The organism is uncultured Mucilaginibacter sp. (genome assembly GCF_903913935.1).
Taxonomy (GTDB): domain Bacteria; phylum Bacteroidota; class Bacteroidia; order Sphingobacteriales; family Sphingobacteriaceae; genus Mucilaginibacter.
Map to the genome: position 1 here is coordinate 1 of NZ_CAIWNH010000244.1, position 46091 is coordinate 46091.

General features: G+C 43.8%; 41 protein-coding genes. 29 read left to right on the top strand and 12 right to left on the bottom strand.

Translation table 11 applies throughout. From position 1 onward, the window contains the following. The 3 genes from rsmI to lnt all read left to right on the top strand — a co-directional run. Positions 1-683: 16S rRNA (cytidine(1402)-2'-O)-methyltransferase (gene rsmI / locus QZY09_RS09290; RefSeq protein ID WP_295671495.1), on the top strand; the 683-nt coding region annotated here is incomplete at its 5' end. Between the two features lie 28 nt (positions 684-711). Further along, positions 712-1287, top strand: a complete 576-nt coding sequence (locus QZY09_RS09295) for a DUF1572 domain-containing protein (protein ID WP_295671498.1) — start codon at positions 712-714, stop codon at positions 1285-1287. Between the two features lie 68 nt (positions 1288-1355). Then, positions 1356-2966, top strand: a complete 1611-nt coding sequence (gene lnt, locus QZY09_RS09300) for an apolipoprotein N-acyltransferase (protein WP_295671501.1) — start codon at positions 1356-1358, stop codon at positions 2964-2966. A gap of 43 nt (positions 2967-3009) precedes the next feature. On the opposite strand, the gene QZY09_RS09305 is transcribed toward lnt, so the two are convergent. Further along, positions 3010-3864, bottom strand: a complete 855-nt coding sequence (locus QZY09_RS09305) for an N-acetylglucosamine kinase (RefSeq protein WP_295671504.1) — start codon at positions 3862-3864, stop codon at positions 3010-3012. Further along, the gene (locus QZY09_RS09310; protein ID WP_295671507.1) at positions 3861-4241 is read right to left on the bottom strand and encodes a response regulator; all 381 of its coding nucleotides are present in this window, start codon (positions 4239-4241) and stop codon (positions 3861-3863) included. The genes QZY09_RS09305 and QZY09_RS09310 overlap by 4 nt, the downstream gene beginning before the upstream one ends. 322 nt (positions 4242-4563) lie before the next feature. On the opposite strand from QZY09_RS09310, the gene QZY09_RS09315 reads away from it, so the two are divergent. Next, positions 4564-6372: a M61 family metallopeptidase gene (locus QZY09_RS09315; RefSeq protein ID WP_295671512.1), complete on the top strand. Its 1809-nt coding sequence runs from the start codon at positions 4564-4566 to the stop codon at positions 6370-6372. A 136-nt stretch (positions 6373-6508) separates the two neighbouring features. Next, complete coding sequence (locus QZY09_RS09320; protein WP_295671513.1) at positions 6509-6664, top strand: lmo0937 family membrane protein; 156 nt, start codon at positions 6509-6511, stop codon at positions 6662-6664. 74 nt (positions 6665-6738) lie between these two features. On the opposite strand, the gene ligD is transcribed toward QZY09_RS09320, so the two are convergent. From ligD to QZY09_RS09340, 4 genes are all read right to left on the bottom strand, one after another. Further along, entirely contained in the window at positions 6739-9246 is a 2508-nt protein-coding gene (gene ligD, locus QZY09_RS09325) for a DNA ligase D (RefSeq protein ID WP_295671516.1), read from the bottom strand. A 1-nt stretch (position 9247) separates the two neighbouring features. Then, positions 9248-10018, bottom strand: coding sequence for a Ku protein (locus QZY09_RS09330; protein ID WP_295671519.1), 771 nt, complete (start codon positions 10016-10018; stop codon positions 9248-9250). Between the two features lie 338 nt (positions 10019-10356). Next, positions 10357-11793: a glycosyl hydrolase 53 family protein gene (locus tag QZY09_RS09335; protein ID WP_295671521.1), complete on the bottom strand. Its 1437-nt coding sequence runs from the start codon at positions 11791-11793 to the stop codon at positions 10357-10359. 144 nt (positions 11794-11937) lie between these two features. After that, positions 11938-12894, bottom strand: a complete 957-nt coding sequence (locus QZY09_RS09340; RefSeq protein WP_295671524.1) for a nitrilase family protein — start codon at positions 12892-12894, stop codon at positions 11938-11940. Between the two features lie 324 nt (positions 12895-13218). Here QZY09_RS09340 and QZY09_RS09345 point away from each other — a divergent pair, with 324 nt between their 5' ends. Beyond that, positions 13219-14202 (top strand): family 43 glycosylhydrolase, encoded by a 984-nt coding sequence (locus tag QZY09_RS09345; protein ID WP_295671527.1) that lies wholly within the window; start codon positions 13219-13221, stop codon positions 14200-14202. A 14-nt stretch (positions 14203-14216) separates the two neighbouring features. On the opposite strand, the gene QZY09_RS09350 is transcribed toward QZY09_RS09345, so the two are convergent. Continuing rightward, a complete protein-coding gene (locus QZY09_RS09350) occupies positions 14217-14810 on the bottom strand; it encodes a cupin domain-containing protein (protein ID WP_295671530.1) in 594 nt (197 codons plus the stop codon). Between the two features lie 264 nt (positions 14811-15074). On the opposite strand from QZY09_RS09350, the gene QZY09_RS09355 reads away from it, so the two are divergent. The 7 genes from QZY09_RS09355 (at position 15075) to QZY09_RS09385 (ending at position 21000) form a co-directional block, all read left to right on the top strand. Next, entirely contained in the window at positions 15075-15452 is a 378-nt protein-coding gene (locus QZY09_RS09355; protein WP_295671533.1) for a VOC family protein, read from the top strand. Positions 15453-16096: 644 nt separating this feature from the next. Further along, positions 16097-17113, top strand: a complete 1017-nt coding sequence (locus QZY09_RS09360) for a hypothetical protein (protein WP_295671536.1) — start codon at positions 16097-16099, stop codon at positions 17111-17113. Positions 17114-17158: 45 nt separating this feature from the next. Then, entirely contained in the window at positions 17159-18166 is a 1008-nt protein-coding gene (locus tag QZY09_RS09365; protein ID WP_295671540.1) for a hypothetical protein, read from the top strand. A gap of 122 nt (positions 18167-18288) precedes the next feature. Beyond that, positions 18289-18501 (top strand): hypothetical protein, encoded by a 213-nt coding sequence (locus QZY09_RS09370; protein ID WP_295671543.1) that lies wholly within the window; start codon positions 18289-18291, stop codon positions 18499-18501. 107 nt (positions 18502-18608) lie between these two features. Further along, entirely contained in the window at positions 18609-19508 is a 900-nt protein-coding gene (locus QZY09_RS09375) for a LysR substrate-binding domain-containing protein (RefSeq protein ID WP_295671545.1), read from the top strand. 73 nt (positions 19509-19581) lie between these two features. Continuing rightward, positions 19582-20592, top strand: a complete 1011-nt coding sequence (locus QZY09_RS09380) for an NAD(P)/FAD-dependent oxidoreductase (protein WP_295671548.1) — start codon at positions 19582-19584, stop codon at positions 20590-20592. Positions 20593-20682: 90 nt separating this feature from the next. Further along, complete coding sequence (locus QZY09_RS09385; RefSeq protein ID WP_295671551.1) at positions 20683-21000, top strand: 2Fe-2S iron-sulfur cluster-binding protein; 318 nt, start codon at positions 20683-20685, stop codon at positions 20998-21000. Positions 21001-21280: 280 nt separating this feature from the next. Here the strand turns inward: QZY09_RS09385 and QZY09_RS09390 are convergent, their stop codons facing one another. Beyond that, positions 21281-23098, bottom strand: a complete 1818-nt coding sequence (locus QZY09_RS09390) for a patatin-like phospholipase family protein (RefSeq protein WP_295671554.1) — start codon at positions 23096-23098, stop codon at positions 21281-21283. A 114-nt stretch (positions 23099-23212) separates the two neighbouring features. Between QZY09_RS09390 and QZY09_RS09395 the strand changes: the two genes are divergently transcribed. From QZY09_RS09395 to QZY09_RS09435, 9 genes are all read left to right on the top strand, one after another. Then, positions 23213-23716 carry a hypothetical protein gene (locus QZY09_RS09395; protein WP_295671558.1) on the top strand — a complete coding sequence of 168 codons (504 nt, stop codon included), beginning with the start codon at positions 23213-23215 and terminating at the stop codon, positions 23714-23716. 73 nt (positions 23717-23789) lie between these two features. Beyond that, a complete protein-coding gene (locus tag QZY09_RS09400) occupies positions 23790-24125 on the top strand; it encodes a helix-turn-helix domain-containing protein (RefSeq protein ID WP_295671561.1) in 336 nt (111 codons plus the stop codon). A 174-nt stretch (positions 24126-24299) separates the two neighbouring features. Then, positions 24300-24809, top strand: a complete 510-nt coding sequence (locus tag QZY09_RS09405; RefSeq protein ID WP_295671564.1) for a MarR family transcriptional regulator — start codon at positions 24300-24302, stop codon at positions 24807-24809. Beyond that, complete coding sequence (hutH, locus tag QZY09_RS09410) at positions 24802-26361, top strand: histidine ammonia-lyase (RefSeq protein WP_295671567.1); 1560 nt, start codon at positions 24802-24804, stop codon at positions 26359-26361. Before QZY09_RS09405 ends, hutH begins: the two co-directional genes overlap by 8 nt. Further along, positions 26339-28012: a urocanate hydratase gene (gene hutU, locus QZY09_RS09415; RefSeq protein ID WP_295671571.1), complete on the top strand. Its 1674-nt coding sequence runs from the start codon at positions 26339-26341 to the stop codon at positions 28010-28012. The genes hutH and hutU overlap by 23 nt, the downstream gene beginning before the upstream one ends. A 162-nt stretch (positions 28013-28174) precedes the next feature. After that, on the top strand, positions 28175-29380 hold the full coding sequence (hutI, locus tag QZY09_RS09420) for an imidazolonepropionase (protein ID WP_295671574.1): 1206 nt from the start codon (positions 28175-28177) through the stop codon (positions 29378-29380). Between the two features lie 87 nt (positions 29381-29467). Then, positions 29468-31153, top strand: a complete 1686-nt coding sequence (ftcD, locus tag QZY09_RS09425; protein WP_295671577.1) for a glutamate formimidoyltransferase — start codon at positions 29468-29470, stop codon at positions 31151-31153. Positions 31154-31185: 32 nt separating this feature from the next. Further along, positions 31186-32853 (top strand): ABC transporter substrate-binding protein, encoded by a 1668-nt coding sequence (locus tag QZY09_RS09430; RefSeq protein WP_295671581.1) that lies wholly within the window; start codon positions 31186-31188, stop codon positions 32851-32853. A gap of 88 nt (positions 32854-32941) precedes the next feature. Beyond that, positions 32942-33562, top strand: a complete 621-nt coding sequence (locus tag QZY09_RS09435) for an outer membrane beta-barrel protein (RefSeq protein WP_295671584.1) — start codon at positions 32942-32944, stop codon at positions 33560-33562. A gap of 175 nt (positions 33563-33737) precedes the next feature. Here the strand turns inward: QZY09_RS09435 and QZY09_RS09440 are convergent, their stop codons facing one another. The 3 genes from QZY09_RS09440 to QZY09_RS09450 form a co-directional block, all read right to left on the bottom strand. Beyond that, positions 33738-36005, bottom strand: coding sequence for an aconitate hydratase (locus tag QZY09_RS09440; RefSeq protein ID WP_295671587.1), 2268 nt, complete (start codon positions 36003-36005; stop codon positions 33738-33740). 397 nt (positions 36006-36402) lie between these two features. Then, complete coding sequence (locus QZY09_RS09445; RefSeq protein WP_295671591.1) at positions 36403-37251, bottom strand: type II CAAX endopeptidase family protein; 849 nt, start codon at positions 37249-37251, stop codon at positions 36403-36405. A gap of 299 nt (positions 37252-37550) precedes the next feature. Continuing rightward, entirely contained in the window at positions 37551-38174 is a 624-nt protein-coding gene (locus QZY09_RS09450) for a polysaccharide deacetylase family protein (RefSeq protein WP_295671594.1), read from the bottom strand. Between the two features lie 99 nt (positions 38175-38273). Here QZY09_RS09450 and QZY09_RS09455 point away from each other — a divergent pair, with 99 nt between their 5' ends. The 5 genes from QZY09_RS09455 to QZY09_RS09475 all read left to right on the top strand — a co-directional run bounded on the left by QZY09_RS09455 (position 38274) and on the right by QZY09_RS09475 (position 43199). Continuing rightward, positions 38274-39710, top strand: coding sequence for a TolC family protein (locus QZY09_RS09455; RefSeq protein ID WP_295671597.1), 1437 nt, complete (start codon positions 38274-38276; stop codon positions 39708-39710). A 137-nt stretch (positions 39711-39847) separates the two neighbouring features. Beyond that, positions 39848-41206 (top strand): efflux RND transporter periplasmic adaptor subunit, encoded by a 1359-nt coding sequence (locus QZY09_RS09460; protein ID WP_295671600.1) that lies wholly within the window; start codon positions 39848-39850, stop codon positions 41204-41206. Positions 41207-41437: 231 nt separating this feature from the next. Next, positions 41438-42463, top strand: coding sequence for an NAD(P)H-dependent glycerol-3-phosphate dehydrogenase (locus QZY09_RS09465; RefSeq protein WP_295671603.1), 1026 nt, complete (start codon positions 41438-41440; stop codon positions 42461-42463). A 25-nt stretch (positions 42464-42488) separates the two neighbouring features. Next, a complete protein-coding gene (locus QZY09_RS09470; RefSeq protein ID WP_295671606.1) occupies positions 42489-42800 on the top strand; it encodes a hypothetical protein in 312 nt (103 codons plus the stop codon). A gap of 84 nt (positions 42801-42884) precedes the next feature. Next, positions 42885-43199, top strand: coding sequence for a hypothetical protein (locus QZY09_RS09475; protein ID WP_295671609.1), 315 nt, complete (start codon positions 42885-42887; stop codon positions 43197-43199). Between the two features lie 363 nt (positions 43200-43562). On the opposite strand, the gene QZY09_RS09480 is transcribed toward QZY09_RS09475, so the two are convergent. After that, positions 43563-45407 (bottom strand): DEAD/DEAH box helicase, encoded by a 1845-nt coding sequence (locus tag QZY09_RS09480; RefSeq protein WP_295671612.1) that lies wholly within the window; start codon positions 45405-45407, stop codon positions 43563-43565. 147 nt (positions 45408-45554) lie between these two features. On the opposite strand from QZY09_RS09480, the gene QZY09_RS09485 reads away from it, so the two are divergent. Both QZY09_RS09485 and QZY09_RS09490 read left to right on the top strand, forming a co-directional pair. Beyond that, positions 45555-45809 (top strand): hypothetical protein, encoded by a 255-nt coding sequence (locus QZY09_RS09485; RefSeq protein ID WP_295671615.1) that lies wholly within the window; start codon positions 45555-45557, stop codon positions 45807-45809. A gap of 58 nt (positions 45810-45867) precedes the next feature. Beyond that, the coding region (locus tag QZY09_RS09490; protein WP_295671618.1) for a type II toxin-antitoxin system RelE/ParE family toxin at positions 45868-46091 on the top strand (224 nt) is incomplete at its 3' end.

The window sequence follows — 46091 nt, forward strand, 5'->3', positions numbered from 1 at the left end:
ACTTAGTCCCCACCCCAATCGGTAACCTGGAGGATATGACATTCAGGGCAATCAGGGTTTTAAAAGAAGCCGACCTGATCCTGGCCGAGGATACGCGTACATCGGCGCCATTGCTGAAGCATTTTGATATCCATCAAAAAGTATTTGCACATCACCAGCATAACGAGCACCAATCGACCAACGAGATCGTCCGGTTTTTAAAGGAAGGTAAAAATATTGCGCTGATTTCAGATGCCGGAACCCCCGCAATATCCGACCCTGGTTTTTACCTGGTAAGGGAAGCATTGAAAAATGAAATAGCGGTGGAATGCCTGCCCGGTGCGACGGCGTTTGTCCCCGCTCTTGTCAACTCCGGATTTCCTACCGACCGCTTTTGTTTTGAAGGATTTTTACCTTTAAAAAAAGGGCGCCAAACCCGCTATAAAACTTTAGCAACTGAAGAACGCACCATCATATTATATGAGTCGCCGCACCGGTTATTAAAAACGCTGGATGAAATGGCTACTTATTTCGGCGCCGAAAGACAGATCTCCGTTTCGCGTGAACTGACAAAAATGTTTGAAGAGACCGTCAGAGGAACCGTTACTGAAGTAAAAACTTATTTTGAAACACATCCTTTGAAGGGGGAGTTTGTGATTTGTGTGGGCGGCCTCACCCAACCATCTCCAAAGGAGAGGGCTTAAAAACAGCGTAGATTGTTACGAGATATTTTTGAAACAAATCTTTAAAGTCCTCTCCTTTGGAGAGGATTTAGGTGAGGCTTTTATGAAAACTTATTTAACCAGCGTGATCAAACGCTTTGAATATTACAAAACACTTGCCGAACAAACCCTCGGGCAGGTGAATGACGAAGGCTTGTTTTGGCAATATAATGAGGAAAGCAACAGCATCGCCATGATCGTTCAGCACCTGGCCGGCAATATGCTTTCGCGCTGGACAGATTTTTTAACCAGCGATGGCGAAAAAGACTGGCGAAACCGGGATGCCGAGTTTGAAACAGTGATCACTAACCGCGCTGAATTGCTAATACAATGGAATAAAGGATGGGATTGCCTGTTCAACGCCTTAAATTCAATCGGCGAAGATGACTGGGATAAAGATATTTATATCCGCAATGAGCGCCATAGCGTGGTGGATGCCATAAACCGGCAATTAGCACACTATCCTTATCATGTTGGGCAGATCGTTTTTATCGGGAAAATGATCGACGGGGCTGATTGGAATTCGTTATCCATACCAAAAGGAAAATCAGGATCGTTCAATTCAGAAAAATTTAAAAAGCAGTAAGTACACCTTTGATAAACAATTAAAAAATAATTGCGTCATTTGCAGCGTTTCCACGGGATATTATTTCAATGAAAAAAAACATACTGTTAGCCACGCTTTCCGGTTTACTGCTTTGGATAGCCTGGCCGCCTACGCATTATACTACTTTTTTATTATTTGTTGGATTAGTGCCGATGCTGGTTGCCATTGAAAATATCATTCAATCCAATACAGGCAAAAAAGGAAAAAAAATATTCGGAACCGCTTTTATCGGCTTTTTTGTTTGGAACATTCTATCCATTTTTTGGGTTTACAATTCTTTAAAAGTAATTGGTGAGGTGGTAGCCGTACCTGTTTCTTTCATCCCCTACTCCTTAGGTCCACTTTTAATGGCGACCGCGTGCTGGCTGTATTATCGGTTGCGGTTAATAACAAACCGAAACTTCAGTTTATTTGGATTGATTTGTTTTTGGATAGCTTACGAATACCTGAATCAAAGCTGGGATCTTAAATTCCCCTGGATGACATTGGGTAATGGTTTGGCGGTATCTCACCAATGGGTGCAATGGTATGAATATACCGGGGTGTATGGCGGAACGCTTTGGATCTGGACGATAAACATACTATTGTTTTTAGTTTACACCGGACTAAAAGAGGGGCAAAACAAATTCGCAAGATTAAAACTGATCACCGTATTTGTTTTGGTTTTAATACTACCGATAAGCTACTCATTGTTCACGTATTATAATTACCAGGAGCAAAACAACCCCTCAAATATTGTAGTGGCACAACCCAATATAGATCCCTATGCAAAGGAATCAACAATGCCTGCATCATTGCAATTGAGTATATTAACCCATATTTCCGATTCGCTGGGACAGGCAAACACAGAGTTTTTCATCTGGCCGGAAACAGCCATCGCGGACGAGATCAACGAGGATAATATCCGCACCAATATCTTTTTTCAGCAAGCGCAGCATTTTTTAAATAAGTATAAAAACGGCAATTTATTAACCGGCGCCGAAACCTATAAGATCTATAATAACCAGGCCACACCAACAGCAACTTACGACGAAGAGCATAATATATATTCTGATAGTTTCAACACCGCTATAAACATTGAAAACTCGGCCGAGGTACAAATCTATCATAAATCCAAACTGGTTCCGGGTGTGGAGGCTTTACCTTTTCCATCCGCATTGGCATTTTTAAAACCTGTTTTTGCACATTTGGGCGGGGCAACGGGTAGCTATGCCGGCCAAAAAGATCCGGGGGTTTTTTATGCGCAAAGTGGCATTGGCGTTACGCCGGCAATTTGTTACGAAACGCTTTGGGGCGGATGGATAGCTGAATCGGTAAAAAAAGGTTCGCAATTTATTGCTATTATCACCAACGATGGCTGGTGGGAAGATACGCCGGGCAAAGATCAGCATTTGGATTATGCCAAACTCCGCGCCATTGAAACCCGCAGGTGGGTTTGCCGATCTGCCAATACCGGCATTTCAGCATTTATTAACCAGCGTGGCGATGTGGTACAACAAACCAAATGGTGGGTACGAACCGCCATTAAACAAAACATTAACCTGAACTCAGATATTACCTTTTATGTACACTATGGCGATTACCTGGCCAAAATTGGAACCCTGCTGGCGTTATTGGGGATAGTATTTATTGTTGCAAAGAAAATAATCACTAAATAATTCCGAAATCGACATTCCGAAATCGACATTCCGAAATCCGAAATTACAAGGCTTCCCTGCTCAAAATAAATTCCATCAGATCATGTATTGGCTGGCGGATGATCTTACCAACATGTACGCCGTTCACTTTACAGGCAGCTTTTAGCTCATCCGAAAAGACAAAAGCAATCGAACCCACAAAATGGCATTTAAATTTATAGTATTGAGGGTACCATTTTATGTTGGTCTCAATAAATTCAATCATACCCTTGTGCAAGAGGTTCTGGCCATAATCGGTACTGCGTATTTTTGTTAAAAACTTGCTGAATGCGGCGAGGTAAGAATTTGGATTGGGCGTTTGATAAACATTCCTGATCACAATTTCTTTTGTAATTTGGTAATCTTCATCAAATTTTTCACTGATATCCGGCGGCATATTGCCGTATAAAAAATCGGTGATCAAAGCCTTGCCAAACCACGAGCCGGACCCCTCGTCGCCCAAAACAAAACCCAAACCATGCTGACCGGAATGGATCTCGGCCCCATCAAAGTACGAAATGTTTGAACCAGTGCCTAAAACGCAGCAAAGGCCTTTTTCGGCCCCGCACGTTGCGTAGGCGCTGCCTAGAAGGTCGCTATCAACACTGACATAGGATTTATTAAACAACTGGCTGAGCGCGTTGGAAACGATTTCATGCCTGTCCGGGCTGGAGCAACCCGCTCCAAAAAAATATATTTCCCTGATCTGAGGCGCATAGACAATCATATCAGCTGCCTGCTCCTGCAATATTTTTACGATCTCTTTTTCGGTTAAAAAATAGGGATTAAGCCCGGATGTTCTAAATTGCTTTACTTCGCCCGTTGAAAGTTTAAGCAACCAGTCTGTTTTTGACGACCCGCTATCAGCTACCAGGATCATTGGCTAAGTTCTTCGAGTGCTTTTTGAGTAAGTGGTTTATGAATAAACTGGGTGATATATTTGTTATCGGTTGATTTCCGCATATCCAGCGGGTCAAGGGATGATGAAAGCATAAATATTTTGATGCCCGTTTTGTCGATATTTATTTTGTCGTAGTCTTCTAAAAATTCAAATCCGCCCATACCAGGCATCCTTACATCCAGAAAAATGACATCGGGTTTGACTGTCCCATCGTTTAAAGCGCTTATCGCCTCATGTGCCGAACGCACAACGGTAACATTGTCGGCGAAGTTGCTGGCTTCCAAAATTTTACTCGTAACAAAATTATCGATGTAATTGTCGTCGATCAACAAACAGTTTTTAAATCGGTTAGCCATTGAGTTCAAAAATAGCTTTTTCAGTCAATTTAAAAAATTCTGTACTGCTTTTTATTTTTTTACCCGGATTACACCGATTGTTTTGTGATTACACCGATTTTTAGCCGACCAAAATTGGTGATGTTTGACGGCCAAACGCAATCAACTACTCACTTAGTCAACCTAATCAACCAGCCCCCATTGTGTCAGGTATTTTACAAACCAATCAGGGCCCAGACACCAAATTTTTTATAAATTGCCCTCTATTGACAACGTAAACTAAATAATCAACTGTTTGATAAATTATTCCCGGCTTACCGGGTTTCAAAACCTGCTCATCTCAATGAAAACAATTAAGTTAGCACCCGTTTTATTAATAATGCTATTTTTTATGGATGTTAATACAAGTAAGGCAACCAAATCAACGGGGACTGCCCATATTTCCTATACCGTAACTTTCCCTGAGGCTCAGGCGCACTACGCAGATATTGAAATGAATATTTCGGGCTTGCACCAAAACAGCCTTGACCTTAAAATGCCGGTATGGACACCCGGGTCGTACCTGGTGCGGGAGTTTGCGAAAAACATCGAATCTTTCAGCGTATCCACAAATGGCAAAACGATTGCATCACCCAAAATCAGCAAAAGCTGCTGGCATATCAATACTGCCGGGTTATCGGCTATCAATGTTAAATACAGGGTTTATTGTTTTGAGATCTCGGTACGCACCAGCTTTGTTGATGCATCGCATGGATTCCTTTCAACAACGGGCATATTTATTTACCCTGATAAAATGCTCCACCTGCCATCAACTATCCATATTGTGCCGTACAAAGGCTGGGCAAAAGTGTCCACCAGTTTGGATATGGTAAATAATGATCCGTTTATACGTCATTCACCCAATTTTGATATTTTATTCGACTCACCGATTGAAATTGGCAACCAGGATATTTTCGGCTTCGATGTTGCTGGGGTAAAGTATGAAGTTTGTATGGTTGGCGGCGGAAATTATGACAAAGAACGCCTTAAAACAGATATGGCGAAAATCATTGAAACAGAAACCAATGTATTTGGCGAAAACCCTAACAAACATTATATTTTTATTGTGCATAATTACCTCCGCGGGGGCGGTGGTTTAGAACATTTAAGCTCTACCACGTTAGGTGCCTCAAGAGATAGTTACACCACTGAAACCGGGTACCGTAACTTTTTAGGGCTTGTTGCTCATGAACATTTTCATTTATGGAATGTAAAACGCCTGCGCCCAATTGTGCTTGGGCCTTTTGACTATGATAATGAAAATTACACCACTGACCTTTGGATAGCTGAAGGTTTTACGGCTTATTACCAAAACCGGGTTTTACGACATGCCAACCTGATCACACCTGATATTTTCCTGACCACCGTAGCCGCCGAGATGAGCGTTATGGAAAACCAGCCGGGCGCTAAAATTCAACCGCTGGCCGAGTCGAGCTATGATGCATGGATAAAAGCTTACCGCCCGAACGAAAATTCAAACAATACCACTATTTCATACTACGACAAAGGCGCGGAAGTAGCTACCCTGCTCGACCTGGAGATCATCAATGATTCAAAAGGAAAATATTGCCTCAATGATGTAATGAAATACATGTACAACACCTATTACAAAAGTAAAAAACGCGGGTATAAAGACGTTGAATTTAAAAAGGGACTTGAAAAATTTGCAGGCAAAAACCTGGATGATTTTTATGCAAAATATGTAACCGGCCTTGCCCCTATTGATTACAATCACTACCTGGGATATGCGGGTTACAAGGTTAGTGACGAACTGGCAAATACCAATGATCCAACGCTCGGTATCACCTTTGCCGCTAACAATCCTAAAAAAATAATTTCTTCAGTGCTTCGCGGAAGCGCGGCATGGATTGACGGCATTAATGTGAATGACGAACTTACCGCAGTCGACGGGACACCAGTGACCGATGTAGCCACCATATTAAACGACAAAAAACCGGGCGATAAAATTACCGTAACTGTGCTACGCGACGGCCTGCCACTAACACTTCCGGTTACCCTGCTAAAGAACAACAAGGTTAATTTTAAAGTAGAAGCACTTCCCAACCCAACGCCACAACAAGTTGTGGTACAGAAGAAATGGCTGGGGTTGTAGATTGGTTGGTTGATTGAGTTGATTAGGTTAGATTAGGTTGATTAAGTTGACTAAGTTTTTTTGGTCCTACAAAACATTTTAGGTGCTTTGGTTATTATAGCTAATATCTATAAATCATTAAAAAAACACATCTATCATGAACTCAATATTATACCTCGTGGCCTTTATCCTGGTGATATTGTGGGCCATCGGATTTTTGTTTATGGCCATTGGCGGCTTGATCCACATTTTACTGATCATCGCGCTTATTTCTATTGTGCTTGGGCTGATCAGAAGACCAACAGCGACCTGAGCGGGTACAGCCATTTCACAAAAAAAGACTATTTGATTTGAATAGCCTTTTTTTGTTTTTTATCAGCGTGCGGATCAAGCTTCCTTGAATAACTCCAACGCCTTTTTTAGGTCTGCCTTTGTTTGGGTAAGTTTCCTCCATGGATCATCAATTTTACTTACCCGCTCTTTTATATTAAAAATGGTATAATCCGAAAGTTTAAGGTTATTGTTTACCTCGTGCCAATGCAATGGGGTTGATACTGTCGCACCCGGTTTTGGCCTTACCGAGTAAGGGCAGGCGATGGTTTGACCGCGGCGGTTTTGCAAAAAATCGATATAAACTTTATTTTTTCGTTTTGCAGGGCTCCTCTCTACACTGGTAGTATCCGGCAGCTCGGCATGTATCAAATTTGCTGCGTATTCTGCAAACATTTTTACAAAATCATAGTCGTATTTAGCACCCAGGTAGCAATAAATGTGCAGGCCTTTTGACCCGGAAGTTTTTATAAAAGCATCAAGTTTCATGCGTTCAAAAATTTCTTTCGTTTTTAGTGCCGCATCAACAGCATAGCTAAATGGAACATCATGCGGATCAAGATCAATAACTATATAATCCGGATTTTCCGGAGTTTTATACGAACTCAGCCATGGGTTGATCTCGATGCAGCCTAAGTTCACCATATACAACAGCGTTGCTGCATCATCCCCAATAATGTAATGAATGTTTTTATCATTACTTTCCGAATAAAGCGCCTCGGTTTTGATGAAATCAGGCAGTTGAGCGGTATCGGTATCTTTTTGAAAAAAACCAGGGTCGGCGGTCCCGTTTGGTTGGCGGCGCATGGATATGGGCTTATCCTTTAAATAAGGGACTATCCACTCCGCCATATCCCTGTAATAATTGATTAGCTGCCCCTTGGTTATCCCCTCTTCTTTCCAGAAAACCTTATTCAGGTGGGTAACTTTCAAATTTTTGCGACCGATGACGATAACCTCTTCGTCGGCCAGCTGTGTATCGGGTGTTTCCATAATTACCTTTTCTGATTTTTTATCCATCCTTAAACCTTTAAATACCGGGTGCCGCAGATGCTTATCAGCCGTCCATTCAGTATACCATACCTCGCAAACCAATTTGGGCTCAATCCAGGTTATTTTATTCCGCCGGCTAATTTTTTCGTCAAATGGCTTTTGATCGGTCTCCAGCGGGTGCATTTTTTCATAAAGCTCCTTAATTCCTTCATCACTAAACCCGGTGCCGCAATTGCCGATATACTGTAATTTCTCTCCGGGCTTAATCCCCAGTACCAACGAGCCAAAATGCTTGCGTGAACCATCAGGGGCTGTGTACCCGCAAATAATTGCCTCCTGCGAATTTTGGAGTTTGAACTTCAGCCACTGGTCAGTACGTTTACCGCTGAGGTAATAACTATAGCTGTATTTACCTATAATCCCTTCCCAGCCCTCTTTCTTTGCCTTTTCTAAATAAGCAGTTCCCTTTTCTGCGATATGCTCATTATAAAAAATATTTTTCGAGTCAATCAACTTCAGTAAAGATTTTAACAATTCATTCCTCTTGACCAGCTCCATGCTGCGCAGGTCGTACCCATCAAGGTTCAGCAGGTCAAAAACACAATACTTTAGCTTCAGTTCACGGGTATCGCCCTCATATTGCTGAATATATTGGAAACTGCTTTTACCGCTTTTGTCTTCAATAACCAATTCCCCATCCAAAATGGCCTTTTGCTTAACCCCCTTCAATTCATCCACAATCTTGGTATAGTCCTTGCTGAAATCAATATTATTCCGCGAGATCAAACGAGCTTTTCTTCCCGTATACCCAATGGCCCGGTAACCATCAAGTTTGCGTTCATATATCCAGTCGGTATTATCAAATACTTTGGGCTCCAGCTTTGCCATCATTGGCAAATAAGGTTTGCCTGCCGCCGGCTCAGCGTCTTTCTCGGCGTCAGTATCGCTATCTTCGGGGCTGTTTTTTTTGGCTTTTAATTTTTTTGACGATAGCAAGGTCTTTGCCTTCCCGTCTTTGTTGTTTTTTAGCGCCTTTATCTTTTCGGGTACCAGGTCTTCGCTGTTAAAAGGCGTTTGGGCAAATTCATCTTTATGCTTCATCATCAGCCACGAATTATCTTCGGCGTTATGTAGTTTTACCAGGGCAAATTCCCCTTTTAAAATTTCGCCTTTTAGCCTGAATTTTAAATTACCTGATTTTAGCCCGGCCCGCAGTGTTTTTACATCGTCTTCCCGGTTTTCAGCAAGCGAGGTATAGGTGCCTTTATCCCAAATCAAAACTACTCCCGCACCGTAATTGCCGTTTGGGATAATTCCTTCAAAGTTGCGATAGTCATAGGGGTGATCTTCCACCATCATGGCCAGGCGTTTGTCGTTTGGATCCATCGACGGGCCTTTTGGCACGGCCCAGCTTTTCAGTACGCCATTAAGCTCCAGTCTGAAGTCATAATGCAGGTGCGAAGCATGGTGCCGCTGTACCACGAAAGATAAAGTTTTTGCTCTGCTTTTGCCGCTTTGTGGTTCGGCGGATTTTTTGAAATCACGCTTTCTGAAATAATCAAGCAAACTCACATTAAGCTCCTTTTTTATTATTTAAGCTTTGCATCAGTTGTTCATACAGGCCGTCGCCGGTAGCTTTGGGCGGCGTCATTTTCTTAACAGCTGCCCGTTTCCCCTTTGCTTTGGCTTTAATGATCTTTAATAGCTCGTCATTATATTCATCTTTAAATTTCGAAACATCAAAATGTTCGGCATATTGGTTGATCAGGGCCGTGCCGACGTCCAGTTCCTTTTTGCTTACTGCAACGTCTTTTGCTATGTTCAGGTCATCCATGCTGCGGATCTCCTGCGCAAAACGAATCCGGGTAACTACCAGCGCATGTTCCACCGGGTGTACAATGCATAGCGATTCGGTGGTGCGCAATACAAACCTGGCCAGGCCCGCTTTCTTTGATTTCACCAGTGCCTCAACCAGTAAGGCATAGGCTTTATTGTTTTTGGTGTCCGGTTCGGCGTAATAGGAAGTTTCGTAATAAATGGGGTTAACATCGGCTATGTCCACAAAACTTTCAATCTCGATGACCTTGCTTTTTTCTGGAGCTGCATCCTCAAAATCCTGATCGTCTACTATTACATAGTCGTCATTTAGTTTGTAGCCTTTAACAATCTGATCATAAGGCACCTCTTTATGTGTATTTTCATTAACGCGCTGGTAACGGATATGGGCATGGTCGCGGCCATCCAGCATATCAAAGTCAAGCGAACTGCTTTCAACAGCTGTGTATAATTTAACCGGGATACTAACCAGGCCAAAACCAAGTGAACCTTTCCAGATGGGTCTCATAGCTTTAGTGTTATTTAAATATAACCTTTAAAAAAGCGAAAGGGTTTTTGGATCGATCAATTAAAATCAATTTAAATAATACTTTTATTTACAACCAAATAGTAAATTTGGTTATTCGCTATATAAAATACGCTTAAGCTTGTTAGTTGCCATGGCCGAAACCAAACTGACAGATGTGCCAGTAGAAAGCTTTTTAGCGGGCCTCCCCGATGAATAGGTGCGCGATAATTGTTATACCCTTATCAGCCTGATGGAAAAAGTAACCGGCGAAAAACCGGTAATGTGGGGGAAACTTCGTAAATCTTAATTATTAAGCTAAATCAAAAAAATCATTTAAATCAGTGGTTCAGATACTTCCCTGCTATCTCCGGGTAAACCACATCTAAATAATCATTGGCTTTGCCATCCTTGTCAAAGATGCCTTCCCAGGTGCTTTTCGGTTCCCAAATAAAAGAACCCACCGCTTTTCCATTGGGCACATTAAAAGCAATATCGTTCACTTCGCGTTTTAGCTGCGAATATTCAGCCACCATTACCTGCTGCGGATACCTTTTGGCCAGGTCGGCCATGTTATATTTCAGGTCGGCAGGAGTGCCGTGCCATTTCGGATAATAAGATAAACCTATCACATCAAAAGGTACGTTGCGCTCTTTCATATTATCTAAAAAGAACCTGGCTTCGGCATTTTGACCGCCCAGCGCAATATGGAGCATAATAATGGTTTCGGGGCTAACTTGCTTTACTCCCTTCACGCCTTCGTATATCAGCTGCGCCAGGCTGTCAAGGCTACCAATGGCACCATCGGGCCATATCATGCCGTGGTTAATTTCATTACCTACCTGTACCATATCCGGCGTTGTTCCCTGGTCTTTTAACTGCTGCATAACATCAACTGTATAGTTATAAAGTGATGTTTTCAATGCCGGGAAATCTTCGCCAACCCAGGCGGCAGGTTTGTTTTGCTGTTGCGGATCGGCCCAGTAATCGCTGTAATGAAAATCGAGTAAAAACTTCATACCGGCCGTTTTGATGCGTTTGGCCATTTGCTTCGTTTGCTCCAGGCCGCAAAAACCCTTCACCGGCGAATAACCTTTGGGCTGTGCCGGGTCCACAAATATCCGCAGCCGGATGTAGTTAAACCCATGCGCTTTCATAATCTCCATAGCGTCACGCTGAACACCTTCGTCAGCAAATTTCATACCCCGGCTTTCCAGTTGCGGTAAAAAGGAAATATCCGCACCCAATATTTTACCGCTTATTTTTTTGGGTTTGTATTTATCGTGGGTAACCACGTGCGCTATCCCCAGTTGCACCGTATGAATCTCTGTTGAACCGGTGTATAAACTATCAGCTTTTGCTTCCAGTTTAATTCTACTGAGCGTTGTTCCGGCACGTAAGATCAACCGGCAGCTGCCATGCAGATTTATTTGCCAGGTAGTATCAGTATGCGGTATAGCAGCGAAATCGCCTGCATCCATGATGTTTACAATTTTTGCGTCGCCGCTTAAGTGCAATACCACCGGGATTTGCGCATTTGCAAGGCTATCACCCTTGCTGTCAATAATTTTTATGTTGATAAGGGCCTCATCCTTACCATTGGCGATCATGGTAGTTTTGTAGGGAGTTACCTGAATTTCGGAAGGTACACCAGGAGGTTTTGGCTTCCAACGGTTTTGCTGGGCAAACAGCGCTCCGGCAGTAAATAACACTAAAAAAACTAATAGCCCGCAACGTTTAAGGCCGTGGAAAAGCATGGAGTGCATATGGTATAACATAACAGTTTGAATTGGCACGTTAAAGGTATAATTTAAAATGTATTAATGACAATTATTTTTACAGGAAAGGGGCTTTCTATCTGATTTTTTACAAAGAAGAAAAATGCTTAGTATTTCCCGCCGCTGTTAGTGGTGATCTTATATTTAGTTGTTTTTATTAAGCCAGACCACTTTTTGTTCCGGTACATGGTCTTTCCCTATAATGTCTTTGTATAAATCCGCACGCCTGGCTTTACGGTAGCGGTACCCGCCTGCCAGTTGCAGTTTATCGGGTGTAAGTGTAGCTATCGCGATATCGTTATCCAGTTCGCGGCATTCAGCAATGATATCGCCATAAGGGTCGATGATCATCGAGCATCCGTTTTTCAGTTGCTCGCCATCCATGCCTATCGCGTTAGCAAAAACTGCATAAACAGCATTATCGTAGGCCCGTGCGGGCAGCCATTTCATCAGCCACTCCCTTCCCTTCGGGCCGTCAAACTCCTGCCGAAGTGAGGTCGGGTCGGCCACCCTGTTGTCCCATAACTCAGGGTCAACAAACCCAGCTCCTGGCCGGGTTGATGGGGTGCACATGGTAACATGCGGCATAAAAATAATCTCGGCGCCCAGCAAAGCTGTTGCCCTTACATTTTCAATAACGTTATTATCATAGCAAATTAATATCCCGCATTTCCATCCATAGAGATCAAACACAACATATTCATTTCCGGGGGTGATATGCTTATTGATGAATGGGTGCAGCTTACGATATTTGGCAACCAGCCCGTTTTTATCCACACAAACGTAGGGCTTGTAAATTTTATTACCGGCATCCTTCTCAAAAAGCCCCGCCAATACTACGATGTTATATTCTGCAGCAATTTCGGTTAACTTTTTAATTGATGGGCCGTCCGGGATAAACTCTGCCAGGTCGAGCATTTGCTGCAGCGAAAAGTTAAGCGCAAATGAATATCCGGTAATTGAGCATTCATGAAAAGCAATTACATCAGCCCCTTCGCCGGCGGCTTTTGCTGCAAGCCGGCGGATAGTTTCCAGGTTGGCTTCTTTATCGCCGCTTTTGTGTTCAAATTGAGCCGTAGCGATTTTTAACATGTTCTTCATAGCTTATTTCAATGCAGATTATATTAATCTACCAAGGTAAGTTTTAGATAGCAATTTGTAATATTCCGGTACAAAAAATCAATTCCCTTTTGGGAAATCGCTTTTAGAATTTAAAGGTGGCTTTTTCCATAGCGACGGGTTTCAAATCCATCGCTATACGGTAATCACCATCAAGTTTGCTATTTTATAAATACAGTTACCATCGATACATTATTTTATTTACGGCTTGTATACTTAAAAGCGATTTCCCTGAGTTCACTTCAACTTCAACCGGGTATTTTAAATTAACCGTTATATTTACATTTTTATTATAGAGATAGTCATATGTCGAGCAAAATTTTCAAGTTTAAAGGGTCGTTGTCAATTATATTGTTGACCATATTGGTATCAGGCATAAATTTAAGATCAGCCGCTCAACAAAATTTCATTAAAAACCCTATTGTACCGGGCTATTTCGCCGACCCAACTATTATTAAGGATAACGGCAACTGGTATATTTACGCTACCATCGACCCCTGGGGCGCTGACGAGCTTGGTGTTTTGGAAACCAAAGACTTCAAAACTTTCACACAAAAACATATCAACTGGCCCACCAAAAAAGCCTGCACCAGTCCAACATCTAACGGGTCAATGGTTTGGGCGCCATCTATCAGAAAAGTTAACGGTTTGTTCTACATGTATGTAGCTGTTGGCAGCGAAGTTTGGGCCGGTGTAAGTGAACACCCATTGGGCCCATGGCGTAATGCAAAAGCTGATAATACCCCATTAGTCACCGCTAAAGATTACCCCGCTGTTCATAATATCGACCCGGATTGTTTTATTGATGACGATGGGCAGACCTACCTGTACTGGGGTTCGGGATTTAATTGGATAAAAGGGCATTGTATGGCAGTTAAACTGAAAAAAGATATGGTGACCTTTGATGGCGCACCGCGGGACATTACCCCGCCCCACTATTTTGAAGCGCCGCATGTGGTAAAACGAAACGGGATCTATTACCTGATGTACTCCCAGGGAAAAGCGATAGACGCCACCTACCAGGTTCGCTATTCAACCGGGAAGACCCCTTTTGGCCCATGGACAGAAGGAATATATGATCCCATTCTTTCCACCTCAGCAGATAGCAGTACTTACGGGCCCGGTCATCACACTGTTTTTAAAGTAAACAAACAATGTTACATCCTGTATCACCGCATCCATCCACAAAAAAAAGATTATGTACTAAGAGAACTTTGTTTGGATAGTTTGAATTTTGATGCCAAAGGCAATATCCTCAAAATAAATCCAAAGGGGGTTAAGGCATTTTAGGTTTTAAAGGCTTTTTATACAAACCTGTACTGCAAAACAGCGGTAACATGGGGTGTTACCAATTTTATATCGTGCTTCTTATGTAAAGGGATCTCCACAAAATCGCCCGGACCCAAAGCATAAAAGTCTTCGCCGATAGTACATTCGCAGCGCCCCTGCAAAATAAAAAAGCTTTCCAGCATATCGCCGTGTTCTTCTTCGGGAACATTGGCTTTGCTGATCACCAGCATTTGCTGAACGTCTTCATCATCTCTTATCAGGTGGCTTACAAAATCTTCTGCCGGCTCATCAGGAATTAAGTGAGTAAATAAGCGTATCCAGGGTTCGGGGTCGCCGGCATGACGGATTACCGGGAGATCGTCAATATTTAGCATCCCGGAATCTTCAAATCCAAGTGCCGAAAGTACTTTTTGTTTAACTAAAGGGCTGGGTTCAACAGCAATTACTTTCGCCAGTTTCTCCATGGCGTTTTCTATCGCTGTCAACTCCGCTTTAATTTCGGGATAAAGCATCGCCATTTGGATAAGATAAGCCTCTTCCTCCTCACCCAGCAAGCCCAGGCAATATTCCTCTAAAACACCGCTTTCAATATACTTTCCTGCATCCATCAGCTGTAACCCGGCTTTGTTTAATATGATATAAATACGGAAATTTTATCAAATCAGTTTGTTAGGTGTTTGAAAAACCCTAAGGCAAAGGTAGCCAATACTTTTTTAACGACAAACAACACCCTATTAGCCTTAATATATTTGGCAATACTATTTGAACTATTGTTCAGCCATAACAGTTTAATTAAATTAGCAGGGTTGATATAAAAAAAACGATTTAACTTTTACATACCAGGATATGGTTTAGCTTTGATAATTATATAAATGAAATTCAGGATCGCCAGGCATACTACAGACTTAAACCGCATTATGGATTTTTACGGCCGCATTTTGGGCCTGAAAGTATTGGGCGACTTTAAGGACCATCACCACTACAACGGCGTATTTATGGGTTTACCGGGCGAAAGCTGGCACATGGAGTTTACAATGTCGGACAAACAGCCAGAACACAACCCGGATGATGACGATCTGCTGGTTTTTTATGCTGCATCCCTGGCCGAATTTGCCGAGATCAAAAAAAGGTTCATCATCAATAACGTAAAACATGTTAAACCGCAAAACCCTTATTGGGAAAAGAACGGGATCACTTTTGAGGATCCGGACGGCTACAGAATTGTAATTTCGGTAATAAGGGGACTGTAATACCAAAATAAAACTCCATTCTATCAATTTAATTCAGCCTAAAGCATTTCATCCATCAACACCTGCTTTCCAATAGCCTTAAGTCAAAATATCGGGTAATTCCCGCACTATATTCAGGTAGTATTACGCTTGCCCCCTTTTTAAATACGCCGTTTCTTTACATCAATATTTAATAAGCTATTAATTCAGTATAATAATTAATATAAAAATCACTATAAACAGTGATTGACAGCCACTTATGCACATTGTAGCTTTACAGGATAAAGCAATTAAATAATTGAGGCCCGGGAGATGCCGGTAATTTAGAAGTATATATTTTAGGTAACCGGCCACCGCTTAATCAAACGTAAGAGATACAGTTAGTTAGTTTGGTTTGCCGGTACGGGGTCTCCGTATCGGCTTTTTTTAACTTAATAATTAACAATACCAGAATACGGTCAAAAAAACCATATGAATATGTGATATAAACGGCTTTGCGGGCCATTTCATACCGGGTACTTTTGACCTAAATAAATTACTGAATATTAATAATATAAATAACGGCAATAGGGTTACTTCCAGGCTCGTGATCTTATTAAAACAACATATAAATGAGCAGGAAAAAATCACCCGAAAAAAAATTAAAAACCAATAATCAAAAAATCATGAAACGGCTAACACTTTACCTTCTAATCTTTCTATTTGCTGCTACCATTATTGCCTCATGCAATAAAAACAGCAGTGTTAATCCCGCAAATACTGCCAAAATCAGCAACAGCTCCTATATTACCCAGCTGGTTACAGTTTCAGGCAGCATCCTCTATATCGGTAACATTCTACCTACGCTTGCTGTAGGGGCAGTTGGCGATTATTTCCTTGACGTTACAAACGGGTATGTTTACGGCCCCAAAACAGCGACATCCTGGGGAAGAGGATATTCCCTTAAAGGGCCAACAGGCTCTACAGGGGCCACCGGTGCGCCAGGCACTCCCGGAAGCCAGATCTACAGCGGCACAGGTATGCCTTCAGCAACTACCGGCGTAATTGGCGACTACTACCTCGACACCCAAAATTTTCTACTTTACGGTCCTAAAATCGCTACAGGCTGGCCTGTACCGGTGAGCCTTACCGGCCCGACTGGTCCGAAAGGCCCGGTTGGCCCTCAAGGCCCTCCGGGAGGAGCCACCAATATAAAGGTTGATACTTTTACTGTTAAAGGAAGTGATTGGCTTTGGAATTCGGTGTATGTTTACGAAACAAGCCCCGGCAGTTATACCGAATATTTTACAAGGTATTACGTTCGCCATAACAGCTCAGTTACTACCGGAGTGCTTGATACAGGCTTGGTTATGGTATATTTCACCCCAAGCCCTTTAAACAATCCTTATCAATGGGCGCCGCTGCCATACCAGTTCGATTCCTCGTTCGGATTTACGGATAACTATGTGTATGTTACAGCAGTCGGACAGGTAACACTCCATTATTTCTTTATCCAGACAGACCCTACATCTACCCTGCCTACATTAAGTACTTATAATGATGAAACCCGCAAGTTTAAAATTATAACGATAACCGGTAGGGCATTTAAATCGGCAGTGGCAAATCATGTCAATTTTAATAATTACCAGGAGGTGAGCAGGATAACGGGCTTATGGCAACAGGACATCCGGGAACAGAAATAACAGAATATATTCCATTTAACATTTATTCACCAAAAAAATGACATTATGAAACGGCTTATATTCAATATTTACACTTTATTTTCTGCTGCGATAATTTTTTCCTCTTGTCACAAAGACACAAAAGTTATCCCGCAGGACATAGCAGCTACAAATTCGCCATCGATCATCACTATGCTGACCTCGGCGGCCGGGTATGTACTTTATGGAGGCACAACCGTACCTGCTGCAAGCTATGGCACGGTTGGCGCTTACTATCTCGACCTGCTTAACGGCACCATATACGGACCCAAAACGGCTTCGGGCTGGGGGAGCGGATTATCGTTAAAAGGTAACACCGGCGCTCCGGGCAACACCGGGCCGAAAGGCGCCGCCGGAAGTAAAATTTATGCCGGAGGCGTAGCACCGGCTGCTACAACCGGCGCCCTTGGCGACTATTACCTTGACAGGGTAACGGCATTTTTATATGGCCCTAAAACTGCATCAGGCTGGGGCATCCCGGTTACACTAAAAGGGCCCGCAGGCGCTCCGGGAAACCCCGGACCAACCGGGCCGACAGGAAAAAATGCAAATGTATTTTCAGATGTATTTACCTTGAAGGGCAGCGATTGGTTGTGGAACTCGCAGTATGTTTATGAAACAAGCCCCGGCAGCTATACCGAATATTTTACCAGGTATTATGTACGCCCGAATGCAAAAATCAATGCCGACGTATTGAATAATGGTATGGTGTTAGTATACTTTACGCCGAGCCCGATAAACAATCCAAACCAATGGGAGCCTTTGCCGTACCAGTTCGACTCCTCGTTTGGATATACCTATAACTATGAATTTGTACCGGCAATGGGCCAGGTAACTTTACATTATTTCTTTATTCAGACAGACCCTACAGCTACCCTGCCTACGTTAAGCACTTATAATGACGAGACACGACAGTTTAAAGTGGTTACTATTTTGGGCGAAGCCGGCATATTTATGCTTGCACATCATGTTAATTTAAATAATTACCAGGAAGTGAGCAAAGTAACCGGCTTGTGGCAGCAAGATGCCAGATAGCACAATCTGATTAATAAATCGTTTGGTTTGCCGCCGCGGGATTTTCCCGTGGCGGCTTTTTTATTCGATGATGGTCAAAACAAAATTCTGTTTTTATTTATTCTGTAATAAAAATATTAAAAATGAACAGGACCATCGGGATAGCATTAATCATCATCGGAGCAGTAATGATCATATGGACCGGCTTTACCTACACCAAAAAAGAAAAAGTTGTTGATGCCGGCCCTATCCAAATAAGTGCAGATAGAGAAAAAACAGTAAACTGGCCACCCTACCTTGGGGGAATATTGTTAATTGGAGGTATTGTAATTGTTGCTACCGCGAGGAAGAGGTAAAAGGCGAAAGGTTAATGCATAAAGCTTGAGTGGTTTAGTTGCTGCTTTCATTCTACCTTTAAGCTTTCGCCTTTCTGCTTTCAGCTTTTCCGCTTACCTTAGCACCAATGATATTCGATTTCCGCCTGAAAGTATTTTACACGGTTGCACAGAGGCTGAGCTTTACTAAAGCGGCTGCTGAATTGTTTATTACCCAGCCGGCGGTTACCAAGCATATTAAAGAGTTGGAACATCAGCTGAATGTGCAATTGTTTATGCGCAACGGCAACAGCATCGTTTTAACCACCGCCGGGAAGATTTTAACCCAGTATGCCGAAAAGATTTTTCAAACTTATACCGAACTGGAAACCGAGCTGGCCCAGCTGAATAACATGGAAGCAGGCACTTTACACATTGGTGCAAGTACAACAGTAGCGCAAACCATCCTGCCCAAACTACTCGCCTTGTTTAAAAAAACATACCCTGCCGTTCACTTTACGTTTACACAGGCCAATACCGATGTAATTACCCAGCAGGTGCTGGCCGAAAAAATTGACATCGCCATAGTTGAAGGGGCTGCCCATTACCCGCAGATCGCCTACGCGCCCTTTGCTAAAGATGAGATCGTGCTGGTAACAAAAGCCAATAACCAACTTTCAAAAAAAGCCGAGATCACCCCAAAACAATTGCTCAACATCCCCCTGGTATTGCGCGAAGCCGGCTCGGGTACACTTGATGTTATATTTAACGCCCTCGCCAACATCGGCATCAACCCAAAAAATTTGCAGATAGAGATACAGCTGGAAAGCAGTATCGCCATTAAACAATACCTGCTATACTCCGAAACAGCAACCTTTCTTTCCATACAATCCGTTATCAGCGAGTTAAAGTATAATGAGCTAACCATCATTGATATCAAAGGACTCGATATTTTCCGCACCTTCCAGTTTATCCAGCTCCAGGGTAAAAACACCAAACTCATTGAGCTTTTCAAGCGTTTCTGCCTTGCCAACTATAACTTAAAGTAATCGCTGATTACTATTTATCATTAGTTTTATGTTATAATAACACTGACCTTTAGTTGTTAATTGAAACAACCAGATGAAAACAATTACTACTGATATTTGCATCATAGGCGCCGGGCCCGTCGGTTTATTCGCTGTTTTTGAAGCAGGCCTGTTAAAAATGCGCTGCCACCTGATTGATGTACTGCCACAAGTTGGCGGGCAGCTTTCAGAAATATATCCCCAAAAACCTATTTATGATATTCCGGGTTTCCCAACCATCAACGCCCAGCAACTGGTGGATGGTTTGATGGAACAGATAGAACCGTTTCACCCCGGCTTTTCATTAGGTGAGCGTGTTAACGAACTTTTTCAGCTGGAGGACGGATCCTTTGTTACCCGCACCAGCGACGATACCGAAGTACACAGCAAAGTGGTGGTAATAGCCGGTGGCCTGGGCTGCTTCGAACCGCGTAAACCTGTAATTGATGGGTTGGAGCAATTTGAAGGTAAAGGCGTATCCTACATGGTAAAAAACCCTGAAGCCTACCGTGGCCGCAAAGTAGTATTGGCCGGCGGCGGCGATTCAGCCCTTGACTGGACCATATTTTTGGCTGATATTGCCGAAGAAGTAACACTGATCCACAGGGGCGATACCTTCCGCGGCGCGCCAGACTCTGCTGAAAAAGTTTTTGAGCTGGCTACTGAAGGGAAGATCAACCTCATATTGCAATCCCATATCAACGCTATCAAAGGCAACGGGCATTTGCAGCAGGTTGAAGTGATCGGCAGGGATAACGAGACGACTGTGATTGAAGCTGATCATTTGATCCCACTGTTCGGCCTCACCCCAAAACTCGGCCCGATTGCTGAATGGGGTTTGAATGTAGATAAATCGGCTATTATGGTGGATACGGTGGACTACAGCACCAATGTAAAAGGCGTTTATGCCATTGGCGATATCAATATTTATCCCGGCAAATTAAAACTGATCCTCTGTGGTTTCCATGAAGCCGCATTGATGGCACAAAGCGCCTTTAAACATGTTTACCCCGACCAGAAATTAAGTTTCAAATATACTACCGTTTACGGTGTTACTGCTTTTTAAGCGGGTTAAAGGCGAAAGGATAAAGGTGAAAGGTTTAAACGGCCGCACCTTTTGCCTTTCACCTTTGACCTTTTACCTCAACTCAAAAAAATGATTAATATAACCATAGAGGACCGCGACGGGAGCCGACGGCCGGTTGAAATTCCCGAAGACATCAGTCTCAGCCTGATGGAAATTTTAAAAGCATCGGACCATCATGTACTTGCTACCTGCGGCGGTATGGCCCTTTGCGCTACCTGCCACGTCCAGGTGCTGGAAGGACCCGAAAAATATTTCCATGCCACATCAACAGAACTGGACATGCTGGATACCCTGCCCGATGCCGGCTACGACAGCCGCCTGGCCTGCCAGTTAAGGATCAGTAAAGATATGGAGGGGATGGTTTTCAGGATACGGGGAGAAGCATAGTTAGCAAAATTGCTGTATTGTTGTACTGCGGTATCGTGTGATACGGCGATACATTACAATGCAAAAAGGGTGTCATGGTGAGGCACTCGAACCATAGCGGGCAAAGGCCTATACGCCATACATTAACGCCATGCTTACGGCACCATCTACCACCGGGCATACATCAGCCCACCGCACCGTGGTTCGAGTGCCTCACCATGACACCCCATCGCTCACCGTTCCTCATTGCAGGATTCTAAAGCATCCGGTACGCTACCAATGCCTTGGCATCAGCCTGCCCTTACCAATTTTCAGGAAAAGGAATATCCTTCACACTTAATGGCTTAAAGTTGTTGATCTGGTAGTCCAGGCCATATTGGTTATACATAAAAAAGGGATCAGTTTTAAAATGTTCATAGTCTGCTGCCATTTGCGCTTTAAGGCTGTTTAACCTGCCCAGGTAAGCGGCATCATATGCCGATGGCGTGGTAAAAAGCCTTTCGATATAAGTAAGCAAATTATAACAGGTGGTAAACTGCCCGCAGGCTATTATACAGGCCATGCTATGCTGCTGGTGCATATTGCTTTCATCAAACCAAAGCGTTGTGCCCATGTTAAAAGCAGTTTGGGCAACAATCTGTATATCCCGGCTGGGGTTTAAATACGGCGCAGGCGGCGGGTTCTTTTTGCGGTACAGATCGCTGGAAAAGGCCAGGTCGTAAATGTGGTTGCCTTTACCACGGTTTTTCCATTGCGGCGATCCGTAAAAGGTATTATAAAGCAATTGCCTTATCCGCTTTAAAAAAACACTCATATTCAGCAGCAGCACCGATTCTACCCTTGCCTGCATCATTTGCTTCAGCACTACCAGGGGTGTTTTTGTAAAATAATGGATCAGTAACCTGATGATCTTTTCGGTAAAGGATTTTAACAAGGGCGATGACGTGCCCAGTATCTGACTTTTTAAGGAGGAAACCGCCCATAAAAACAAGGCCGGCAGCACAATTAAAATTCCACCAACCATTCCCATCCAAACCAAATGGCAATAAAACCCATACCCGATACAGCCTGCTGCTACCAAAAAGAAGAGTGTAGCTATCCAGTTTAAGCCCCCCAGACTGATGCCGCTATGCTTAGGCTGCGGCGGGTTAACGTAAGGCTTAATAAAATAACTTCCAACATCATTCACCAGCATCAGGTCGAAGGGTTTAAAGGTAGTTTCGTGCCTTTGCCTGCGGCCATCGGCATACATCATACTTTGCAGGCCCTGGTTATCTGTAATGCCGCCGTCCATAAAACCGACGTTTTTTTCGGCTATAAACGCCGATTCCTGTTTATCCCCTGTTTGCGGAATCATTGTGAGCCCGCTTTTCAGTTCATCTTCGGTTAAACCTTCGTGCGTAAAATCTTCGGGGAATACAATTGGCTCAAATCCCGCCGGGAAACAAGACGAAGCAGCAAGCACATCCCCTATTTTATATTTTCCGGCAACCAGCTGGCTAAGGAAAATATTTTCGTTACCAAATTTAAAATAAGGGTCTGCCGAAGTGTCTGCTACCATTTTACGGTCCTGCCTGAAAGATAGGCCTGTATAAAACTCGGTGGTATTAAAGCAAACTTCCTGCAGGTGGCCGGTTTCATTATTATAAAAAAGGGAGTGGAGTGTTGCGCCTTCAAAAATATATTCATCATAAGCCATCGAAAAAGCATTGATAATATTGCGGCTTTTGTCGGGGCGGTTGCGCCATCTTTTTTGATCTGAAAGTATCTCGAGCGCGTTTTGCAGCAGGAAATCGCCGGTTAAGCATTCGAACAGCTTGACATAAAAATCCTTAAATGATTTACCCTGCGCATTATACAACGCATATAAAGTTGTCGGGATAGTTCCGCCGGATGCCGACGACATATAAGTCACCTGGTTTAATAGCACATTGCCTTTAAGCGGGTCGTCATCGCCGTTAAATTCAACTTTGTTGAGGTAAGAAATGACGCCCATGCCAAATGAGGCGGCACGAAAGCCGCCGCCTGAAAATGCTAGTGCAATGTTTTCAAATGGGCTGATACAGTCCACTTTTAGCGTAAGCTCCGCGTGTTGAGGTGTGGGGGTTAAGGTTTCCATAGGATGGATTATAGGTTTATTTGCATAAAATTATAGATAAAATAATTACGGTCAGTAATTTATAGAGATTTTATTTTCATATTTAGCAAGGATTACCTAAGTTCCTTTAAATCAATGAAAAAAATAGTTCTGTTATTTGTTGCAGCAATTTTGATGATAAACCTTGCACATGGCCAAAGCGCCTGGGTAAATTATAAGATCGATAACAAATTATCAGTCAAAATGCCGGCCGAACCCAAGCCGATTGATGAACACACCAAAATGGCGATGGATAAAGACAGTAGTTATTTCCTTATAGCTGTTGTTGATTTTATAAAAGTTGCAGGCATTGATTCGGCACAGGTTGCCGCTTATGCACCCACCCAGGAATTTGCCAATGGTATAAAAACCGGCATGTTAAAAGAATTACCAGGCTTATCTCTCGGTGATGTAAAGATCGATAAATGGAATGGTTATTACTGCTACCACATTGAAGGCGGGACTACCGAAAAAAAAATAAAATTCTTTACGTTCGATGTTATTATTGACAGTAAAATGTACGGCCTTACGGTTTTATCGCGTGATGACAAAAGCCTGCAGGGCAAAGATGATTATTTTAACTCACTGGTAATTAATTAATAACAATAAATTAAATGGATATCATTAATTTTATGATATATATTTACTACCAATAGCTTAGTGGATACCACATATGAAGGAAAAAAGCAATGATATCCTGAACCGCATAGCGCATGTGCAAACCACCCTGCAGGCCATAAATGGTAAATGGAAACTGCCGATATTAGTGTCGATGTATGCCGGTAAAAGCAGGTTCAGGGATATACAGCGTAATATCCCGCAAATTACCACGCGGGTACTATCCAAAGAGCTAAAGGACCTGGAAGCAAGTAAACTCATCATCCGCATTGTTACAGACGGGCACCCGGTTTCTGTCGAATACAAACTCACTACCTACAGTTATACCCTTACCCCGGTTGTTGATGAAATGATTAAATGGGGAAAACAGCACAGCAAAGGGGGGCTGTGATTTACGAATCAGGAGTTACGATTTACGAATTTGTAAACGTAAGCCTGGCAGCAGGCTCCGTGAAATCAAAGTAATCACATTAAATCTGTGATCAAAAACTCCGTGAAATCAAAATAATCATATTAAATCTGTGATCAGATTTGGATTTATATAAGCACTTATATAAATTGCACCATGAATTTATACCAAAGCCTGGGATACCTTGTAATGGGCAGTCGTTTACGGCGACTGAGCGAGAGTTTTTTATCGGAAATTAACCGCGCTTATCAAAATGAGGGCATTGATTTTGATGCCAGCTGGTTCCCGGTATTTTATTTATTATCGAAGAACGATGCTTTGTCCATTAAGGAATTAAGCGAACAAACCGAAGTTTCGCACCCGGCCGCCAGCCAGCTCATCACCAATTTAAAAAACAAAAACCTGGTTACCAGCGCCACGTGTGCCGATGACGGCCGCCGTCAACTGGTTACGCTGACAGATAAAGGCAGGGAACTGCTCGGCCAGATTATGCCCGTTTGGGATGCTATCCTGGCCGCAATGGATGACTTGATAACCGATAATCCGGCATGCGATTATTTGCTGCCTGCGGTTGGCGCCATGGAAAAAGTATTTAAACAAAACAGCTTAGCTGAAAAAATTGGCAATAAATTATCCGTTGAACTTAAACCAGCAGTAAATGAGTAAAGTATTTAACTATGGTACGGACCATTTAACGGTGGGCATTTGCATAGATATAGCCGCCGGCAAAACAAAAGGCTTAATCAATGGCCATACAGCTGAAAGGGTGCGTGCCTCCTGGCGTGAAGTGGAAACGATCGTACATGATCATCACCCTGTTTACGGCATCAATACCGGTTTCGGGCCTTTGTGCGACACCCGGATATCGGAAGCAGACACCTCCTTACTGCAAAGCAACCTGCTCAAAAGCCATAGCGTTGGCGTAGGTAAACCTATTCCTGTTGAAATTGCCAAACTGATGCTCATTACCAAAGTGCATGCATTGGCCCAGGGTTACTCAGGCATTGCACTTGAAACATTGAAGCGCATCATCTGGCATATCGACAATGGTATTATCCCCGTGGTTCCCGAAAAAGGTTCAGTAGGCGCCTCCGGCGACCTTGCCCCATTGGCACATCTTTTTTTGCCCTTAATCGGCTTAGGCGAAGTTTTTGCCAGTGGAAACCGCCTGGCAACTTCGGGCATCTTAAGCGCCCACGGCTTAAAGCCATTGGTATTAGGCCCGAAAGAAGGATTGGCATTGATCAACGGCACGCAGTTTATCCTTGCTTTTGCGGTAAAAGCAGTGCAGCGATTAAACGATGCATTGAATGCAGCAGATATCATCGGGGCCATGTCAATCGAAGGGTTGATGGGTTCAGCGAGGCCTTTTGACGCCCGTTTACATGAATTACGCCCATACAAAGGCAATAAATTTGTCGCCAAACGCCTTCATACTTTACTAAAGGACTCCGAGATCTGCAATTCGCATGTTAACTGCGACCGTGTGCAGGACCCCTATTCACTTCGCTGTATGCCCCAGGTACATGGCGCGTCGCGAAATGCATGGCTGCATTTAAAGGAGATGACAGAGATCGAACTCAATTCGGTTACTGATAATCCAATTATTTTTAACGCCGAAGATACCATCAGCGGGGGCAATTTCCACGGGCAGCCTATGGCGATCCCATTGGACTATGCTACCATCGCGGCAGCAGAACTGGGCAACATCGCCGACCGCCGCTGCTACCTGATGAGCGAAGGTCGCTACGGCTTACCAAAACTATTGACCAATAATGCAGGCCTCCATTCGGGCCTGATGATCCCGCAATATACTACGGCTGCTTTGGTTACGGAGAACAAAACACTTTGTTTCCCTGCCAGTGCTGATAGTGTGCCGACATCCCTGGGTCAGGAGGACCATGTGTCGATGGGATCTATCAGCGGACGTAAATTACACCAGGTAATTGATAACCTCGAATACATCCAGGCTATCGAACTCCTTTATGCCTCGCAGGCTATTGATTTCAGGCGGCCGCTCAAATCGACCCCGGTAATTGAAGCCTGCCACCAGCTGGTACGCAGTCAAGTGCCTTTTATTGATGATGACCGCATTTTTGCAGACGATATAAACAATTTGCACCAACTCATTACAAGCGGCAATCTGCTCAATGTAGTAAACAATACAGCAACAGCTAACCAAATAATTATAAACGATGACGACTTCGGAATTTATTAAAACCTATGCCAACCACCCGGTGTACAAAGCGCCGCGCGGTATGCAGCTGCATGCCAAAAGCTGGCAAACAGAGGCCCCATTACGGATGCTGCTGAATAACCTTGATGGCCAGGTTGCTGAAAACCCGGACGAACTGGTGGTTTATGGCGGCATCGGCCAGGCGGCCCGTAACCCGGAGTCGCTTCGGAAAATTATTGAACTTTTGCTGGAGTTGGATGAATATCATTCGTTGCTCGTACAATCCGGTAAACCGGTGGGCATTATCCGCAGTCACCCTGAGGCACCGCGTGTGCTCATCGCCAATAGTAATTTAGTACCCGCCTGGGCCACCTGGGACCACTTTAACGAACTGCGCGCCAAAGACCTGATGATGTATGGACAAATGACAGCCGGCAGCTGGATCTATATCGGATCACAGGGCATCTTACAGGGAACTTATGAAACATTTGTGGAGTGCGGCGTACAGCATTTTAAAGGCGACCTTACCGGCAAACTGATCGTAAGCGCTGGTTTAGGTGGTATGGGTGGCGCTCAGCCATTGGCAGCAACCATGGCGGGCGGTGTGTTTTTAGGGGCCGATGTGGATGAAACCCGCATCCAAAAACGTTTAGATTCACAGTACATCGACAGGATGACCCATTCGTATGAAGAAGCGATTGGCTGGATAAAACATGCCATTAAAAAAGGGGAAAACTTGTCGGTTGGCCTGGTAAGCGATGCGGGGGATCTGCTGGAAAAACTGCTGGAAGATAATATTATACCTGATGTCCTCACCGACCAAACTTCGGCACATGACCCGCTGAATGGTTATGTACCCAATGGTTTAAGCTTAACCCTTGCTGCCCTATTACGCAAAAGCGACCCCGAAGAATATAAAAAACTATCCTTACAGAGCATGGCCCGCCACGTAGGCTTTATGCTGGCACTACAAAGCAAAGGCGCTATAACTTTTGATTACGGCAATAACCTGCGCGAGTTTGCCCGCCAGGGCGGCGAAGCGGATGCTTTTAACTTCCCCGGGTTTACCCCGGCCTATATCCGTCCCTTATTTTGCGAGGGCAAAGGGCCGTTCAGATGGGTTGCGCTATCAGGCGATCCGGATGATATTTTTACAACAGACCGCGCATTGATGGAAGCCTTCCCGGAAAATAAACCATTGATCAACTGGCTCGAAAAAGCGCAGCAAAAAATCTCTTTTCAGGGATTGCCGGCACGTATATGCTGGCTGGGTATGGGCGAGCGCGAAAAAGCAGGCTTAATATTTAACGACCTGGTAAAAACCGGCGAAGTAAAAGGCCCGATCGTCATAGGTCGTGATCATTTGGACTGTGGTTCGGTTGCGTCCCCAAACAGGGAAACAGAATCCATGCTGGATGGCTCTGATGCGGTATCTGACTGGCCATTGCTGAACCTGATGTCGAACACCGCGGGCGGCGCAACCTGGGTATCTTTCCATCATGGCGGCGGCGTAGGCATGGGTTATTCGCAGCATGCCGGCATGGTTGTTTTAGCTGATGGAACAGATCGCGCAGCCACCTGCATCAAAAGAGTTTTATATAATGACCCGGCTATGGGGATATTCCGGCACGCTGATGCGGGCTATGATAAAGCCAAAGAATGGGCAGAAAAGTTTGATTTGAAAGTGTGGTGATTTTGAGTCCGAAAGTCCGGAAAGTCGGAAAAGTCCGAAAGTAAAGAAGAAATAAAAATACATAGCGTATAATTGTCATAACGATGATCTTTGGGATTTGAATTTTCATAATCCTTAAATCTTTTAATCTTAGAAATCCTGGTTCAGACAAAGCTCTAAAATATGAAAAAACTAACAGGCCCATTCACCCAAATATTGCCATTAACAGGCCTGGCGCTAAAAGGCCCCTTGAAAGACAGCCAGTTGCACGTCATCAAAAATGCATGGGTGTTGAGCAATAATGACCGGATCATTACCATCGGTACGCTGGAAAGGCTGCGCAAGGACCACCCTTCGGCACAGATCACCGAAATTACCGGCGACAGGGTATTACTGCCGGGCTTTATAGATTGCCATACGCATATCTGCTTCGCCGGCAACCGGGCCAATGATTATGCGCTGCGTTCATCAGGTAAAAGCTATACCGATATTGCTAAAGCTGGCGGTGGTATCTGGGATACGGTAACCGCTACCCGCGCTGCAAGTGAGGCCACACTGGTTGAACTATTGGTAAAACGCGCAGACAGGCATCTGGCTGAAGGCGTAAGTATCATTGAAGTAAAAAGTGGATACGGTTTATCGGTTGAACAGGAACTGAAACAACTAAGGGCGATAAAAGAGGCATCGTACAAAACAAAAGCAACCTTGGTCCCCACCTGCCTGGCCGCGCACATGCTGCCGAAAGATTTTGAAGGCACGCGGGCTGAATATTTGGATGACGTATTAAAAAACCTGCTACCTATCGTCAAAAATGAAAACCTGGCAACAAGGGTGGATATTTTTGTAGAGGACGGGGCATTCAAGGCTGAAACAGCAATGCCGTTTCTTCAAAAAGCAAAAGAAATGGGCTTTGCGGTAACCGTGCATGCTGACCAGTTTACCAGCGGAGGCAGCGAACTGGCTGTTGAAGTTGGCGCAGTGTCTGCCGATCACCTGGAAGCTACGAAAGACAGGGATATAAAATTATTGGCAAAATCGGAGACCGTAGCGGTGGCATTGCCAGGCGCTTCTTTAGGGTTGGGAATGCAATATGCTCCAGCCCGGAAGCTGTTAAACGCTGGCGCATGCCTCGCCATTGCCAGCGACTGGAACCCCGGCTCAGCCCCCATGGGTGATTTGCTGATGCAAGCGGCGGTACTCGGCGCCGCCGAAAAACTAAGTGCTGCTGAAGTATTTGCCGGGCTAACCTTCCGCGCGGCGCAGGCCCTAAGGCTTACCAATCGCGGAACACTGGCAACAGGTACTCCTGCTGATTTTCATATGTATCCGACGAATGATTATAGGGAAATATTGTATAACCAGGGGAAACTTAAACCGTTGTTAAAATGATTTCACCGATTTTAATTTTTGATTTCACCGATTTGCTCCTGGATTAAATGATAATCCGATCTACAAATGACTAATGCCAACTGACCAATGACTAAATTAATCGAATGCGTCCCAAATTTCAGCGAAGGTGTAAACCTTGATATCATCAAACAGATAACCGCCGAGGTTGAATCTGTTGAAGGTGTACGACTGTTGAATGTCGACCCTGGCAAAGCAACCAACCGTACGGTTGTAACTTTTGTGGGCGAACCGGAAAAGGTGATCGAGGCGGCGTTTTTAGCCATCAAAAAGGCTGGCGAACTGATAGACATGGGCAAGCATAAAGGCGAACATCCCCGTATGGGCGCTACGGATGTTTGTCCTCTGATACCCATTGCCAATATCAGCATGGAGGAAACGGCCGAATATGCCAAACGCCTTGCCAAAAGGGTGGGCGAAGAGTTATTCATCCCGGTTTATTTGTATGAGCATGCGCAGGAAGATAAAAGCAGGAACAACCTATCAGTGATCCGTGCCGGGGAATATGAGGGCTTTTTTAAAAAAATCAAGCTGCCGCAATGGAAGCCGGATTTCGGCCCGGTGGAGTATGATGCCAAACGCGGCGCAACGGTAATTGGTGCGAGAGATTTCCTGATCGCATATAACGTCAACTTAAATACCACCAGCACCCGCAGGGCAAATTCCATTGCCTTTGATGTGCGGGAAGCAGGTCGTGTTTTGCGCGAAGGCGACCCGATTAACGGCAAGATCATCACTGACGAGCATGGTAAACCAAAATCCATCCCCGGTTCGTTAAAATCCGTAAAAGCGATCGGCTGGTTTATCGAAGAATACGGCGTGGCGCAGATCTCCATGAACCTCACCAATATCGAAGTAACCCCATTGCACATTGCTTTTGATGAGGTCTGCAAAAAAGCAGCCGAACGTGGCATGCGTGTAACCGGGAGCGAACTGGTGGGCCTTGTGCCGCTAAAATCTATGCTGGATGCAGGCAAATATTTCCTGCTGAAACAGCAGCGTTCTGTTGGGGTAAGCGAAAAGGAACTGATCAGAATAGCGATCCTGTCTATGGGCCTTTCTGAACTGGCGCCATTTAATCCCGAAGAACGGATCATAGAATATTTACTTAAAGATAAGGCATCCTCCAAATTAGTATCCATGAGCTTGGTTGATTTTGCCGATGAAACGGCCAGCGAAAGCCCTGCCCCCGGCGGTGGTTCTATTGCCGCATACCTGGGCGCTTTAGGCGCGGCATTGGGAACTATGGTAGCCAACTTATCCTCCCATAAAAAAGGCTGGGACGACCGCTGGGAAGAATTCAGCAATTGGGCTGAAAAAGGACAACAATATAAAGACGAATTGTTAAAGCTGGTCGACCTGGATACCGCAGCTTTCAATAAGATTATGGAAGCTTTCAGCTTGTCCAAATCAACGCCCGAGGAAAAAGCAGTAAGAGATAATGCCATACAGGAAGCCACCAAATATGCCATTGAAATACCTTTTAAAGTGATGAAAGCCGCCTACGTCAGCATGACGGTTATCAAAGCCATGGCCGAAACCGGCAACCCCAACTCCATCAGCGATGCGGGCGTAGCGGCGCTTTGTGCACGCAGCGCGGTTTTAGGGGCTTTTATGAATGTGAAGATCAATGCTTCGGGGTATAAGGACAAAGCGTTTACGGATGCGATTATTTCGGAGGGGAATGAGATCGAGCAAAAGGCTATCGAATTAGAAGCGGAGATCATCGCGTTGGTGAATTTGAAAATTGGTTGATTTGAAGATTTGAAAATGCGTAAATTTAGGTCGTGGGAGTAAAACAGTATTGTTCAACAATTTTCAAATCTTCAAATCAGCACATTTTCAAATTATTACTGCTACTGCTATTCACCTCCTGCTCAAACGACACCTCCACTTCCAAAAAAACCGTCTTCAATATCAACCTTGATGAGGGCCTGAGTTCATTGGATCCCGCATTCTCCCGCAACCAGAATGCCATCTGGATGAACAATGCATTATACAACGGCCTGGTGCAGATTGACGACAGCCTGAAAACAGTACCCTGTATTGCCAAAAAATGGGACATATCAACCGATGGCACCGTTTACACTTTCCACCTGCGTAACGATGTTTATTTTCAGGACGACCCCCATTTTAAAAACGGCAAAGGCCGCAAAGCTGTCGCTGCCGACTTTGTGTACAGTTTCAGCAGGTTGGTCGACCCGAAAGTGGCTTCCTCCGGCTCATGGATCTTCAGCGATAAGGTGAACGGCTGTAACGGTTTTATCGCTGTAAATGATTCCACTTTCCGGGTAAAACTGAAACAGCCTTATCCCCCGTTTATAAGCATGCTTACTTCGCAGTATTGTTCTGTCGTACCGCATGAGGTAGTTGATTTTTATGGGAAAGATTTTCGCCAGCACCCGGTGGGTACAGGCCCGTTCAGGTTTAAATACTGGAAAGAGGGCGAAGTAATGGTATTGCTAAAAAACGAACATTACTGGGAAAAAGATAAGGATGGCAGTCCCCTGCCCCATTTGGATGCAATCCGCGCTACCTTTATCGGCGATAAACAAACCGCTTTTATGGAATTCATCAGTGGCAAGCTCGACTTCCTGAATGATATTGATGGCAGCTACCGCGATGATATCCTCACCAAATCGGGCAAGATTACGACAAAATACAAAGGAAAATTTATCTTAAGCACCGGCCCCTTCCTCAATACCATTTACCTGGGCATGTTGGTGGACAGCAGCCTGGCAATTGTCAAAAGCTCTCCATTGCGTAAGTTAAAAATCAGGCAGGCGATCAATTATGCGATCGACCGCAAAAAGATGATTAAATACCTGCGCAACAGTATGGGGACAGCAGGTTCGGCAGGGTTTATCCCTGTCGGGATGCCGGGTTTTGAGGCAGACAAAATGCAGGGCTACTCCTACAATCCCGAAAAAGCGAGGCAGTTGCTCAAAGAAGCCGGTTACCCCAATGGCGATAACCTGCCCGAAATTGTATTGCATACCACCGTAGGCTACCGCAGCCTGATAGAATATGTGCAGGGGCAGCTGAGCCAGATCGGCATTAAAACAAGTGTGGAAATTACCCAGGGCGCCAGCCTGCGCGAACTGGTATCAAAAAACGGGGTAAACTTTTTTTACGGCAGTTGGTTAGCCGATTACCCTGATGCGGAAAACTACCTTTCCGTTTTCTACTCCAAAAACAAGATCCCCTGGGGGCCAAACTATACCGGCTTTAACAATAAACAGTTCGACGCCCTATTTGTACAGGCCTACCATGAACCCAACGACGAAAAACGCTACGCCCTTTACCGCCAGATGGATAATATTGTGATGCAACAATCGCCTGTGGTGATTCTTTATTACGATAAACGGGTAAACCTTTATCAGAATAACATCTCAGGCTATAGTGTAAATGCGCAGAACTTGTTGGTGTTTAAAAGGGTAGTTAAGGCCCCCTAACCTCCTAAAGGGGGAAATATTCTTTACTAATCAACCTAAAGTATAATGATCCAATAAATTCCTATCTTCCAAAACTTAAATTTCATCAATGAAAAAACTATACCTTATCCTTATTCTGCTAAGTTTATCTACATTTACCTTCGCTCAAACCATCAACTATGGCGTCAAAGCCGGGCTTAATTTATCTACGTTATCGCTCAGGAGTCCTGGATTTCCAAATTTGGGTGAAAACACAACCGGCTGGAATATGGGAGTTATCGCAGACTTTGGATTTTCCGCCTTTTCAATCCAACCAGGCTTATTCTATAGTACAAAAGGGGATAAAGTTGTGGCACTTCTAGTCAACAACAACCAGCAGAGTGCAGGTATTTTGACAGGCATCAATAAATTGTATTATATTGAATTACCGGTCAATATTCTTTACAAAATTAAACTTATACATGGTGCTACCATACATTTAGGTGGTGGCCCGTACTTAGGCTATGGGGTTTCAAGCAGTTTATCTGTAAATGGCGGCACGGTATCTCCTGCATTCAGCACACACTACAATAACCCTGACTACGGTCTCAATTTTATACTGGGAGCCGAATTGGAAAACAAGTTTATCATAGATGCTGGTTATGGGTTAGGTTTGGCCAATTTGAGCGGCGGAGGTACCACCTTGCAAAACCGGGTCATTAGTTTTTCCGTAGGATATTTGTTTAAATAGAAAAACAATAAATCCGGAATCGAAAATCCGGAATTAGCCAGCTTTCACAAGTCCCCCTATTGCATCCCCAGTTCAGGGTCATTCACAAAAAAAAGCCTCCCCAAAACGGAGAGGCCTTAAATGCTTTCGCCTTTTACCCCTGCCTGTCGGCAGGCAGGTTTCAGCTTTCGCCTCCTTACGAAGCCATTTGCCGCCTGATGATATTCAGTGCGCCGCCAGCTTTAAACCATTCTATCTGCTGGGCATTATAAGTATGGTTAACCGCGAAGCTGTCGGTTGATCCGTCTTTATGGTGCAATACCACACTTAACTGTTTGCCTGGCGCAAAAGTAGTTAAGCCGATAATGTCGATGATGTCGTCTTCCTGGATTTTATCATAGTCGCTGGCATCAGCGAAAGTGATACCCAGCATGCCTTGTTTTTTCAGGTTGGTTTCGTGGATCCGGGCAAATGATTTTACCAGGATAGCACGAACGCCCAAATGGCGCGGCTCCATAGCGGCATGCTCACGCGATGAACCTTCGCCATAGTTTTCATCGCCAACTACAACTGTACCGATGCCATGCGCTTTGTAATCACGCTGGGTAGCAGGTACCGGGCCGTATTCGCCTGTCAGTTCGTTTTTAACGCTGTCGGCAGTATCATTAAAATAGTTAATCGCGCCTATCAGCATATTGTTGGAGATATTATCCAAGTGCCCGCGGAACTTCAACCACGGACCAGCCATCGAAATATGGTCGGTAGTACACTTGCCTTTTGCCTTGATCAAAAGTTTTAAGCCAAAAATATCGGTACCTTCCCATGCAGAGAATGGATCAAGCAATTGCAAACGTGCTGATTTAGGGTCAACCTTCACTTCTACCTTGCTGCCGTCTTCGGCTGGTGCCTGGTAGCCGGCATCTTCCACCGCATAACCTTTTACCGGCATTTCAATACCCAATGGTTCGTCCAGTTTTACCTGTTCGCCTTTGTCGTTGGTTAAAGTATCAGTCAGCGGGTTAAATGTAAGATCACCTGCTATCGCAAACGCAGTCACAATTTCCGGCGAAGCCACAAAGGCGTGGGTATTCGGGTTACCGTCCTGGCGTTTGGCAAAGTTACGGTTGAAAGAAGTGATGATAGAGTTTTTACGGGTAGGATCGTCCGTATGACGCGCCCACTGGCCGATACATGGGCCGCAGGCATTAGCCAATACTACACCGCCCATGGCCGCAAAAGTATCCAGGTAACCATCGCGGTCAACGGTATAACGTACCAATTCTGATCCCGGGGTTATGGTAAACTCCGCTTTAGTTTTTAAATGTTTATCAATGGCCTGTTTGGCGATAGAAGCCGAACGGGTAATGTCTTCGTATGAGGAGTTGGTACATGATCCGATCAAACCAACTTCCAGTTTTGCAGGCCAGCCGTTTTCTTTTACCGCTGTCGCGAATTTAGAAATTGGCCATGCCAGATCCGGGGTAAACGGACCGTTTACATGCGGTTCCAGTTCGCTCAGGTTCAATTCGATCACCTGGTCGAAATAATCTGCGGGGTTAGCATAAACTTCAGGGTCGCCCGTTAAGTGTTCGGCAACTGCGTCAGCCAGGTCGGCAATATCGACACGTTTGGTACCGCGCAGGTAAGTGGCCGCTTTTTCATCGTAACCAAAAATAGAAGTGGTTGCGCCGATCTCGGCACCCATATTACAAATGGTTCCTTTACCGGTTGCAGAAAGCGACCGTGCGCCTTCGCCAAAATATTCAACAATAGCGCCGGTACCGCCTTTTACGGTAAGGATACCAGCTACTTTAAGGATCACGTCTTTTGCCGATGTCCAGCCGGAAAGTTTCCCGGTTAGTTTTACACCGATCAGTTTCGGGAATTTAAGCTCCCATGGCAATCCGGCCATTACATCGCAGGCATCGGCACCGCCAACACCAATAGCAATCATACCCAAACCACCTGCATTAGGGGTATGTGAATCGGTACCGATCATCATACCGCCCGGGAAAGCATAGTTTTCCAAAACCACCTGGTGGATGATCCCTGCACCCGGTTTCCAAAAACCCAATCCATATTTATCAGATACGGAGGCTAAAAAATCATAAACTTCTTTATTTACATCCTTTGCAGTGCTCAAATCCTGGTCGGCGCCAATTTTCGCCTGGATCAGGTGATCGCAATGCACGGTTGAAGGTACAGCCACCTTTGGACGGCCTGCCTGCATAAACTGCAGCAACGCCATTTGTGCGGTTGCATCCTGCATGGCAACGCGGTCGGGTGCAAAATCAACATAATCCACACCGCGGCCAAATGCTGTTTGGGCATCGCCTTCGCTAAGGTGGGCGTATAATATTTTTTCGGTTAAAGTAAGGTGTTTGCCGGTCGCTTTACGTGCAGCAGCCACACGGGTACTGTAGCGGTCGTAAACATTTTTGATCATATCTAAATCAAAAGCCATCGTATTTGAACTTTTAGGTGAGGAAATAGTAGAAAACTTAATTATAGACACCTTTAACAGCGCCGAGCGGCGAATTTACAAAAATTAAGAATAAATGCTGTCAGCTAAGTGTGTAAATATTATTTGGAGGGATTCTAAATTGGTTGATTGGGTTGGATCAAGTTGGATTGGGTTGAATATGTTAGACGTATGGGCTCGGCAACGGCCGGCGCCCGCTGCCAAAACTGAGGAAGCACCTGAACCACCCGGCACGGATGAATAAGCCTGGTACACCTGGCACGCTAATAATTTCTGCAATTTTTTTGGATTTATAAAGAAAAATCCGTATAAATAATACACTTCAATTCATCATAATTTGTTGGTGAAAATTCCAACCAGGGCAGGAAGGTTGGTTGTTTTAGTATTTAAACCTTACGGATATGGGCATAATTATAGCTTTTTTCTGAATGATCAAACATATTCCAACAAAAGCAATAACGGAAACCATTAGCGCCAGGATGTAAAATGGCGTACCCAATAGTGTCAATAAATCCTGCTGTTTAGCCGGCGCGAACATAAGTAATGCTCCAGTTGCATTTATAGTGGTATGCGCTATAATTCCGGGGATAACCGATTGTGTTTTATAGTATAGCCATCCCATAAACAAACCTCCGAAAAATGCCGGGAAGGCCTGCCATGGGTTAAGATGGATAGCCGCAAAGAATATTGCAGAAATGATGATTGCTTTGCGTGGAGGATAATTTTTCAGCAAACCCTTGAGGATAACCCCCCGGCATAATATTTCTTCCAGTAATGGGGCAGCAATAACAAGCATCACAATCGAAAAAACATCTTTTTTAAAGGCAAGCTCAAAAAACTTCTTTACTGATTCCGGCATTGGCAACCAGTTTCCGATTTGAGATAACGGCATGATCAACCCCAGTGCACCAATTATAATTACAGGCACGAGCCATCCTTGAATTTTATTGAAGTTTACAGAAAAATTAGAAACCCGTTTTGAGGCATAATTAATTATAAGAAGGATTGACATGATGTAAGCAACGAAATTTAGCAATGATTTATATATCTGGGCACTATTATGGATACCAATCGCAATTATTCCAGCCACTACACCGATGACAATCATGAATAAAATCGACATGAAAAACAGTATAACTACTGATTTAATGTTTGGGTAAGCGACGGCGCTGTTTGTTGCGTCATTTTCTAAATCTGTTTGCAAGGTTTCGGTATCATTGGGATTCATAAACCAATATTACAAAACGATTTTGAATTAACAGCATGTTCACTTGCCATAATATTCCGGTGCTTTATGATCTCTGTGCCTTCTTTGAGTTCTTTGTTGTAAAAAATCTAAGCATAGACCGGAGGTCGTGATTGAATAATAGTAATTTTCTGTTATAGGGCGATGCCTTCTGCCCGGTCCGCCTTAAGGCGGATCATACTACACGGGCCTTAACCATCCCCAAAGCTTTGGGGACCGGTATCCGCTGCCATCCCTATCGCAAACTGCATACTGTTCCATTGCAAACTTTCTTTCCCCCTTTAGGGGGCCAGGGGGCAAAAACTATACCCTTCCCTACTCCAATATTCCAGTGCCCTTGGCAAAGCATACTCCATCCGCTCCTGCGCTTTTAAACTATCATGAAAAAGCACAATATCACCGGGTTTGGTATTTTTGATCACATTATCAAGGCATCGTTCCGGGGTGAAGGTGGCATCGTAATCTGCTGAAAGCACACTCCACATCACAATTTGAATGCCCGGCTTCGCCTTTTGCAAAAGCTTAACCTGCGAGCGTTTGATGCGCCCATATGGCGGACGAAAGAGTTTTGTGTTGAGCAATTTATCGGCCTGCAAAAAATTTTCCAGGTAAACATTATCGTCAGTCTTCCATCCTTTTAAATGATTAAAGGTGTGGTTGCCGATGGCGTGTCCATCGTTTTTTACCTGCTCAAAAATAGCAGGGTGCTTGCGCACATTATCGCCTATGCAAAAAAATGTAGCTTTCGCATTGTATTGTTTTAAAATATTTAAAACAAACGGTGTAACAATGGGGATAGGCCCGTCGTCAAACGTCAAATAAATGCACCGGTTAGCTGCATTTGACTCCCATAGTAGTTTGGGATACAATAATTTTAACCATTTGGGTGTCTTTATCAGCAACATTTTAAAACAGCAGATTTATGAAATGAATACGCGTCAACCTTTAAACGGCCGGCAATTTGTTCAAATCTAACATCTCAAATTAATATACAGCACAAACTCATGGTACAATTTTTATCAAGACCTAAACTGATAAGCCTTACAGGGATGGCAGCATTTGCCTTGCTTAGCTTTACAGCAAATGCACAGCAGGTGGTTAGCCTGCAGCAGGCGGTTGATTCCACTATAAAAAATAACCTAACCATTAAGCAGGCTAAAATAACAGAGGATCTTGCAAGTGAAGATTACCAGCAGTCGAAATATAATTTGTTACCTAGCCTGAGCGCCAACCCGCAGGGTGGTTATTATTTTGGCAAAAGCCAGATCGCCGGGGCGTTTGCCTATTCAACATCAGCACTTAATATTAATGGCTCGGCTTCTTTAAACCTGGTTCTTTTTCAGGGTGGCCAGCTGCGGAACCAGATATTACAAAATAAACTAACGCTGGATGTCGATAAAACAGCTACTGCGAAAGTAAAAAACGACCTGCTTTTAAATGTGGTGACCGACTATCTTACCATTTTAACAGACCAGGACCTTGTAGTAGCCGCGAAACAGCAAATTGACCTCGCTAAAATAACGCTTGATCGTGCCCAAAAGAATTTTGATGCCGGAAATGCGACCAAAGCTGATTTGGCACAGGCACAGGCACAGGTTGAAACCGCTGAACTGAATTTAATCAACGACCAAAACCAGGTTGATTTGGCCATATTGGTATTAAAGCAATACATGGAAATGGATCCGAATAAAAAGATTGTTATAGAAAGGCCTGATATCAGCAGACTAACCGACATAAAAACAATTTTTGATGCCACTGAAGTTATCAAGACGGCATTTTTGGTTAACCCTGATATAAAACTTGCAGAGTTGCAACAGCAAACTTACGACCAGGCTATTAAGATCGCAAAAGGAAATTATTACCCTATTTTAAGTCTTTACGGAGGTTTGGGTACCAGCTATTCAAACCAGGCGGCAACATATGGTTCCACACTAATAGGTACTACACCAATTGGCGTCGTGGATGGAACATCGACGAAGGTATTAGGTCCGCTTTATCAAACAACAACCAGCCCAATTGGATTTGGCACGCAGTTAAGCAACAACTTTAACCAGTTTTTTGGTTTGAATTTGCAGATCCCCATATTCAACCGGTTTACCGCACGCACTTCGGTTAGGAAGGCTAAATTGAATTATGAATATGCTGAACTAAATACGGCCCTTGCCAAAAACACCTTGAGCAAAACCATCATACAGGCGGTACTTGACCTGCAGGCTGCTGATAAAAGCTACCAATCTTCCCGCAGGACATTCGAGTCGAATAAGGAAGCATTAAACGTTACCAAACAAAGGTTTGATGCGGGACTGGTTAACACCCTCGACTATAATACAGCATTGACGAATTACAACAAATCGCAGAATGATATGATCGAAGCGCAGTATCAGGTGATCTTCAGAAGCAAAGTGATTGATTATTATATTGGCAACCCGATAACGCTTTAATGTGCAGATGCGCGAATGAAAAAGTAAATAAATTATAAAATATTAATAAATCCGAAATCGAAATTCCGAAACGGCGAAGCCCTCTTGAGCACCACAAAAAATAAACAATAGCGAAAAATCCGAAATCATATAGAATCATGGGAAAAACTACAAAATATATTCTGATCAGCCTTGGCGCTGTTATCCTGATCCTCATTTTATTAAAAGTGACAGGTGTTATTGGCAAACCTGATGTAACCCAGGTGGCTACTGAAAAAGCCGCTGTACGCGACATCAACGAAACGGTATCAGCCAGCGGCAAAATAAAACCACATATCGAAGTAAAGATCAGCCCCGAAGTTTCGGGCGAAGTGGTTGAATTACCGATCAAAGAAGGAGAGGTAGTAAAAAAAGGAGAACTGCTTTGTAAGATCAGGCCTGACATTTTACAATCGCAGTATGACCGCGCTGAAGCAGCTAACAATACCCAAAAAGCGAGCATCGGCAATGCTAAACAAATGCTGGCCCAATCCCAGGCCACCTTTGATAACCAGGCCTCTATTTACAAACGCGACAAGGCGCTATATGATAATAAAGTAATCACTACTGCTGAATTTGAAGCAGCAAAAGCGAGTTATGACGGCGCCAAGGCGGCGCTTGAAGCAGCCAAGCAAAATGTAATCGGTTCCACCTATGGCCTGGCCCAGTCACAGGCATCCGTAAAAGAAGCGGCTGACAACCTGGTAAAAACCACTATATATTCGCCGGTAGATGGTGTGGTTTCAAAATTATCGATCCAAAAAGGCGAACGCGTATTGGGTACACAACAGTTTGCCGGTACCGAGATCATGACCATCTCCGACCTGAGCCAGTTAGATGTAAATGTTGATGTAAACGAAAACGATATCAACCGCATCCAATTGGGCGATTCGTCAAAAATACAGGTAGATGCATTTTTAGGTAAAACCTTCGCCGGTGTGGTGAGCGAAATTGGCAGCTCGGCTAATGTAGTAGGTACCAATGCCGACCAGGTAACCAACTTTACCGTTAAAGTAAGGATCAGCCCGGCTTCCTATCAAAACCTGCTGATCAAATCAGCGGAAAACCCTAATCCCTTCCGTCCGGGTTTAACCGCAACGGTGGATATCAATACCAATCATGCAAAATCATTATCGGTACCAATACAATCAGTTACTACCCGCGAACAGAAAAAAATGGTTACAACCGTAAATAGCAACAATTCAACCAATACGGCTACCACCGACGATAACAGCACAAAAACCAAAATTGCAGCCGTTGTAAAAGAATATGTGTTTGTATACGCGGCAGGCAAAGTAAAACAGGTACAGGTAACTACGGGCATCCAGGATGATAGCTATATCCGAATATTATCGGGCCTTAAAGATGGCGACGAAGTGGTGTCTGCTCCGTTTGCAACTATCGGCAAGATCCTGAACGATGGCATGGTGGTTAAAAAAGTGGATAAGAGCAAGCTGTTTACCAGTGACGGTAAATAAGGTAAAAGCTTAAACCTGCCTGCCGGCAGGCAGGGGTAAAAGGCGAAAGCCAATAACAATTACCAATGAACTAATGAGCCAATGAACTAATGAACAATATTTCATTAAATTTGTCCTGTCAATTAAACCTGGCAGGACTTTTTATTTACATTGATTTATTTTAAAAGAAATCAATCCTTTTAATATAAACACATCATTGGCTATTTTGCATTAACAATTCATTATTCACCATTGACCACTGACCACTCTATACTCAATTCTATCCCAAAGATCACCGTTGTTGGCGGCGGAAGCTGGGCTACTGCCAATATTAAAATACTGAGCGATAATACTACCGAAAAGGAAATTTTCTGGTGGATGCGCAATGTACAGGCGGTAGAACATCTGCACAAATTCAGGCACAACCCGCATTATCTAAGTTCGGTTGAAATAAATGTTCCGGCTCAAAATATCTCAACAGACCTGGCTTCTCTGATCCATGAGGCCGATTATGTTTTACTAAACGTGCCGGCGGCCTTTTTAAAAGAGGCACTCACGGGCATCACCGCCGCTGACCTGGAGGGCAAAAGAATAATTTCGGCGATTAAAGGCATCGTTCCGGATGAAAACCTGATCATTGGTGAATTTATGCACCAGCATTACAACATACCTTTTAGTCATTTCCTGGTGATCAGCGGCCCCTGCCATGCAGAAGAAGTAGCACTCGAAAAATTATCCTACCTCACCATAGCTTCCGCCGATACGGAACTTGCGGCTGAATTTGCCGGCATGTTTAATACCCGTTATATTAAAACTGTAATTTCGGACGATATTTATGGCACCGAATACGGCGCCGTATTAAAAAACATCTATGCAATAGCCGGCGGTATTTGCCACGGCGTAGGTTATGGCGACAATTTCCAGGCGGTGCTGATCTCCAATGCCATCCGCGAACTGGAACGCTTTGTAAATGCCGTACACCCCATAGACCGTGACATTAAGGAATCAGCCTACCTGGGCGACCTGATGGTGACTGCCTACTCCCAATTCAGCCGTAACCGTACATTCGGCAATATGATCGGTAAAGGTTATACGGTAACTTCGGCACAACTGGAAATGAACATGATAGCCGAAGGCTATTATGCAGTAAATTGTCTACACCAGGTGAATAAACAGTACAATGTATTTATGCCTATTTGCGACGCTGTTTATGCCATTTTATACCAAAAACGGTCTCCGGTACTTGAAATGAAACATTTGGCCGAACATTTGACTTAGTAGTATAAATCTTAATACTACGATTATGAAAAATTTTCTTAAAGTGGCACTGGTAGCAGTGGGAATTTTCTCATTTGCCCAAAGCCAGGCAAAACCAATGCAACACGATACTACCGTGGGGCAAAAAATCAAGCATACAACTAAAAAAGTCGGGCATGCAACCGCCCATGCTGCCGCCAGTACAGCATCGATGGTTGTCGATAAAAAATACGATGGCAAATGCGGTCCCGGCGGCGAAACCGTTTATATCAACAAACACTCGCACTACTATTACATTAACAAAAGAGGACACAGGGTTTACCTGAAAAAATCGCAGTTAATGGATAAGAAAATGTAATTTTTCCCTTTAAGCCTGTAATATTAAACCGTATTTTTAGCCTATTAATATTACAGGCTTATTTTTTAGCCCAATAGCTCAATCATGAAAAAAACCGCTTTGGTATTGGTGCACCTGGCATGTGCATTTGTATTGATCAGCGGGGCCTGCAAAAGCCCTTCCAACAACAAGCTCAAAGGACTGTGGCTATCAAAGGATGGCTCCAAAAAATTAAACATAACCGATAAAACCTTCGCCATTGACGGCGAGGAAGCCGAAGACTACTTTGTAAAAGGCGATACGGTTTTCACCTCCTACCAGGGCAATCTGCCTTATACCACTTACCGGATACAGAAACTCGATGATCGCTCGCTCAAACTGATGCTGCCTGATTCTGTGGCGGTGGAATATAGCAGGTAAAGTTGTCATTGGGTCATTGAGTCATTGGTGCTGTTTATTTGAAAACTCTTTCACTAATCTTTTCTCTATAATTTTATTTTCAAATTTTAACACGGAGAAACAGAGGAGGCGCAGAGATCGCAAAGTTTTAATAATTGTTATTTATTTCACCGTGTACTTTGTGCCTCCTTAGCGCCCTCTGTGTTTAAAATATCACCTATATCCTTTGTTTTCTGCAAATATCAAGCTTATATTTTGACTACTCTTCAGCCTTAAATCCCACCAAATGCAAAAACCCTCAACCGGGAAGGTGAGGGTTTGCAAAACAAACTAAACTAAACTATTGCCTGCCGCTAAACAGGCTTATGAAAACTAAACTGAAAACTAAAATCTTCTGCGTCTTTCGCCGCGGTCCTCACGGCGTTTGCCAGAGAAATCACGGAAACCTCCGCCAGCGGTTCCGCCGGTCCTTTCACGGTTAAAGCCGCCTTCGCGTTTTTCGCCGCTGCCGCTTCTTTCGCGGTTATAACCGCCACCGCCTTCGCGGCGCTGGTATCCGCCTTCGCGTTTTTCGCTGGTGCCTTCTCCTGATATTTCAATCCTAACCGGGCGACCTTTAAATTCAATGTCTTTAAAGCCGTTGGTTACTTTCTCCACGTCCTCGTGTTGTACTTCAAAAAATGAATACACGCCTTTCACGTCAATCTTTCCAACTGTACGTCCGCTGATTTTGGTATTATTGCAGATGTAACCCAGCAAATCGCCGCGATTAAACTCATCTACCGAACCTAAATTAATAAACAGGCGGGTATATTCAGATTTACCACCACCACTTACACCACTGCTCTGGCGCGGTGCACGATCGTCGCCTCTTTCTCTTTCAGGCCTGCGGCCATCTTCAATAGGGGCGTTCAAATCAGGGGCATTTTTATAATACTCCAAAAAGCTGTTAAATTCAATGGAAGCAAAGCGTTTGATAAACTCTTCTTTGCTCATCTCCTTAAACTCCTCCATAATGCGGGGGATATATTGCTCAATTTGCTGCTCATTAACCACTACAGTATGCACTTTATGCACAATGCTGAATAATTGTTTTTCGCAAACGTCAAACCCGGTAGGGATCTCCACTTTCACAAAACGCTTGCCTAAGCCGCGTTCTATCTGGCGGATCTTACCTAATTCCTTAGCATTGATGATGGAGATAGAAACACCTGTTTTACCTGCACGGGCTGTACGGCCGCTCCGGTGGGTGTAATTTTCAACTTCATCAGGCAATGAGTAATTGATAACGTGTGTAACATCATTAACGTCGATACCGCGTGCGGCAACGTCAGTAGCAATTAACAGCTGCAGGCTGCGGTCGCGGTAACGTTTCATTACCTTATCGCGTTGCTGTTGTGAAAGGTCGCCATGCAGCGAATCAGCATTATAGCCATCCTTTATCAGCGCTTCAGCAATATCCTGGGTTTCAATTTTAGTACGGCAAAATACGATACCAAAAATATCTGGGTTAAAATCAACAATGCGTTTAAAGGCAGCGTATTTATCGCGGGCACGAACGATGTAATATTCGTGTTCGATATTTACGTTTCCTGTGTTTTTTTCGCCCATGGTAAGCTCAAACGGCTCATTCATGTATTTTTTGGCTATCCTGCGCACTTCGGATGGCATAGTGGCCGAAAACAGCCATGTTTTTTTGGTATCAGGCGTGGTTGAAAGGATACTGTCTATGTCTTCCTGGAAGCCCATGTTTAACATTTCATCGGCCTCGTCCAAAACAACAAACTTAACCTGCGAAAAATCGATCGCTTTGCGGTTAATAATATCAAGCATACGGCCTGGGGTAGCAACCACAATCTGTACGCCACGTTTGATCTGGCGTAATTGGTCAACTATACTGGCGCCGCCATAAACAGCAACAACATTGACGTTGCCCATTTTTTTGGCGTAATTTTTTATGTCGTTCGTGATCTGTAAACAAAGTTCACGTGTGGGGCACAATACAAGTGCTTGCGGATAGTTTACTTCGAAGTCTAACAGTTCTAACAATGGTAGGCCGAAGGCAGCAGTTTTACCGGTCCCGGTTTGGGCTAATCCGACAAAATCGTTGCTGCCTGTCAACAATACCGGGATTGACTGTTCCTGGATTGGTGTAGGATTTTCAAATCCTAACTCAGAGATGGCATTAACAATATCATGACGGATTCCCAGTTCAATAAATGGGTTCATGATTTAAAATAACGAATTTGGCTACATCGCCAAATCGGGCGCAAAGCTAAGGTTTATATTTGGTAATAGCAATATACATTTTGGAATAAAAATTGATGAATTATCTAAAGTGGTAAATTACTATATTTGAGTATAAATAAGTTTGACATGGAAGCAGCAGAATTAAAGATCGAATTAATAGACAAAATAGAACATGCTGATTTTAAACAGTTGAGGGAAATATCTGGTTTGCTTATTAATTATTTTAATAGTCAGTACGACCCAACGGAAGGTTGGGATGCATTGCCGGAATCTCATAAAGAAGCAATTAATGAGGGGCTTGAACAACTTGATGCAGGGTTGGGAGTTCCATTTAAAGAAGTAAATGAACGGCTGAAGAAAAAATATGGGTTAAATAGCTAACCATGTTATTTTATCTCCCCTTGCAAGTATTAATTATGAGAATATTATTAATTACTTAATCGAAAAATGGGATGTGTCCGTTGCTGATGATTTTGTTGAGCGGTTTGAAACAGTAGTTGAGTTATTATCAGACAATCCAAACTTATATTCATTTGTCGACAAAAGGAAAAAGACACAAAAATGCGTTGTTACAAAACACAATGTGCTTTACTTCAGAAAAATAAAAGATATAGTTGAAATAATTACTGTTTTTGACACTCGTCAAGATCCGAAAAAGCTAAG

Bases quoted from the DNA above. Each gene is read 5' to 3' on its own strand.
- lnt (WP_295671501.1), top strand. From the start codon at position 1,356: ATGAAAAAAAACATACTGTTAGCCACGCTTTCCGGTTTACTGCTTTGG.
- QZY09_RS09305 (WP_295671504.1), bottom strand. From the start codon at position 3,864: ATGATCCTGGTAGCTGATAGCGGGTCGTCAAAAACAGACTGGTTGCTT.
- QZY09_RS09310 (WP_295671507.1), bottom strand. From the start codon at position 4,241: ATGGCTAACCGATTTAAAAACTGTTTGTTGATCGACGACAATTACATC.
- QZY09_RS09315 (WP_295671512.1), top strand. From the start codon at position 4,564: ATGAAAACAATTAAGTTAGCACCCGTTTTATTAATAATGCTATTTTTT.
- QZY09_RS09320 (WP_295671513.1), top strand. From the start codon at position 6,509: ATGAACTCAATATTATACCTCGTGGCCTTTATCCTGGTGATATTGTGG.
- QZY09_RS09330 (WP_295671519.1), bottom strand. From the start codon at position 10,018: ATGAGACCCATCTGGAAAGGTTCACTTGGTTTTGGCCTGGTTAGTATC.
- QZY09_RS09335 (WP_295671521.1), bottom strand. From the start codon at position 11,793: ATGTTATACCATATGCACTCCATGCTTTTCCACGGCCTTAAACGTTGC.
- QZY09_RS09340 (WP_295671524.1), bottom strand. From the start codon at position 12,894: ATGAAGAACATGTTAAAAATCGCTACGGCTCAATTTGAACACAAAAGC.
- QZY09_RS09345 (WP_295671527.1), top strand. From the start codon at position 13,219: ATGTCGAGCAAAATTTTCAAGTTTAAAGGGTCGTTGTCAATTATATTG.
- QZY09_RS09350 (WP_295671530.1), bottom strand. From the start codon at position 14,810: ATGGATGCAGGAAAGTATATTGAAAGCGGTGTTTTAGAGGAATATTGC.
- QZY09_RS09355 (WP_295671533.1), top strand. From the start codon at position 15,075: ATGAAATTCAGGATCGCCAGGCATACTACAGACTTAAACCGCATTATG.
- QZY09_RS09360 (WP_295671536.1), top strand. From the start codon at position 16,097: ATGAAACGGCTAACACTTTACCTTCTAATCTTTCTATTTGCTGCTACC.
- QZY09_RS09365 (WP_295671540.1), top strand. From the start codon at position 17,159: ATGAAACGGCTTATATTCAATATTTACACTTTATTTTCTGCTGCGATA.
- QZY09_RS09370 (WP_295671543.1), top strand. From the start codon at position 18,289: ATGAACAGGACCATCGGGATAGCATTAATCATCATCGGAGCAGTAATG.
- QZY09_RS09375 (WP_295671545.1), top strand. From the start codon at position 18,609: ATGATATTCGATTTCCGCCTGAAAGTATTTTACACGGTTGCACAGAGG.
- QZY09_RS09380 (WP_295671548.1), top strand. From the start codon at position 19,582: ATGAAAACAATTACTACTGATATTTGCATCATAGGCGCCGGGCCCGTC.
- QZY09_RS09385 (WP_295671551.1), top strand. From the start codon at position 20,683: ATGATTAATATAACCATAGAGGACCGCGACGGGAGCCGACGGCCGGTT.
- QZY09_RS09390 (WP_295671554.1), bottom strand. From the start codon at position 23,098: ATGGAAACCTTAACCCCCACACCTCAACACGCGGAGCTTACGCTAAAA.
- QZY09_RS09395 (WP_295671558.1), top strand. From the start codon at position 23,213: ATGAAAAAAATAGTTCTGTTATTTGTTGCAGCAATTTTGATGATAAAC.
- QZY09_RS09400 (WP_295671561.1), top strand. From the start codon at position 23,790: ATGAAGGAAAAAAGCAATGATATCCTGAACCGCATAGCGCATGTGCAA.
- QZY09_RS09405 (WP_295671564.1), top strand. From the start codon at position 24,300: ATGAATTTATACCAAAGCCTGGGATACCTTGTAATGGGCAGTCGTTTA.
- hutH (WP_295671567.1), top strand. From the start codon at position 24,802: ATGAGTAAAGTATTTAACTATGGTACGGACCATTTAACGGTGGGCATT.
- hutU (WP_295671571.1), top strand. From the start codon at position 26,339: ATGACGACTTCGGAATTTATTAAAACCTATGCCAACCACCCGGTGTAC.
- hutI (WP_295671574.1), top strand. From the start codon at position 28,175: ATGAAAAAACTAACAGGCCCATTCACCCAAATATTGCCATTAACAGGC.
- ftcD (WP_295671577.1), top strand. From the start codon at position 29,468: ATGACTAAATTAATCGAATGCGTCCCAAATTTCAGCGAAGGTGTAAAC.
- QZY09_RS09435 (WP_295671584.1), top strand. From the start codon at position 32,942: ATGAAAAAACTATACCTTATCCTTATTCTGCTAAGTTTATCTACATTT.
- QZY09_RS09440 (WP_295671587.1), bottom strand. From the start codon at position 36,005: ATGGCTTTTGATTTAGATATGATCAAAAATGTTTACGACCGCTACAGT.
- QZY09_RS09445 (WP_295671591.1), bottom strand. From the start codon at position 37,251: ATGAATCCCAATGATACCGAAACCTTGCAAACAGATTTAGAAAATGAC.
- QZY09_RS09450 (WP_295671594.1), bottom strand. From the start codon at position 38,174: ATGTTGCTGATAAAGACACCCAAATGGTTAAAATTATTGTATCCCAAA.
- QZY09_RS09455 (WP_295671597.1), top strand. From the start codon at position 38,274: ATGGTACAATTTTTATCAAGACCTAAACTGATAAGCCTTACAGGGATG.
- QZY09_RS09460 (WP_295671600.1), top strand. From the start codon at position 39,848: ATGGGAAAAACTACAAAATATATTCTGATCAGCCTTGGCGCTGTTATC.
- QZY09_RS09470 (WP_295671606.1), top strand. From the start codon at position 42,489: ATGAAAAATTTTCTTAAAGTGGCACTGGTAGCAGTGGGAATTTTCTCA.
- QZY09_RS09475 (WP_295671609.1), top strand. From the start codon at position 42,885: ATGAAAAAAACCGCTTTGGTATTGGTGCACCTGGCATGTGCATTTGTA.
- QZY09_RS09480 (WP_295671612.1), bottom strand. From the start codon at position 45,407: ATGAACCCATTTATTGAACTGGGAATCCGTCATGATATTGTTAATGCC.
- QZY09_RS09485 (WP_295671615.1), top strand. From the start codon at position 45,555: ATGGAAGCAGCAGAATTAAAGATCGAATTAATAGACAAAATAGAACAT.